Source organism: Pontibacter saemangeumensis (genome assembly GCF_039541895.1).
GTDB classification, from domain to species: Bacteria; Bacteroidota; Bacteroidia; order Cytophagales; family Hymenobacteraceae; genus Pontibacter; species Pontibacter saemangeumensis.
Genome location: NZ_BAABHC010000001.1, coordinates 1 through 57,671 on the forward strand (window position 1 = coordinate 1; position 57,671 = coordinate 57,671).

At 54.0% G+C, this 57,671-nt stretch carries 53 protein-coding genes (1 of these 53 running past the window's edge); 17 read left to right on the forward strand and 36 right to left on the reverse strand.

The genetic code is table 11. The features are described from left to right. A partial coding sequence (locus ABD920_RS00005; RefSeq protein ID WP_345156068.1) for an NAD-dependent epimerase/dehydratase family protein occupies window positions 1-565 on the reverse strand: 565 nt, incomplete at its 3' end. Window positions 566-904: 339 nt separating this feature from the next. Between ABD920_RS00005 and ABD920_RS00010 the strand changes: the two genes are divergently transcribed. Beyond that, window positions 905-2,422 (forward strand): NAD(P)H-hydrate dehydratase, encoded by a 1,518-nt coding sequence (locus ABD920_RS00010; protein WP_345156069.1) that lies wholly within the window; start codon window positions 905-907, stop codon window positions 2,420-2,422. On the opposite strand, the gene ABD920_RS00015 is transcribed toward ABD920_RS00010, so the two are convergent. The 11 genes from ABD920_RS00015 to ABD920_RS00065 form a co-directional block, all read right to left on the reverse strand. Beyond that, window positions 2,412-3,320, reverse strand: a complete 909-nt coding sequence (locus ABD920_RS00015; protein ID WP_345156070.1) for a UbiA prenyltransferase family protein — start codon at window positions 3,318-3,320, stop codon at window positions 2,412-2,414. The genes ABD920_RS00010 and ABD920_RS00015 overlap by 11 nt on opposite strands. A 117-nt stretch (window positions 3,321-3,437) precedes the next feature. Further along, window positions 3,438-4,013, reverse strand: coding sequence for an inorganic diphosphatase (locus tag ABD920_RS00020; protein WP_345156071.1), 576 nt, complete (start codon window positions 4,011-4,013; stop codon window positions 3,438-3,440). 62 nt (window positions 4,014-4,075) lie between these two features. Continuing rightward, window positions 4,076-5,791, reverse strand: a complete 1,716-nt coding sequence (pafA, locus tag ABD920_RS00025) for an alkaline phosphatase PafA (RefSeq protein ID WP_345156072.1) — start codon at window positions 5,789-5,791, stop codon at window positions 4,076-4,078. 168 nt (window positions 5,792-5,959) lie between these two features. Then, window positions 5,960-6,850 carry an ATP synthase F1 subunit gamma gene (gene atpG / locus ABD920_RS00030; protein WP_345156073.1) on the reverse strand — a complete coding sequence of 297 codons (891 nt, stop codon included), beginning with the start codon at window positions 6,848-6,850 and terminating at the stop codon, window positions 5,960-5,962. A 70-nt stretch (window positions 6,851-6,920) separates the two neighbouring features. Further along, window positions 6,921-8,501, reverse strand: a complete 1,581-nt coding sequence (gene atpA / locus ABD920_RS00035; RefSeq protein ID WP_345156074.1) for a F0F1 ATP synthase subunit alpha — start codon at window positions 8,499-8,501, stop codon at window positions 6,921-6,923. A 2-nt stretch (window positions 8,502-8,503) separates the two neighbouring features. Then, entirely contained in the window at window positions 8,504-9,061 is a 558-nt protein-coding gene (atpH, locus tag ABD920_RS00040) for an ATP synthase F1 subunit delta (protein WP_345156075.1), read from the reverse strand. Between the two features lie 60 nt (window positions 9,062-9,121). After that, window positions 9,122-9,616, reverse strand: a complete 495-nt coding sequence (locus tag ABD920_RS00045; RefSeq protein ID WP_345156076.1) for a F0F1 ATP synthase subunit B — start codon at window positions 9,614-9,616, stop codon at window positions 9,122-9,124. Window positions 9,617-9,759: 143 nt separating this feature from the next. Beyond that, window positions 9,760-10,020 carry an ATP synthase F0 subunit C gene (gene atpE / locus ABD920_RS00050; RefSeq protein WP_114782027.1) on the reverse strand — a complete coding sequence of 87 codons (261 nt, stop codon included), beginning with the start codon at window positions 10,018-10,020 and terminating at the stop codon, window positions 9,760-9,762. Between the two features lie 38 nt (window positions 10,021-10,058). After that, window positions 10,059-11,099, reverse strand: a complete 1,041-nt coding sequence (gene atpB / locus ABD920_RS00055; RefSeq protein ID WP_345156077.1) for a F0F1 ATP synthase subunit A — start codon at window positions 11,097-11,099, stop codon at window positions 10,059-10,061. 44 nt (window positions 11,100-11,143) lie between these two features. Continuing rightward, window positions 11,144-11,527: a hypothetical protein gene (locus ABD920_RS00060; RefSeq protein WP_345156078.1), complete on the reverse strand. Its 384-nt coding sequence runs from the start codon at window positions 11,525-11,527 to the stop codon at window positions 11,144-11,146. Between the two features lie 5 nt (window positions 11,528-11,532). Then, entirely contained in the window at window positions 11,533-11,769 is a 237-nt protein-coding gene (locus ABD920_RS00065; protein ID WP_345156079.1) for an AtpZ/AtpI family protein, read from the reverse strand. Window positions 11,770-12,094: 325 nt separating this feature from the next. Here ABD920_RS00065 and porW point away from each other — a divergent pair, with 325 nt between their 5' ends. The 3 genes from porW to uvrC are packed head-to-tail and all read left to right on the forward strand — an operon-like array spanning window position 12,095 to window position 19,125. Further along, window positions 12,095-14,953: a type IX secretion system periplasmic lipoprotein PorW/SprE gene (gene porW, locus ABD920_RS00070; RefSeq protein WP_345156080.1), complete on the forward strand. Its 2,859-nt coding sequence runs from the start codon at window positions 12,095-12,097 to the stop codon at window positions 14,951-14,953. A 5-nt stretch (window positions 14,954-14,958) separates the two neighbouring features. Beyond that, window positions 14,959-17,280 (forward strand): penicillin-binding protein 1A, encoded by a 2,322-nt coding sequence (locus tag ABD920_RS00075; RefSeq protein WP_345156081.1) that lies wholly within the window; start codon window positions 14,959-14,961, stop codon window positions 17,278-17,280. A 12-nt stretch (window positions 17,281-17,292) separates the two neighbouring features. Further along, entirely contained in the window at window positions 17,293-19,125 is a 1,833-nt protein-coding gene (gene uvrC, locus ABD920_RS00080) for an excinuclease ABC subunit UvrC (RefSeq protein ID WP_345156082.1), read from the forward strand. A 100-nt stretch (window positions 19,126-19,225) separates the two neighbouring features. Here the strand turns inward: uvrC and porN are convergent, their stop codons facing one another. The 11 genes from porN to ABD920_RS00135 form a co-directional block, all read right to left on the reverse strand. Further along, window positions 19,226-20,086, reverse strand: a complete 861-nt coding sequence (porN, locus tag ABD920_RS00085) for a type IX secretion system ring subunit PorN/GldN (RefSeq protein ID WP_345156083.1) — start codon at window positions 20,084-20,086, stop codon at window positions 19,226-19,228. Window positions 20,087-20,107: 21 nt separating this feature from the next. Beyond that, complete coding sequence (gene porM, locus ABD920_RS00090) at window positions 20,108-21,700, reverse strand: type IX secretion system motor protein PorM/GldM (RefSeq protein ID WP_345156084.1); 1,593 nt, start codon at window positions 21,698-21,700, stop codon at window positions 20,108-20,110. A 58-nt stretch (window positions 21,701-21,758) separates the two neighbouring features. Then, on the reverse strand, window positions 21,759-22,553 hold the full coding sequence (porL, locus tag ABD920_RS00095) for a type IX secretion system motor protein PorL/GldL (RefSeq protein WP_345156085.1): 795 nt from the start codon (window positions 22,551-22,553) through the stop codon (window positions 21,759-21,761). 74 nt (window positions 22,554-22,627) lie between these two features. Then, window positions 22,628-23,647, reverse strand: a complete 1,020-nt coding sequence (gene porK, locus ABD920_RS00100) for a T9SS ring complex lipoprotein PorK/GldK (RefSeq protein WP_345156086.1) — start codon at window positions 23,645-23,647, stop codon at window positions 22,628-22,630. Window positions 23,648-23,876: 229 nt separating this feature from the next. Continuing rightward, window positions 23,877-24,842: a PorP/SprF family type IX secretion system membrane protein gene (locus ABD920_RS00105; protein WP_345156087.1), complete on the reverse strand. Its 966-nt coding sequence runs from the start codon at window positions 24,840-24,842 to the stop codon at window positions 23,877-23,879. A gap of 166 nt (window positions 24,843-25,008) precedes the next feature. Continuing rightward, window positions 25,009-25,812 (reverse strand): uroporphyrinogen-III synthase, encoded by an 804-nt coding sequence (locus tag ABD920_RS00110; protein ID WP_345156088.1) that lies wholly within the window; start codon window positions 25,810-25,812, stop codon window positions 25,009-25,011. A 66-nt stretch (window positions 25,813-25,878) separates the two neighbouring features. Further along, entirely contained in the window at window positions 25,879-27,045 is a 1,167-nt protein-coding gene (locus tag ABD920_RS00115) for a DUF4271 domain-containing protein (protein ID WP_345156089.1), read from the reverse strand. After that, a complete protein-coding gene (locus ABD920_RS00120; protein WP_345156090.1) occupies window positions 27,026-28,087 on the reverse strand; it encodes an MraY family glycosyltransferase in 1,062 nt (353 codons plus the stop codon). Before ABD920_RS00120 ends, ABD920_RS00115 begins: the two co-directional genes overlap by 20 nt. 170 nt (window positions 28,088-28,257) lie before the next feature. After that, window positions 28,258-28,662 carry a hypothetical protein gene (locus tag ABD920_RS00125; protein ID WP_345156091.1) on the reverse strand — a complete coding sequence of 135 codons (405 nt, stop codon included), beginning with the start codon at window positions 28,660-28,662 and terminating at the stop codon, window positions 28,258-28,260. Next, entirely contained in the window at window positions 28,646-29,380 is a 735-nt protein-coding gene (gene lipB, locus ABD920_RS00130; protein WP_345156092.1) for a lipoyl(octanoyl) transferase LipB, read from the reverse strand. Before lipB ends, ABD920_RS00125 begins: the two co-directional genes overlap by 17 nt. A 1-nt stretch (window position 29,381) precedes the next feature. Next, window positions 29,382-30,377 (reverse strand): bifunctional phosphoglucose/phosphomannose isomerase, encoded by a 996-nt coding sequence (locus ABD920_RS00135; protein WP_345156093.1) that lies wholly within the window; start codon window positions 30,375-30,377, stop codon window positions 29,382-29,384. Window positions 30,378-30,444: 67 nt separating this feature from the next. Here ABD920_RS00135 and ABD920_RS00140 point away from each other — a divergent pair, with 67 nt between their 5' ends. After that, window positions 30,445-30,807 carry a YraN family protein gene (locus ABD920_RS00140; protein ID WP_345156094.1) on the forward strand — a complete coding sequence of 121 codons (363 nt, stop codon included), beginning with the start codon at window positions 30,445-30,447 and terminating at the stop codon, window positions 30,805-30,807. Here the strand turns inward: ABD920_RS00140 and ABD920_RS00145 are convergent. Both ABD920_RS00145 and htpG read right to left on the reverse strand, forming a co-directional pair. Further along, window positions 30,804-31,724 carry a toxin-antitoxin system YwqK family antitoxin gene (locus ABD920_RS00145; protein ID WP_345156095.1) on the reverse strand — a complete coding sequence of 307 codons (921 nt, stop codon included), beginning with the start codon at window positions 31,722-31,724 and terminating at the stop codon, window positions 30,804-30,806. The two genes, ABD920_RS00140 and ABD920_RS00145, sit on opposite strands and share 4 nt — an antisense overlap. A gap of 314 nt (window positions 31,725-32,038) precedes the next feature. Then, window positions 32,039-33,862, reverse strand: a complete 1,824-nt coding sequence (htpG, locus tag ABD920_RS00150; protein WP_345156096.1) for a molecular chaperone HtpG — start codon at window positions 33,860-33,862, stop codon at window positions 32,039-32,041. Window positions 33,863-34,145: 283 nt separating this feature from the next. On the opposite strand from htpG, the gene ABD920_RS00155 reads away from it, so the two are divergent. From ABD920_RS00155 to ABD920_RS00165, 3 genes are all read left to right on the forward strand, one after another. After that, window positions 34,146-34,460, forward strand: coding sequence for a hypothetical protein (locus ABD920_RS00155; RefSeq protein ID WP_345156097.1), 315 nt, complete (start codon window positions 34,146-34,148; stop codon window positions 34,458-34,460). Window positions 34,461-34,644: 184 nt separating this feature from the next. Then, entirely contained in the window at window positions 34,645-37,032 is a 2,388-nt protein-coding gene (locus ABD920_RS00160) for a TonB-dependent receptor (protein ID WP_345156098.1), read from the forward strand. A 62-nt stretch (window positions 37,033-37,094) separates the two neighbouring features. Beyond that, window positions 37,095-37,652 (forward strand): hypothetical protein, encoded by a 558-nt coding sequence (locus ABD920_RS00165; protein WP_345156099.1) that lies wholly within the window; start codon window positions 37,095-37,097, stop codon window positions 37,650-37,652. A gap of 79 nt (window positions 37,653-37,731) precedes the next feature. Here ABD920_RS00165 and ABD920_RS00170 read toward each other — a convergent pair whose 3' ends face one another. The 5 genes from ABD920_RS00170 to ABD920_RS00190 all read right to left on the reverse strand — a co-directional run bounded on the left by ABD920_RS00170 (window position 37,732) and on the right by ABD920_RS00190 (window position 41,907). After that, window positions 37,732-38,364, reverse strand: a complete 633-nt coding sequence (locus ABD920_RS00170; protein WP_345156100.1) for a YdeI/OmpD-associated family protein — start codon at window positions 38,362-38,364, stop codon at window positions 37,732-37,734. Between the two features lie 149 nt (window positions 38,365-38,513). Further along, window positions 38,514-38,903 (reverse strand): hypothetical protein, encoded by a 390-nt coding sequence (locus ABD920_RS00175; RefSeq protein WP_345156101.1) that lies wholly within the window; start codon window positions 38,901-38,903, stop codon window positions 38,514-38,516. A gap of 371 nt (window positions 38,904-39,274) precedes the next feature. Beyond that, a complete protein-coding gene (locus ABD920_RS00180) occupies window positions 39,275-40,222 on the reverse strand; it encodes an OmpA family protein (RefSeq protein WP_345156102.1) in 948 nt (315 codons plus the stop codon). A 62-nt stretch (window positions 40,223-40,284) separates the two neighbouring features. After that, window positions 40,285-40,920 carry a class I SAM-dependent methyltransferase gene (locus ABD920_RS00185; RefSeq protein ID WP_345156103.1) on the reverse strand — a complete coding sequence of 212 codons (636 nt, stop codon included), beginning with the start codon at window positions 40,918-40,920 and terminating at the stop codon, window positions 40,285-40,287. Between the two features lie 159 nt (window positions 40,921-41,079). Further along, a complete protein-coding gene (locus ABD920_RS00190) occupies window positions 41,080-41,907 on the reverse strand; it encodes a hypothetical protein (protein WP_345156104.1) in 828 nt (275 codons plus the stop codon). Window positions 41,908-42,117: 210 nt separating this feature from the next. Between ABD920_RS00190 and ABD920_RS00195 the strand changes: the two genes are divergently transcribed. The 3 genes from ABD920_RS00195 (at window position 42,118) to ABD920_RS00205 (ending at window position 44,244) form a co-directional block, all read left to right on the forward strand. Continuing rightward, window positions 42,118-43,362: an MFS transporter gene (locus ABD920_RS00195; RefSeq protein ID WP_345156105.1), complete on the forward strand. Its 1,245-nt coding sequence runs from the start codon at window positions 42,118-42,120 to the stop codon at window positions 43,360-43,362. 166 nt (window positions 43,363-43,528) lie between these two features. Beyond that, on the forward strand, window positions 43,529-43,720 hold the full coding sequence (locus ABD920_RS00200) for a hypothetical protein (protein WP_345156106.1): 192 nt from the start codon (window positions 43,529-43,531) through the stop codon (window positions 43,718-43,720). 191 nt (window positions 43,721-43,911) lie between these two features. Next, window positions 43,912-44,244, forward strand: a complete 333-nt coding sequence (locus ABD920_RS00205) for a DUF4286 family protein (RefSeq protein WP_345156107.1) — start codon at window positions 43,912-43,914, stop codon at window positions 44,242-44,244. A 90-nt stretch (window positions 44,245-44,334) separates the two neighbouring features. Here ABD920_RS00205 and ABD920_RS00210 read toward each other — a convergent pair whose 3' ends face one another. Further along, a complete protein-coding gene (locus ABD920_RS00210) occupies window positions 44,335-44,808 on the reverse strand; it encodes a GNAT family N-acetyltransferase (RefSeq protein ID WP_345156108.1) in 474 nt (157 codons plus the stop codon). A 94-nt stretch (window positions 44,809-44,902) separates the two neighbouring features. Then, window positions 44,903-45,655, reverse strand: coding sequence for an acyl-[acyl-carrier-protein] thioesterase (locus tag ABD920_RS00215; protein WP_345156109.1), 753 nt, complete (start codon window positions 45,653-45,655; stop codon window positions 44,903-44,905). Between the two features lie 159 nt (window positions 45,656-45,814). Here ABD920_RS00215 and ABD920_RS00220 point away from each other — a divergent pair, with 159 nt between their 5' ends. Then, a complete protein-coding gene (locus ABD920_RS00220) occupies window positions 45,815-46,345 on the forward strand; it encodes an REP-associated tyrosine transposase (RefSeq protein WP_345156110.1) in 531 nt (176 codons plus the stop codon). Window positions 46,346-46,560: 215 nt separating this feature from the next. Here ABD920_RS00220 and ABD920_RS00225 read toward each other — a convergent pair whose 3' ends face one another. Beyond that, window positions 46,561-48,753 (reverse strand): prolyl oligopeptidase family serine peptidase, encoded by a 2,193-nt coding sequence (locus ABD920_RS00225; protein ID WP_345156111.1) that lies wholly within the window; start codon window positions 48,751-48,753, stop codon window positions 46,561-46,563. 288 nt (window positions 48,754-49,041) lie between these two features. Here ABD920_RS00225 and ABD920_RS00230 point away from each other — a divergent pair, with 288 nt between their 5' ends. Continuing rightward, window positions 49,042-49,698, forward strand: coding sequence for a 2OG-Fe(II) oxygenase (locus tag ABD920_RS00230; protein WP_345156112.1), 657 nt, complete (start codon window positions 49,042-49,044; stop codon window positions 49,696-49,698). Window positions 49,699-49,802: 104 nt separating this feature from the next. On the opposite strand, the gene ABD920_RS00235 is transcribed toward ABD920_RS00230, so the two are convergent. Continuing rightward, window positions 49,803-50,804 (reverse strand): sugar nucleotidyltransferase, encoded by a 1,002-nt coding sequence (locus ABD920_RS00235; protein ID WP_345156113.1) that lies wholly within the window; start codon window positions 50,802-50,804, stop codon window positions 49,803-49,805. A gap of 317 nt (window positions 50,805-51,121) precedes the next feature. Here ABD920_RS00235 and ABD920_RS00240 point away from each other — a divergent pair, with 317 nt between their 5' ends. From ABD920_RS00240 to ABD920_RS00250, 3 genes are all read left to right on the forward strand, one after another. Further along, complete coding sequence (locus ABD920_RS00240; protein ID WP_345156114.1) at window positions 51,122-51,700, forward strand: LemA family protein; 579 nt, start codon at window positions 51,122-51,124, stop codon at window positions 51,698-51,700. An 82-nt stretch (window positions 51,701-51,782) separates the two neighbouring features. After that, a complete protein-coding gene (locus tag ABD920_RS00245; protein WP_345156115.1) occupies window positions 51,783-52,220 on the forward strand; it encodes a TPM domain-containing protein in 438 nt (145 codons plus the stop codon). Between the two features lie 9 nt (window positions 52,221-52,229). After that, the gene (locus tag ABD920_RS00250; protein WP_345156116.1) at window positions 52,230-53,009 is read left to right on the forward strand and encodes a TPM domain-containing protein; all 780 of its coding nucleotides are present in this window, start codon (window positions 52,230-52,232) and stop codon (window positions 53,007-53,009) included. Between the two features lie 74 nt (window positions 53,010-53,083). Here ABD920_RS00250 and ABD920_RS00255 read toward each other — a convergent pair whose 3' ends face one another. Beyond that, window positions 53,084-53,680, reverse strand: coding sequence for a hypothetical protein (locus tag ABD920_RS00255; protein ID WP_345156117.1), 597 nt, complete (start codon window positions 53,678-53,680; stop codon window positions 53,084-53,086). A 287-nt stretch (window positions 53,681-53,967) separates the two neighbouring features. Between ABD920_RS00255 and ABD920_RS00260 the strand changes: the two genes are divergently transcribed. Beyond that, the gene (locus tag ABD920_RS00260; RefSeq protein ID WP_345156118.1) at window positions 53,968-56,613 is read left to right on the forward strand and encodes an ATP-binding protein; all 2,646 of its coding nucleotides are present in this window, start codon (window positions 53,968-53,970) and stop codon (window positions 56,611-56,613) included. Here the strand turns inward: ABD920_RS00260 and ABD920_RS00265 are convergent, their stop codons facing one another. Beyond that, window positions 56,614-57,671 carry the 3' portion of a sigma-54-dependent transcriptional regulator gene (locus ABD920_RS00265; RefSeq protein ID WP_345156119.1) on the reverse strand. It continues 331 nt past the right edge of the window, so 1,058 of the gene's 1,389 nt are visible here — the last part of the coding sequence; the start codon falls outside the window, past its right edge — the gene reads right to left on this strand; its stop codon occupies window positions 56,614-56,616.

Here is a 57,671-nt window from a genome sequence, read left to right on the forward strand (position 1 = left end):
AGCGGCGCAGCAGGGCCGGCAGCACGTGCGAGTTCTGCGGGTGGTAGTTGTCGTTGTAGCCGTAGAGGTTGGTGGGCATCACACTCACGAAGTCACAGCCGTACTGGTCGCGGTAGGCCTCGCAGAGCTTGATGCCGGCGATCTTGGCCACGGCGTAGGGCTCGTTGGTGGGCTCCAGCTCCCCGGTCAGCAGGTACTCCTCCTTCAGGGGCTGCGGGGCCAGCTTTGGGTAGATGCAGGAGGAGCCCAGGAACATGAGCTTCCGCACCCCCGCCTCGTAGGCGGCGTGGATGAGGTTGGCCTCGATCATCAGGTTCTCGTAGAGGAAGTCGGCCCGGTAGGTGTTGTTGGCGATGATGCCCCCCACCTTGGCGGCGGCCAGGAAAACGTACTCCGGCCGCTCCTCTGAGAAGAAGGCCCGCACCGCCGCCTGCTCCCGCAGGTCCAACCCGGAGGAGGAGCGCGTCACGATGTTGGTGTAGCCCGCCGCCTCCAGCTTCCGCACGATGGCCGAGCCCACCATCCCCCGGTGCCCCGCCACGTATATCTTTGAATCTTTTTGCATGTATATAATATAGAATGTCGATCGACTGAAAAGATCAACAAGGGCTTGTACTACTTTTTGGCCTCAGAGTTACAAGGATATTGTTATTCTTCATTAACTCAAATTATATATAACCAAAGTAATATATATAAACATATATACTGTTTGTTTTCCTGAAAGCACCATCTCTGCAGTAACTCCGCCGGCAACCCTGTCAGGTGCCTCCCGCTGGCTACGCTTTTGGTTACAGCCGACAGCATCTGACAAGGTAACCTCTCCTGCCCCTTCGCTTTCTCTTGCCTTAAAGACTAACTTCCGGATTCTAACTTTAGTATAGGGAGGGAACGTATTGATTTATATATGAAGATACTTACCGCTGCACAAACCCGCGAAGCCGATGCATATACCATTCAGGAAGAGGGCATCCCTTCCGTTGACCTAATGGAGCGTGCGGCAAAGGCGTTCACAGGTTGGTTTGAAAATAAGTTTCAGCCTTCGGAAGAGGTGTTCATCTTTTGCGGGCCCGGCAACAACGGCGGCGACGGGCTGGCGGTGGCACGGCTCCTGCACCAGCGCCACTACAGGGTGCAGGTATATATAGTCGGGGACACCGCCAAAGCCTCTGCCGACTTTAAAACGAACCTGGAGCGGTTGCCGGAAGATGTAAAGCCACAGGAGGTAAAAGAAGAGCAGGATATCCCGGAGCTTCCGCTTTGCGCCTGTGTGATTGACGCGCTGTTCGGCACCGGCCTGACACGCCCTGTTACGGGACTGTACGAGGAGGTGGTGGAGCAATTGAATAACAGCGGCGCCTGCATCATAGCCGTGGATATGCCTTCCGGCCTCTACACCGACAGCCAGACGCCGGAAGGCAGCACCATCATCAAAGCAGACTATACGGTCACGTTCCAACTTCCGAAGCTGGCGCTTTTCCTGCCGCAGCACGAAGAGCACGTGGGGGAATGGCATCTGGTGCCTATCGGGCTCAGCGAGCGCTATATAGCCGGAGTGAAAACGGATATATGCTATACCACCCGGCAGGATGTGCAGCACCTGCTGAAGCACCGGAAAAAATTCTCGCACAAAGGGCTCTATGGGCATGCGCTGCTGCTGGGCGGCGGCTATGGCAAGATGGGGGCGGCCGTGCTGGCGGCAAAGTCGTGCCTGCGGAGCGGCGTGGGGCTGCTCACTATCCATGCGCCTGCGGCGGGGTATACGGTGCTGCAAACAGCGGTGCCGGAGGCGATGACGCTGACCGACCCAAACCGCCGGCACCTTTCGGAGCTGCCCGAGGAGACAGAAAAGTTCAACGTGATCGGGGTCGGACCGGGCATCGGCACCGCGCCTCCCACCAAAACAGCTATCGGGCAATTGCTGGCTACCGCTACGCAGCCTCTGGTAATAGACGCCGACGCGATCAACATCATTGCTGGCAGCGAGCGGCTGAAAGAGCAGATACCGGAGAACAGGGTCATCTTTACGCCCCACCCCAAGGAGTTTGAGCGGTTGGCAGGCAAAACCGCCAACGACTACGAGCGCCTGCAGCGCCTTCGGGAGTTCTGCCACACGCACCAGTGCTATATCACGCTCAAGGGCAGCCACACCGCCATCGGCACCCCAAATGGCAACATCTTCTTTAACACCACCGGCAACCCCGGTATGGCGACCGGCGGCACAGGCGATGTGCTGACAGGCATCATTACGGCGTTGGTGGCGCAGCAGTATAACCTGGAGGAGGCTTGCCTGCTGGGTGTATATGTACACGGGCTGGCCGGGGATATGGCCCTGCGCACTGTAGGCGCTATCAGCATGACGGCAACAGACCTCATCGACCACCTGCCGAAAGCTTTCTTGTGCCTGCAGCAGCCTATGCCATAGCCAGGTACACCAAGCCCGCGTGCAGCAGCATGGCGCCATCAGCCAGCAGCGCATAATACACCCGCGGTTTGTTCTCAGAGGAGAGGCACACGACCACGGCTGCGGCGGCAGCGCTGCTTAAGAGCGCTAACAGCACCACGCCCTGCTCGGTGTTCAGCAGAATCAGCATATAGATAAGCAGCAGCCCCAGCGAGAGCAGCTTGGTGTTGCGCACCCCGATCCAGCCGGGGATGGTGAGGGTGTTGGTGCTGCGGTCGTAAGCATAGTCCCGGATATCGAAGAGCAGGGCGAGGGCCAGTATATATAAGAATCGGCGCAGAAAAAGCCATAGGGCCGCTGGCTCCCATGCCAGCATGCCGGCCTGCATCAGCGGGAAAAGGGCCGTCACGGCTGCCCACACATAGGCAATCAGGAATACTTTCAGCAGTGGCACACTCCGCAGCGGCTTTACCTTTCTGGCTTTATAAGCAATGGGCACGGTATACCCGATGGAGATCAGGGCCAGGTGCAGCAGCAGCCAGTTGTTCATGCGCAGCCCGAAACTTATATATACCACAGCGGCGGCGGCAATGCTCACAACACCCAGCGCCGCCAGCAGTTTCTTGTTCCGCTGGCTAAAGACGGTACTGTGCCTGTAGGTTGGCTGCCCCGGGTGGCGCAACACACTCTGCACGCTGCTCAGGTTGTAGGTGAACATCGTAGCCAGGAACGCAAACACAGCCATGGGCAGCGACACCGGTAACCCGGCGAGCAGGTAGGTCTCCACAGTGAGGCTAAAGGCGCAGCAAGAGATGAACACGCTGCTGTAGAGCAGCCAGCCGATCACGCGCTCTGCCAGCGCGTACGGTCCTGCCCCTGCCATGCGGTCGCTCATGCCGATGCTCCTGTTTTGCTCCATCCTATATGCAATTACGGAACAAATCGCCCTTCATTCAAATCCCCGCGCCGCCGCCCGAAAACAAAAAAGCCCGGCACAGGAAAATCCACGCCAGGCTTTACAGGTAAAGTAATGCTGTTACAGCACCTTCGCCTTCTTTCTCGGCTCTCCGAAGGTCGTGTTATACAGGTCGATGCTGTCCTGGATGATCTTGTAAGCGTGCTCGCGGCCCAGAAACTGCTCCACGATCACCTCCTTGTGCTCCAGCTTCTTGTAGTCTTCGAAGAAGCGGCGCATTTCCAGCAGGGTGTGCGGCGGCAGCTCTGATATATCGTTGATGTGGCGCACCGACATGTCGTTGTTGGCCACCGCAATGATCTTGTCGTCTTCCTCGTTGTTGTCGATCATCTGCATCACCCCGATCACCTTCGCATCGATCAGGCACATGGGCTGCACGTCAATCGAGCAAATCACTAGGATGTCCAGCGGGTCTTTGTCGTCGCAGTACGTCTGCGGGATAAAGCCATAGTTGGCCGGGTAGTTCACCGATGAGAAAAGCACGCGGTCTAGTTTCAGCATGCCGCTTTCCTTGTCGAGCTCATACTTTGCCTTAGAGCCTTTGGGTATTTCAATGATCGCTGATAATACTGCTGGCGCCTCTTCGCCGTAGCTCACGCTATGCCATGGGTTGTTGATGTCCGTATTGTTTTCCATTTTCGTCTTTTTATGTTGATTTCCGCGCCTACTCTTAATACTTTTATCAGGCGCTCCTTTTATTACTTCATATACTCCTGCAGCGGCCGGCCCACGCTTCCATTCGGCTCCTGTATATATAGCCAGGCGGCGATGGTGGGGGCAATATCCGCGATTTCGGTCGGCACGGCGCTCTCCCCGGGGTTCACGTTCCAGCCATACCACACCAGCGGCACGTGGGTGTCGTAGTTGGAGTACGAGCCGTGGGTGGTGCCTTTCGGCGCTGCGCTGCCATACCCTTCGAACCAGCCCGGCTCCAGCAGAATAATAACGTCGCCGGAGCGCTGGGCATTGTACCCGTTCTCCACGAGGGACATCAAGCCCTGGCCCCAATTGGCCCCCTGCAGCGCACTGGCCGCCACGGCACGCATCACGCCCTCATGGCGCATTACGTATACTGCCACGCGCTGCTGCACGTCCAGCAGATTCAGCTTCTTGCTGTCGATAAGCTCCCTGTTCAGGTACACCTGCTGGTTGGTGTAGTGCTCCACCCAGTCGCCGCTGCCATATAGCTTGTCCAGGTAAGCTTCGGTAGAGTCACGCAGTATTTTGGATGACGCCACTCCCGACGGCACTTTTTTCTCTTTCAGGAAGGCCGGCACGTGGGCTGCCCCATGGTCGGCCGTCAGGAAAAACAGCACCTCGCCTTTGCCTACTTCCTGCTCTATCTCGCTGATCAGCTCCCCGATCTCGGCGTCTAGCCGCAGAAACGCGTCCTCTGCCTCTACGGAGTTCGGTCCGAATTTGTGACCGATATAATCGATGGTGGAGAAGCTGACAGCCAGAAAATCCGTGAAGTTGCCTTTCCCCAGGTTCTCGCCCCGCAATGCCGCCAGCGCAAAGTCCTTGGTGATGGTATTGCCGCCGGGCACAGAGCGCAGCAGCTCATAGTCTTTTGCGCGGATGGCCGGGAGGTTGTGCGGGAAAACCGGCTTCTGCTCCCCTGGCAGCGTCTCCTCCCACGCCACGTCATCCGCAGAGCTCTCCGTGTACGCCTCCAGCGGCAGCAGCGTGTTCCAGGGCTGGCTCAGGTACTGGTCGGGGTATTTCTGGTTGTTAAACTCCTGCACCCACTGCGGCAGGTCGGTGCGGTAGTAGGTGCTGGTGATCCAGTTGCCGGTCGGCGAGTCGAACCAGTAGGCGCCGTTGCCCAGGTGCCCCGCCGGCAGGATGGAACCGCGGTCTTTCAGGCTAACGCCGATCACCTTGGAGCCCATGTTGGTGGCAAGGCGCAGCTCATCGGTGATGGTAGTGGTGATCAGGTTGGCAGGCGACATTTTACCGGCATCGGAGGTGCTGCCCACCGTGTTCACCGTTTCGTCCTCCACACAGTACACCATCCTGTTCTGCTCCCGGCTATACCAGTTGTTCCCGATAATGCCGTTCAGGGCTGGCACGCTGCCGGTATATACTGACGCATGGCCCGGTCCGGTGTAAGTCGGCACGTAGCTGTACTGGTTATTCTTAAAGTTAAACCCTTGCTTGACCAGTTTCCGGAAGCCCTCGTCGCCGTACTTGTCCCAGTAACGGTAGAGGTAGTCGTAGCGCATCTGGTCTACCACAATGCCTACCACCAGCTTTGGCCTTTCCAGCAGCATGCTCGTGCCTTTGGCGCTGTCAACAGCCTTTGTTTCTGTGGCAGTAGTAGTCGGCGTGCCGGCACATGCGCTGAGCACGAGCAGACACACGATGGCCACTTTGGTTACCGGACTGTACTTTAAAGCGTGTTTTATCATCATCAGTGATATATTTCCTGATACAAATATAACAGGTAATGCTTCCTGACCTTCCTTTTGCGGCACATCTGCGGTGATTTCACAATTTGGTCACACCCGGCACAGGTACCCCCGAAAAAAAAGCAGCGCCCATGCTGGTGATGGGCGCTGCTGAAAAAAGGCTTCTTTTTCTTATGCTGATGCCAGCGCCTCTGCCCCACCCACGATCTCAAGGATCTCTTTGGTAATGGCTGCCTGGCGTGTCCTGTTGTAGGTCAGCTTCAGTTCCTTGATAAGCTCGCCGGCGTTCTCCGTCGCTTTGTCCATGGCCGTCATACGGGCACCGTGCTCTGAGGCGTTAGACTCCAGTACGGCTTTGTACACCTGTATCTTCAGCGACTTCGGGATCAGTTCCTCGATGATCTGCTCTTTCGAAGGCTCAAAGGTATAATCCACCAGCATGGCGGCGGCATCCGCTGCCACTACCGGCTTGTCTTCAATAGGCAGGAACTGCTCCTGGCGCACAATCTGGGTGGCCACGTTTTTGAACTCGTTATATATAAGGTCCACCTGGTCAAACTCCCTTGCCACAAAGCCATCCATGGCACGCTCCGCAGCGGGACGCACCGTATCGAAGGAAAGGTTGGTGAACACGGTGCTGTAGTCGCTGATCACCGGCATGCCCCGCTTGTTGAAGGCGTCCAGGGCCTTTTTGCCGATCGTCAGAACAGTGACGTTACCGGCGGCGGCCTGGCTGCTGTACTTGCTGCTGATCAGGGCAACCACCGCTTTCACGATGTTGGCGTTGAAAGCCCCCGCCAGACCGCGGTCAGAAGTCACGGCGATGATCAGCACGTTGTTCACCTCGCGCTTCTCAGCATATATATTCGTGATCGAGCCTTCGGTCTGCGACGACAGGTTTGTCAGAATACCGCTAAGGCGCTGCGCATATGGGCGCATGCGCAGGATATTGTCCTGGGCACGCCTAAGCTTCGCAGCCGACACCATTTTCATGGCTTTTGTAATCTGCTGTGTCGAAGATACCGATACAATGCGGTTCCTTACTTCTTTTAAACTCGCCATATGGTGGTTATTGTAGCACAAAGGCGGCGGTTAAAGGCCTGTGCCCTTAACCGCTCCCTTTCATATATAACTATTTCTTGTAATTGGCTGAAATCTCTCTTGCAACCTGCTTCAGGGTGCCGGTGATCTGGTCATCCAGCTTTCCGGCACGCAGGGCGTTCAGCACATCCGCGTGCTGCGCGCGCAGGGTGCGCAGGAAGTCCTTCTCAAATGCCCTTACCTCTGTTACCGGCACTTCATCCAGCAAGCCGTTGGTGGCGCAGTAGATCATGGCTACCTGCTCCTCTACGGCCACCGGCGAGAACTGCGCCTGCTTCAGGATCTCGAGGTTACGGCGACCACGCTCGATCGTCAGCTTCGTAGAGGCATCCAGGTCCGAGCCGAATTTTGCAAACGCCTCCAGCTCGCGGAACTGCGCCTGGTCCAGCTTCAGGGTACCGGCCACTTTCTTCATCGACTTGATCTGGGCCGAACCACCCACGCGCGATACCGAGATACCCACGTTAATGGCCGGGCGGATACCTGCGTTGAACAGGTTGGTCTCCAGGAAGATCTGGCCGTCTGTGATCGAGATCACGTTTGTCGGGATATATGCCGAAACGTCACCCGCCTGTGTTTCGATGATCGGGAGGGCCGTTAAAGAGCCGCCACCTTTCACTAGGTGCCGGATAGACTCCGGCAGGTCGTTCATGTTCTGGGCGATCTGGTCAGAGTTGTTGATCTTGGCGGCACGCTCCAGTAAGCGGGAGTGCAGGTAGAACACGTCTCCGGGATATGCCTCGCGTCCCGGTGGCCTTCTGAGCAGCAGCGACACCTCGCGGTATGCCACGGCCTGCTTCGAAAGGTCATCGTATACCACCAGGGCAGGGCGGCCGGTATCGCGGAAGAACTCCCCGATCGCGGCACCCGTGAATGGGGCAAAGAACTGCATCGGAGCCGGGTCAGCAGCAGAGGCCGCCACCACCACCGTGTATTCCATCGCGCCACCCTCTGTCAGGGCCTTTACTACCTGGGCTACAGTAGATGCTTTCTGGCCAATAGCCACATAGATACAGAACACAGGCTCGCCTCTGTCGAAGAACTCGCGCTGGTTCAGGATGGTGTCGATCGCCACCGCCGTTTTACCTGTCTGGCGGTCACCGATGATCAGCTCCCGCTGGCCACGGCCAATCGGGATCATCGAGTCGATCGCTTTGATGCCTGTCTGCATCGGCTCGTTTACCGGCTGGCGGTAGATCACGCCCGGGGCTTTGCGCTCCAGCGGCATCTCGTACAGTTGCCCGGCAACCGGCCCTTTTCCGTCAATCGGGAGGCCGAGGGTGTTCACCACACGTCCTATAATGCCATCGCCCACCATCACGGAGGCAATGCGGTTGGTTCTTCTTACGGTAGCGCCTTCTTTTATCTCGCTGTAGTCGCCAAGCAATACGGCTCCCACGTTGTCTTCTTCCAGGTTCAGCACAAGCGCCTGAAGTCCGTTCTCGAATTCTAAGAGCTCCCCGGACTGTGCTTTGGAAAGTCCGTAGATGCGGGCGACGCCGTCACCCACCTGCAGCACCGTTCCTACTTCTTCCAGTTCTGCCTCAGAGCGGAAGTTGGATAACTGTTCTCTTAATATGGCTGATACTTCATCAGGTCTTACTTCTGCCATGATTATAGTTTATTAATATAGGAGTTGTCTTTAAAATCAATTCTCAGCTTGCGAAGGCTGTTCTTCACGGAGCTGTCTATTTGTTTGTCGCCCACGCGCAGCACAAAGCCCCCGATCAGCGACGGGTCCACCGATTCTTTCAGCTGGATAATTTTACCGGTTTCGAGGGTAAGCTGTCTGATGAGCGCGTCTCGCTGCGCCGGCGCAAACGGGACGGCACTCACCACCGTTGCGATCTGGATGCCCTTCACCTCGTTGTACTGCCTCTCAAACTCAGATGTCATCGACAGCAGCACCGCTTCGCGGCTTTTCTGGGCCACCAGGTTAAAGAACATCAGCGTCAATTTATGCACCTTGCCGGTGAAGATGCTGTTGATCACTTTCAGTTTCTTGTCTGATTTGATAACCGGGTTTGTGAGCATCAGCTGAAAATCCCGGTTCTGCGAAACGACTTTGGAGAACAGCAGCATGTCCTGCTGCACCTGCTCTAAAACCCCTTTCTCGTCCGCCAGTTCGATCAGCGACTTCGCGTACCTGGAAGCAACTCTTATATCTGACATAGTTTCTTTTATATTGAAGTGCGCCTCCCGTTCAGGAAAGGCATTATCAGGTATAATCTTTTAGTAAAGCGTTACTTCGCGCACGTAATCCTGTGCCAGCGCCTGCTGTGCCTTCGGGTCGCTCAGTTCCCTTCGGAGGATGCGCTCTGCGATTTCGATGGAAAGGGCGGCTGCCTGGTTCTTCACTTCTGCGATGGCGGCGCGTTTCTCGTTTTCGATGGCCTCGCGCGCCATGGCAATCATGCGGGCACCTTCTTCATTTGCCTTTTCCTTCGCCCGCTCCACCAGGTTATTCCCGGCCTCGCTCGCATCCTTCAGAATCTTGTCGCGCTCCAGGCGCGCCTGGGCCAGCAGTTTCTCGTTCTCAGCCTTCAGGCCCTGCATTTCCAGCTTCGCCTTCTCCGCAGCGCTCAGGGCGTTCTCGATGGATGCCTCACGCTCGTGCAGCGCCTTCATGATCGGCTTCCAGGCAAACTTCGTCAGCAGGAACAGTACGATCAGGAACGTGATCGTCTGCCAGATAATCAGACCTATACCAGGGGTTACTAATTCCATTGTTCTATAATTTGAAAATCAGGTTCTTTATTGGGGTGGCCCGCTTGCCCTCAGGCGCTACGTCTGCCTTTTTTAACTATACTATAATTTAGACCTCATCGTCCGGACCATTCGTCCGGACGTGAGATCTGCAAAAACTATTACTAGCCTTTGAAAGAGATCAGCAAGCAAACTACCACACCGAAAAGCGCAACGCCTTCGATAAGAGCAGCAGCGATGATCATGGCAGTTTGGATTTTGCCGCCAGCCTCAGGCTGACGAGCGATAGATTCCATGGCAGAGCCACCGATTCTACCAATACCCAAACCAGCGCCAAGGGCCACTAGACCAGCACCGATACCGGCACCCATGATCGCGAAACCTGCGCCTTCTGATAGAGCTTGAAGCAGAATTGCTAATAACATAATTATAGTTATATATAGTTAAAAAAAAGAAATTCAGATTAATGATGCGCATCGCCATGCCCCATGTCATCCACATGGTCGTGCTCCTCTACTGCACCGCCAAAATACATGGCGGAGAGCAGCGTGAAGATATAAGCCTGCAGCAGCGCCACAAACAACTCGAGGAAGTTCATGAACGTGGCGAAGGCAACGCTCAAGGGGGCAACCGCAATGCTCTCAAAGATAAAGATGAGGCTGAACAGGGAAAGGATGATGATGTGGCCCGCCGTGATGTTCGCAAAGAGTCGGACCATCAGGGAGAAAGGCTTGGTGATGATACCGATCAGTTCCACCGGAATCATGATCGGCGCCAGCCAGACCGGAACGCCCGGCGTCGCGAATATATGCGACCAGTAGCTTTTGTTTCCGCTGAACACGGTGATCAGCAGGGTCATAAGGGCCAGCACCAGCGTGACAGCGATGTTGCCTGTCAGGTTTGCACCGCCGGGCATGAGCCCCAACAAGTTGTTAAACCAGATAAAGAAGAAGATCGTGAGCAGGAAAGGCATATAGCGCTCATACTTCGGGCCGATGTTCGCCTTGGCAATGTCGTCGCGGATAAAGATAATGATCGGCTCGAAGAACGACTGGATGCCGCTTGGCGCCTTGCCGGGGTTGTTCTTGTAACGGCCCGCGATCACAAAGAAGATCAGCAGCAGCAGCGCCACGCTAAGCAGCATGGAGGCGACGTTCTTGGTGATCGAGAGGTCATACAGCCCGCTGTACCCTTCAACCGGCTCACCGGCGGCGTCGGCCTTGTATATATGGCCGTGCTCCACTACATATCCGTTGTAGGGCACTTCCACGCCATGCTCATCAAACAGGTTGCTCGACGAAAAGGTATGCAGCTGTCCGTTGTCCCACAGAATCACAGGCAGGTACAGGTTTACACCGTGTGCAAATTCCCACTTATGCGCATCCGCAATGTGATGCGTGATCATGTCGCCTGGCCTAAAAGCCCCGCCTTCTTCAGCAGGAGCCTCCGCAGCAAACGCCGAAAATGTAAAAAGGCACAACAGTAAAACGAATAACTTCTTCATCAAGAGAGATTTAGCAACAGAGATCATAAAGCGGGGCCTTATACTTAGTTCTGCTTTTTCAAATTGGGCCGCAAGTTAGCCAATAAGCTGTAAATTTCAAACCCGGTAAAGAGAAAATATAACACGAAGAAGTTGAGCACGAATTGCAGCTCGTTTTCGGAGAAGAGGTACACATATATAAATACGACGGCAATACTCAGCATCATCCGGAATCCCATCGACCCGAAATAATAAAGCTGGAAATTATCCTGGTCGTAGCTGATGCCGAGCCGGGTGATATAGAAGGTGCCGGCCGTCACCACAACGAAGAACGCCAGGATGTACCACGCATAGGCATGCACCAGCGCATCACCTGTAAAATAAGACAGGGCTCCCATGCAAAGCCCCACTAATCCTGAGAATACCAACAAGTTTCGAACGAAATTCACGTAAGCTATTTTTTATTGAGTGACAAGATAACCAGCACCATGGACGCCACAACCGCCAGCACCAGCAGCACGATGGTGAACCACGGGTTCTGCGTCCGGAAATATGCATCCAGCTTCATGCCCGCGAAGGCAGCCAGCACCATCGCACCGATCATCTGAAAGGCAAGGCCGGAGTACTTCAGGTACGGCTTCACGTTGTCCTCCCGCGAGGGCTTTGGTTTCTGATCCGGCGTTTGGTCCATGTTTACAGGCTTTTACAAAGGTACGCATTTTGCGCTGATCTCTGCTGCACGTGCGCAAAACGACATTTACGGAAAGTGCGACACCGGCTGAAACCATTTAGAATTTTGTATAGTTCAATAGCAGGCTGCAAAATAGCCCTTTGCTCAACTATTGGCATATTATTGTATTTTTGTGGGAGGAGCCTTCCCTATATGGCCTTTACCGCCTTTAGCATCGCTTCGCACCCATACTGAAAGCATGCGCCATAACGTTTATACCTTATATATAGTGCTACGTTACCCTGCACACCTTACTATCTTGAACAGAAAACCTCTGCACCTACTTATGATTCTGGCAGGTCTGCTGCTGGCGGGATGCTCGGTAGAGCGAAATAACCCGCTCAGCAAGACGTACCACAACACCTCGGCGCGCTACAATGGCTTTTTCCTAGCCCGGGAGAAAATGCGCCTGACGGAGGCGGCGCTGCAGGAGCAGATGCAGTACGATTACAACCAGGTGCTGCCCATCTACCCGACCATCGACTCCACCACCGCCAAGGCCTTTGAAGCCGACCTGGAGGATATCAAGAAAAAAGCGTCGCACCCCATCCAGTACCACAAAAACAGCAAGTGGATCGACAACAGCTACACGCAGATCGGCAAGGCGAATTTTTACCAACTGAACTTCGCGGAGGCGGTGCGCACCTTTAAATATGTGAACGCCACCAGCAAAGACGCAGACGACCGCCACGAGGCGCTGGTCTGGTTGATGCGCTCCTTCATGCAGCTCGATGAGATGGACAACGCGCAGCAGGTGTCGGAGTTCCTGCGCAAAGAGCGCCTGAACAAGGACAATGCCCGGGAACTGTACCTGGCGCGGGCGCACTATTACCGCCAGCAGGCCGACACGGCCCAGGTAATGGAGAACCTCGCCCTCTCGCTCCCCAACTTTGAGGACAAGGACGGTGAGTCGCGGGCGCGGTATACGCTGGCGCAGCTTTACCAGCTCACAGACCAGAAGAAGGAAGCCTACGAGCAGTACAGCCGGGTCCTGCGCCGCAACCCGCCCTACGATCTCGGTTTCTTCAGCCGCCTGAACCTGGGGCAGGTGTCGGAGCTGTCGGATGAGCAGGACAAGGAGCGCATTGCCGGCTATTACGAGAAGCTGCTGAAAGACGAGAAGAACCTGGAGTACCGCGACCGGATCTATTACGAGATGGCGCAGTTCGAGCTCCGCCAGAAAAACTACGACAAGGCACTGCAACTGCTGCAAAAGTCGCTCAAGACGCCCGGCTCGCTGTCTAACCAGAAAGGCTACAGCTATGTGTCGGCGGGGGAGATATACTTTGACCACCTTAGCAAGTACGATTTGGCAGCCGCCTACTACGACAGCGCCGTGCAGGTGTACCCGCAACGGGCGCCGGAGTTTGAGGCGGTGGTGGAGCGGCGCGATATACTGGCGGATTTCGCAAAACAGTACGGCACCATCCAGACGCAGGACAGCCTGCAGCGCCTCGGCCGCATGAGCGAGGCGGAGCGCCTGGAGTTTGTGCAGGCCCTGGTGCAGCGCGAGGAAGAAGCCCGCCAGAAGGAGCTGGCCCTGCAACAGGAGCGGCAGCAGAAGCTTGCCAAGAACGAACCCTCCCGCAACAACAGGCGCAGCCAGAACGGCGATGCCTTCGGAACGACGAACGACACCGGCGGCGTGTGGTACTTCGACAACCCCACCGCCATGGCCTCGGCCCGCTCCGAGTTCGTGCGCCGCTGGGGCGACCGGCCGCTGCAGGACTTCTGGCGAAACCGCAGCCGCGGCGAGGCCGCCAACCAGCCGGCCGCCGATATAGCCCAGGCCCCTGTCCAGGACACGACGCAGGCACAGCTCTCGCCGGAGGAGATGGCTTCCGCGCAGGTTCAGACGTACCTCCAAAACATCCCGCTGACAACGGCAGACATGCAGCGCTCCGAGAAGCAGGTAGAGGAAGCGCTTTTCCGGCTGGCCAAGATTTACGCCCAGTACCTGAACGACACGACGCGCGCCGAGCAGTCTTACCTAGAGCTGCTGCAGCGCTTCCCGAAGTCAGAGCACACGGCAGAGGTGTATTACAGCCTGTATCTGCTATATGGCAAGGCCGGCAATGCGCCGCAACAGCAGGCGTATTACAATAAAGTAAAGCAGGAGTTCCCCAACACGACCTATGCCCAACTGCTCGACGACGCTGATTTCCTGACGAAGAACGCGGCCGATAACCTGAAGGCGCAGGCACTTTACGACTCTGCTTTCAGTTTCTATGATGCGCAGGAATACGAGAAGGCCACCACGCTCCTGAACCAGGTCATCAGCCAGTACCCGCTCAACGACATTAAAGACAAAACCGCGTTTTTAGGGGTGTTGGTAACAGCGCGCACCCAGAAGCCGGAGGCCCTGCGGCGGCAGTTGGAGCAGTTCAGGAAAAACTACCCTGGCAGCACCCTGCAGCCGCAGGCAGAGCAGTTGCTGGCCACTTACAACGACCTGGAACAGAAGAACCAGCTGCGCAAAGAGGCGCCCGCTGAACCTGCCTCCAAAAAGCCAAAAGCCACGGCCTCGCTGACCCCCGAGCAAAAAGTTAGCACAGAAATTGCTACAGCTACCGCGTCGGAAGCGAAGGCCACGCCACAGTTGCCGCGCGTGCCCGAACAGCCAAAACCGCAGCAGCCTGCTGCGAAACCCAAGGCCGAAATTTCGCAGACCACCAACACGCCGGATACGGCGTTGCCTGAACTGCCTGTAGCCACGGCTACACCTGGCGACTCGGCTGGCACAGTGGCTCCGGCACCTGCGACGCCTGCGGCAGACCCGATGGCCTATGAGGCAGGGTCTGACTCGGCCTACTATTTCGTGCTGGTGTACCCTGCTGGGGCGCCCGCTTTCAAGGATATCAGGGCCAAGTATGAGAAATACAACAGCACTTATTTTAAGAACGAGCAGCTGACCATCGACTCCGCCGGGGTGGCAGGCAATAAAAGAATGCTGCTGGTACAGGCGTTCCGCGACCCCAAAATGGCGATGTCTTACAACGTCAAACAAAAAGGGCCGCAGGCCCCGGTTGGTAGAATTAGAGGCGTAGATTTCACTACCTTTGTGATCTCATCTGCCAACTACCGGAAGTTCTTGCAGAAAAATGATCTGGAGGCATACCTGGCCTTCTTCAAAAACAATTATTAAAGTACATGGCTACGCGTCAAAAGGCATCTGCACCCACTAAGAGCAGTAAAGTTTACTCCAAAGTAGTTTCCGCGCTCTGGCTGTTCTTTGTTGGCGGCCTGGCGGTATTTATTCTCTATCTGTATGCCGTCAGCATCAACTTCCTGAACCTCTTTGGGGAGCTGCCGAACACGCGCGCCCTCGAGAACCCAAAGAGCGAGCTTGCCTCCGTCATTGTTTCTGCCGATAATGTGCAGCTGGGCAGTTATTTCCGTGAGAACCGCACACCTGTCGAGTACGAAGACCTGCCTGATAACCTGGTGAACGCCCTGATTGCGACGGAGGATATCCGATTTGAGGAGCATTCCGGCATAGACCCGGAGGCGATGGCGCGCGTGGCGACCTCCCTTGCCATCGGCAGGTCGAAGGGGGGCGGTAGTACTTTGACACAGCAGGTAGCCAAAAACCTGTTCCGGACACGGGGTGATGAGCTGAACGGTGGCCTGCTGAACGATGTGCCGGGCCTGCGCACCCTCATCCACAAGACAAAGGAATGGCTGATGGCGGTGAAGCTGGAGCAGTCTTATACCAAACGCGAGATCCTGGTGATGTACCTCAATATTTTCGAGTTCGGCAGCAACGCCTTCGGGATCGAGTCGGCGTCGAAAACGTTCTTCAACAAGAAGCCCAAAGACCTGGAGGTGCAGGAGTCGGCGGTGCTGGTGGGCCTGTTCAAAAACCCGACTTACTACAGCCCCCGGTTTAACCCCGAAAACTCGAAGCACCGCCGCAACGTCGTGCTGTCGCAGATGGTGAAGTACGGCTTTCTGGAGCAGGCAAAATACGACGCGCTCAAGACAGAGGATATCAAGCTGGATTACCGGGTAGAGAACCAGAACGTGGGCATGGCGCCTTATTTCCGGACCGAGGCCAGTAAGTTCCTGCGCCAGTGGTGCCGCGAGAACGGCTACGACCTGTATGGCGACGGGCTGAAGATCTATACCACCATCGACTCGCGGATGCAGAAGTATGCCGAGCAGGCGGTGGCCGAGCATATGAAGGAACGACAGAGCGCCTTCTTTGCGCACTGGAAGGGCCGTAACCCATGGGTGGATGAGTCGAACCAGGAAATCAAGAACTTCCCGCAGCAGGCGATCAAGCGCACCGCGCGGTACCGCGAACTGAACCAGCTGTTTGAAGGCAACCAGGATTCCATCAACTACTACCTCAACAAGAAAATACCCATGACCATTTTTACCTGGGATGGGGAGAAAGAGGTGATGATGAGCCCGATGGACTCGCTGAAGCACTACAAGCACTTCCTGCAGACCGGTTTCATGGCCATGGAGCCACAAACAGGATATATAAAGGCCTGGGTGGGCGGCATCAACTACAAGCACTTTAAATACGATCACGTGAAGCAGGGCGCGCGGCAGCCGGGCTCTACCTTCAAGCCCTTCCTCTATACCACCGCCATCGAAAACGGCTACTACCCATGCTACGAGGTGATCGACACGAAGGTGTGCGTACCTCTTGCGGACGGCACGATGTGGTGCCCGAACAATGCTGACAATAAGTATAGCGGCGAAAAATACACCCTGCGCAAGGCGCTGGCCGAGTCGGTGAACTCTATTTCCGCTTTCCTGGTAAACAAACTGGGGCCGGAGATGCTGGTGCAAACGGCAAAGCGCATGGGTATCACCACCCCACTGGACCCTACCCCGTCGCTGGCCCTGGGTAGTAGCGACGTGAGCTTATATGACATGGTGGGCGCTTATGGCACTTTTGTGAACAGCGGCACCTGGACAGAGCCGACCTACATCACGCGCATCGAGGACAAGCACGGCAACCTGATATATGAGCACCTGCCTAAAACTGTGGATGCCCTCAGTGAGGAGACAGCCTATATGATGGTGCACATGCTGAAAGCCGCCGCAGAGCCGGGCGGAACGGCCTATTATGGCCTGCGTTACCGTAATGGCCTGAAGAACGAGATCGGGGCGAAAACAGGCACTACCCAGAACTACTCCGACGCCTGGTTTATGGGCATCACGCCAAACCTGGTCTGCGGCACCTGGGTAGGCGGCGAAGACCGCTCCATTCACTTCAGGACGATGAAAGAGGGTCAGGGCGGCAAACTGGCTATGCCAATCTATGGCGCCTTCATGCAGAAGGTGTACAGCGACAAATCCCTGGATGTGTCGAAAGAACCTTTCCCTAAACCTTCCACACCGCTTTCAGTAGAATTAGACTGTGAGAAGTACAATCAGGTCATCCAGCCTGACTCTGCTTACCAGGATGAGTTTCTGAACCTGCCAACGGAGATCGACCTGGACGCTGAGATTTAATCCGGATCTTATATGCCAGCAAACGAGAAGCTGAAAGAGGAAATAGCGCACCTGCCGCACAAGCCCGGCATTTACAAATTTTTTGACGACAACGGCATTATCATCTATGTAGGCAAGGCGGTGGATATCCGGAAGCGGGTTTCCTCCTATTTCAACCGATCTACCCAGCACAACAAGAAAACGCTGAAGCTCGTGTCCCAGATCAGGAGCATCGAGTTCACCATTGTGGACACCGAGGCCGATGCGTTCCTGCTGGAGAACAACCTCATCAAACAGTACCAGCCGAAGTACAACATCCTGCTGAAGGACGGGAAGACTTATCCCTATATATGCATCGTGAACGAGCGCTTCCCGCGCGTGATCAGCACCCGCAACAAGATCAACGACGGCTCCCGCTACTTCGGCCCCTACCCCAGCGGCACGACCATGCACGTGGTGCTGGACCTGATCCGTACCTTATATCCGCTGCGCACCTGCACGTACAACCTGTCGCCGGAGAATGTGGCGGCGGGCAAGTTCAAGGTTTGCCTGGAGTACCACATCGGCAATTGCAAGGGACCTTGCGAGGGCCTGGTGGACGAGACAGAATATAATGCCGCCATTCTGCAGATCCGCAACATCCTGTCCGGGAACCTGACGGTTGCCAAAAACTACTTTAAGGAGAAAATGGCCGCCGCCGCCGCGGAGTATCAGTTTGAGCTGGCGCATCAGTTCAAGCAGAAACTGGACATGCTGGATGATTTCCAGGTGAAATCCACGGTGGTCTCCAACACCCTCACCAACATCGACGTCTTCACTATCACCAGCAACGAAGACTGCGCCTTCATCAACTACCTGAAGGTTATGAACGGCTCTATTATCCTGACACAGTCACTGGAGATACAGAAGAAGCTCGATGAGGCGGATGCCGATATCCTCGCCTCGGTGGTGGTGCAGCTGCGCCAGGAATTCGAAAGCACTTCCCGCGAGGTGATCACCAACATCGAGCTGGCACTGCCGCTCGACAACGTCACCGTTACTTACCCGCAGATCGGGGATAAGAAGAAGCTGCTGGCACTATCGCTGAAGAACGCCCTCTACCTCCGCAAAGAGCGGGAAGGGCGCCAGGAACAAAACAAGGAACTGAGCGAGAAGCGAGAACTGCGCGTGCTGGAGACGATGAAAAAAGACCTGCGCCTGACGGAACTGCCGAGGCAGATAGAATGCTTCGACAACTCCAACTTCCAGGGCGATAACCCGGTAGCCTCCATGGTTTGCTTTAAGAACGGCAAACCGAGCAAGAAAGACTATCGCCACTTCCATATTAAAACCGTGGTGGGCCCGAACGATTTTGAGTCGATGTACGAGATTGTGACCCGCCGCTATAAACGCCTGCTGAACGAGAACCAGCCACTGCCGCAACTCATCATCATCGACGGGGGCAAGGGCCAGCTGAGCATGGCGGTGAAGGCTTTGAAGGACCTGGATATATATGGCAAGATAGCCGTGGTGGGCATTGCCAAGCGCCTCGAGGAGATTTTCTATCCGGGAGATTCCCTGCCTTTATATATAGATAAGAAGTCAGAATCGCTAAAGCTGATCCAGCGGCTACGCAACGAGGCGCACCGCTTTGCCATCACCTTCCACCGGAGCAAGCGCGATGCCGGCACGCTCCGCACCGAACTGACGGATGTGAAGGGCCTGGGCCCAAAAACCGCAGAAGCCCTGCTGCTGAAGTACAAATCAGTGAAGAAGCTGAAGGAGCTGACGCAGAAAGAACTGGCAGGTGAGGTAGGCAAAGCGAAAGCAGCCATTCTCTACAATTACTTTCATAACGCCAGCGCCCAGGACGCAACCGCTCCGTAAGGGTTCTGCTTTTTAAACTGGTATATAGCTTACGAAATTATATATAAACAGAAAGGGAGACTCATGTGAGTCTCCCTTTCTGTTTATATATGCTCCAGGCTTAGTAGCTCCAGAGGCTGTATTCGTACTCTATCAGCGCTTCAGCTGCTTCCTGTGCCGCTAAAAGGGCTTTTTCGCCACCGCCATATATATCGGCCAGGCCTCTGTCACCTGGGTTCGATATCTTGGTGATGTAAGAGCTGAACAGCCACAGGTCAAACGCATCCGCCAGGTTCTTATGCTGCGCGTCGTTCTGTGCGTTGTACCAGATTGCCATTTCCGGGTTGTTGCGGAACACGCGTACAAGGTCATCCATTCTGAAAGAACCAACGTTCTGCTCGAAGCCAAGCGGGTTTAGCGTAGAAGGCACCTTGATGCTGATGGTCTGGATATCGTGGTACATGCGGGAGCGCTTCTTATCGAACACGGCGTTCTCCTTCAGTTCTAACAGGTAGAGCTGCTTTGGGAAAAACTCGGTGCTTACAGGTCCGGCGGCTGCCGTTTCGGTGTCGCCAATGGCATCTCCCCACGCATCCTCCTCTTCCTCCTGCGGCTGCCCGAAACCTGCGGCGAGTTCTTCCTCGCTCAACTGGCTGCCGGTTTCCTTAGGAGTCATGTTCTGAATAAATTCCTCCCGGGTGAGCGGCGTATTGATGGAGTCGGTTTTATAAGCTGTCAGTTCACCGCTCTTCACCGCATTGATGATGATTTTGGTGATCTCCCTGTTTTCGGAGAACATTGGCTTGTTCTGCTTTTCCCGCAGGTCAATTTTACGCCATACTGTTTTCTTGAACAGGATATCAGACTCCGGAATCGGTCTTGCGGACGGATTGCTGGCGGTTGTGTTGGAAACCTGCTGCGCCATGGCACCTACAGACAACATCAACCCAGCGGCTACACCTATTGCTTTGATTAATTTCATACTCCTTGTAAGCTTCTGTTGTTAGTTTAATGGAATGTTGAAGGGAGCTACTGTTACGTTTGCATCAACAGCATTGCCTTTGTAGTTCAGGCGCTTCACATCCTTCACTTCCAGCACCACCCTGTCCCCTTTGTTTGCCTTGGCAGCAAAGCTGGTCAGGTTAGCATCCGGTCCGTTGAAGTCTTCCTGTGCAACAGGCTGGTTGTTACGCACCAGGTAAGCGGTCCATTTTGTAACCCTGAAGCGAGCTTCGTTCGGCAGCAGCTGCTTAAAGCCTTCGTCTGCCACCGCATCCAACTTCACAGCTCTGAAAGAAGCCGCCGGAACACCGCGCTTCATATCCACCGGACGTCCATTTACTAACGCTACCACTTCAGGCTTTGGTATCGGGCGCACGCGGAATGTTTCCTTTCCGATCGCGTTTCCGCCGCTGCTCACGTTAATGGTTACCTCTGTGGCCGTCGGGATGATGGTTACCTCGCCTTTCTTCGCGCCTTTGATAGCCGAACCGCCGCTGGCGCTGAAGCTTGGATCATATATAGCGCCTAAGGCCGGTACCTGGATGTTTAGTTCGTTGGCACACTGGAAGTACAGGGCCTGCACTGCGGCAGACTGCACCTGGATCACAGGCTTGGCCACCACATAGTCCTCTGTCACGGTGAAAGTAGTGTCACGACCGTTCTGATTGATCGTCACCTGCCCTTTCCAGGTCTGCTTCGAGTTGCCGTCCGCATCGTAGTTAGAGGCGGAAGCCACGAACTCAACCTGTCCCATTCCATTCGTTACCTTTACCGGCTTGCCCTGGAAACTCATTTTTGGAACAATGTTGTCAGAAGAAGCCGCGATAAACATATCTGCCTTGTACTTTGTACCGGCCGCCACTGTCTTAGACTCAGCACGTGCCATGGCGAATATCTTCTCAAACTTAATGATATCGGCACCAACTTCAGCTGCAAGCTTCTGCAACGCATCTGCTTCATACTTCAAAATCTCGCTCTCTTTCTGGGAAAGCACGGCCAAAGCGGCCACCATTGGAGTTTCTTCAAAGTTAAGCTCAGCGAAGTCCTTGTTCTTCTGATTTTTGTCAGTACTTGCTACCGGGTCTTCTGATCCATCGAGGGCCAGTTTATCCGGCATGCCCGGGTTGTACTTCTTCAGGAACTTGGCATACTCGTTCAGCTTGTCTTTCAACTCGTAAGCGGCGCCGTTGTTCTTATTCGAAGCACCGATCATGGTGTTCGCCACAATGTCATTCCCTTCCGGCTGCGCATACCCTTCTTCTGTTTTGCCGCCGGTTTTTTCGATCAGCGTCTTTCGCAAGCCTTGTATATAGGTTACTAGTTCAGCCGTTTGGTCACGTACCTCCTGTGCATTTTTCAGCACGCGCTGGTCATTGGCAGATGGGGTCTTATTATCTGCAATGGCAGCCTGTATATTCGATATGACCCCGGCGTTGTCTGTTACAGTTCTGCGATTCACTTCCTGCAAACTTTCGTCGAGGAACTGGAACTTTAACAGGATCGCCGAGCTCACGTTTAAGGCAAGCATCGCGGTCAGTACGAGGTACATCATACCGATCATCTTTTGCCTTGGTGTCTCTTTTCCTCCAGCCATTTTATACTATATAAAAATGTTGTTTTCTTGTTGATTTAGTGGGCCTGCCGTTTCGGAATTAGCTTCTCATGGCTGTCAGCATGTTACCGTACACTGTGTTCAGGTTGTGCAGGTTATGCGTTAAGCGCGAAACTTCTTCTTTGAACTGGGCTGTGTCTTTGCTTGCGTCCGTCAGGTTTTCCATGGCCATGCTCAGGTTACCGTAGAACTTGTTCATTGCCTTCAGGTGACTGTTCGCATCCTGCAGCTCCATTTCATAAACAGCGTTCAGCGCGCCCAGGTTCCTTGTCATGTTCTGTACCTGACCGTGGTATTCCTGTGCATCCACTGTAGAACCAGCCATTTGCGCAAGCGCCTCAGCTGTAGTTGCATACGCCTTGTTTATCTCGCCTAACTGGTTGGCGGCAGCTCTCACACGTGTATTGTACTCGTCTGTAGCGGCGGTAGCCTGGCTCAGGTCAGCTAACTGAGCGGTAGTATCGCTCAGTCTGCTCAGGCCAAGGCCGAGTGTGCTGATAGACTCCGGTGTAATGTCTGCGTTGCGCATCATTTCATCCAGTTTGCCCGTTACGGAAGCACCGTTTGCATGCGCAGGCACCAGACCGTCGCCGGCATAATCATCTGCCAGCTGCGGGTACACCCTCGCCCAATCCGGCTCGTGCCCCTGTGGCTGGAAAGCGCTCAGGAAGAAGATGGCCGCCTCTGTAAGCAGACCAACGATAAGCATTTCGTTCGCACCATTCCAGTGCTGAATCTTGAACAATGCACCTACAATTACGACAGCAGCACCAATACCATAGATTTTGGGCATCAACACGTCGAATAGGAAATTACGACTTTTAGCTTTGCTCATTTTGTTTTCTGATTAATTGTGAACGTTAAAAAAGGTTGAAAAGGGTTGGGTTATTTTATATATAAATGTTAATTCTATCTAAACTCGTTCCCTGATGATCTTCCGAGGTAAATCATCGCGTTTCGGAAACCGATATAAGAGCGGGCAGAATCCTGATACTCGAAGTTGCGCGTTCCCGTCTCCAGGAAGTAGGCAATGTCTTTCCAGGAACCGCCTCTCACCACTTTGCGCGGCTCAGCCTCCACATCATACACTGGGTTCAGGTCCCAGGTAATCGGAACAGTAGCCTCGGCATATGCGTCTGCACACCACTCTGCCACGTTGCCTGACATGTCATACAGGCCAAAGTCGTTCGGGAAAAACTGTGCAACCGGGGCAGTATAAGTAAAGCCGTCGCTGTAGTAGTCTCCGCGGCCCGGCTTGAAGTTAGCCAGCAGGCAGCCTTTTGCATTGCGCAGGTAAGGGCCGCCCCACGGGTAAACAGCCATATCGCGGCCGCCTCTCGCGGCATATTCCCACTCTGCCTCTGTGGGCAGACGGAACTGCGGCATAGGCGCCATGCCCTGGTCTGTGTTGGCCTGGTTCTTATGCTTGGTGCGCCACTCGCTGAAGTATTTGGCGGCAAACCAGTCCACCCCAACCACCGGGTAATCATCAAAAGCCGGATGTGAGAAATAGTACTCCATCAAGGGGTCACCCATGTGGTAGGTATAGTCTCTTACCCAAACCGTAGTGTCCGGATATAACTGTGTCATTACAAATTCTTCTCCGAGCACGTCCAGCGAATCCTGCAGCATCACATCGATAAACTGCCGGTACTCGTTGTTTGTGATCTCAGTTTCATCCATATAGAAGCCGCCGATCGTCACCTGCTTGTTCAGGTTAACCATTGAAGCCGCTATGTCCTGGTCCGCCTGTCCCATATGGAAAGTACCTCCGGGGCATATAACCATACCGTAAGGCACAGCCTGCGGATTGTACTCCGGACGGTCTTCAGCACCCACCAGGTCACCCTGTGGCCCACGCCCCATCCCACAGCTTGCAAGCAGTACCACCGCCAGTGCGAATGAAGACAGCTTTAGTAGTTTGTTCATGATGAAATTAAAAGAAGTAAAAGTTTCGATTATCTGTTATAATACACCTAACAGGCGTAGCAAATATATAGGAAATAGAATCAATAAAAAAACAATTATTACCTACACGTATTTATTATTTTTGAACGCCTTAAAGAGTTGATTATTATTATCTAAATAATAATTATTTCCGGTATTGCCTGCTGTACCACTCTGTAAACAGTGCAATAATAAGGAGTTAACTGTACAATTATTTAGTAAAATAATAACGGGGCGTTCTTACCGGCGGTTTAAACCGGATGACAGGTTCTGGCAGGCGGTAATTCAGCATGACTTCATGCGAGGTAGCGGCCTTTGCAGCTTCGTTGAACGTTGTGACATCCAAGGCGTAGCCGACCCGAAGCGCATTGTCCTGGAACAGAGAAACTCCCACAAGCGCACTAACAGCTTCCTGGTGCCGATAATTCAATCCCGCCCAATATTTTTCCATGAAAGTGGCACGTCCGCCCACGTCGAAGGAAAAGGACTCGGTGTCGTGCTTCAGCAACAAAGTAGGCGTAATGGTCAGGCCCGTGGACACGGGCAGGTTGTAGCCCGCCGTCACGTATATATGGTTCTCTCCCAGCAACGTGCCTTTTCCCGTGTTGGTGGAGTCGGCAAACTCGTATTCTGCGTGCAGCAGGTTGGTGATGCCGCCACCGGCATAAAACGCCGCCGACTCATACCACAGTCCCGCGCCAAGGTCAAACTTTGTATCGGAGCTGTTGAAGGGCACGCTGGGGTCATTGTCGTCTATTGCTCTGTAGTTCCCTTTTTTGTAATTGTTCACGTTCCCCTGCACCCCAATCCCTAAGCGCCCTGTCTCGCCGATAGCAATATGGTAAGAGTACGAGACCGCCGCCGAGAGCATGGTGGTGTTGCCGATCTGGTCGCGCATCAGATTCAGCCCTACCCCGCCGTGTAGCAGGCGGACGGGTGTGTTGGCTGTGAGCAGGAGCGTCTGGGGGGCGCCGCCGTCATCGAAAGAAGCATCATACCCGAGCCACTGGTACCTGTAAATGGAGGTAAACTCCGGCCTGTTGGTGATACCGGCATAGGCAGGGCTGATGTGCATGCCGTTGAACCCGTAATGGGTAAACTGCGGCTGCTGCTGCGCCACCACTACAACAGGTGTGCATAAGAGCAATAGCAACAGAACAGGAAGAAGCTTTTTCATAGGCCGTGGCGACGGGGCAAAGTGAGAGCGCGGCGAATAAAACAGATCACCGCTGTTCAAATATAGTTATTAAACACTAAAACGCAAATGCCCGCCTGCCATCATGCAGCGCTTGCATTTGCGTTTTACTAACTATGGATTCTTGAAATAAAAGTTACGTATTCTCCTATTTTTTTAGATGCTGCATCTGGTTCTGGATATATACCTCGATTGCGCCTGTCATGGACGGGGCGTTGGGCATGGGTGCCTCTATGTCGAGCTCTAAGCCTGCGTCCCGGACGGCCTTGGCTGTTGTAGGGCCAAAAGCGGCAATGCGGGTATTGTTCTGCTTGAAATCCGGGAAATTGATGAAGAGCGAGCTGATGCCAGACGGGCTGAAAAAAGCGATACAGTCATAAGTCACGTCATCCAGGTCCGACAGGTCGGCCGCCACGGTTTTATAAATGATCGCCTCTGTGTGCTTGATCTTGTTGGCTGACAGGAAATCCGGGATGTCTTCTTTGCGGATATTGGAGCAGGGGAACAGGTAGGTTTCGTTCTTGTGCTTCTTGATCACCTCAAAAAGGTCTTTGGCGGTTTTCTCGCCGACAAAGAGCTTGCGCTTGCGCAGGGTGATATACTTTTGCAGGTAATATGCCGTCTGGTCTGAGATACAGAAGTACTTCATGTCAGCGGGCATTTCAATCTTGCTCTCCTGGCATATTCTGAAGAAGTGGTCCACGGCGTTGCGGCTGGTGAAAATCACAGCCGTGTGCGCCAGAATATCCACTTTGTCTTTCCTGAACTCTTTAAAAGGAACCGGCTCAACCTCAATAAACGCCCTGAAGTCTACTTTGATGTCGTACTTTTCAGCGATAGATAAATAGGGCGAGTTATCGGTTGTAGGCTGTGGTTGCGTCACCAGAATAGTTTTGATCGGAACTTTGTACCTTTCAGGGTTCGCACTGCCCTTTGCGTTGCTTTCAGCCATAGTAACTTGATACGGTTATTAAATATATCCCTGCTGCAATGCCCGCCCTTGCCCCAATTAGTGAAACTAAAAGTTGAAAACGATCAACTTGAGCATAATGGCAAGCGGAATCACTTCTGTGGCGCAAAGGTATGAAAATAAATGCAAATTTAGTACTGGCGCTTTTTTATTTACAACCGAGAACACCCGCAGAAGCGTGACAATCAACACCATCGAAACGGCCAGGTTCGATATCAGCAGAATGGTCCCCGGGATGACGGTGTTCAGAGCCAGGTAAAGCAGCATAACGAGCGGCAGGAAGATCCCCAGAAACAGTATCGATCTAATAAACTCCCGGTACTGCAGCCGCACGACCTGCTCCAGCCCGAAGATAAATCCCATAATCTTCAGGAAAAGGTATTTGAGCAGGATCACCACGAAAATGAGGAGGGTGTAGAAAAGCACCTTGGTGGTAATGTCGGCCTCCGACACGGGGAAGAGCTGGTTAACCAGTTGGAACTGCTGCACATGGGTGTGGATGGCCGCGATCAGCAGCGCCAGCGTGAGCGAGAAAGCCAGCAGAAAGAGCAGGCTGGACAGCGACCTGATGGGCTTTACCAAAACGCCCTCTTCCAGTGCATTGGTCCGCACAAAAGAATCCAGCCGGAACAGACCACTGAAGTCGTTCGGGAAGTTGGTCCGCAGTGCGCCATACAGCAAACCGATCAACAGCATGAAAACAATAAACGCGTTCTGGTTCACGTAATCGCGCATTCGCACCGACAGAGGCCGCTGGCTGGCTTCCTGCAGGAGCCCGGGGTCGTGCGGCTGATTCCGGAACGTGTTGATGTTGGGCTGCTGCTCCGGGTGCCACACCGTCAGCAGGTATTTCCCCTCCACCGGGGCCATGCCCTTGCTGTACCTGGCGATGTCTAAGGTATAGTTTGCCGAGAAATCCGCCTTGAAGATGAGTTGGTTGTTCAGGAAGAGGCAAAGGTCCTGGGGTGCGGCAAACCCGATCGTGAAAGGCTGCCCCTGCTCCACCGAAAGCCATTGGTGCAGCGCGTTGTACCCCGTGTGCCTGCCAGCCACATAAGGCACCAGCTGCGCCCCGTTCTCCCCGCGCACCAGCCAGTCGGCCGTAACGGCGTTCTTCTGCTCAAGCGGCAACACCTGGGCACACACTGGGGCCGCGGCCAGCCATATAAGGATATACAGGAGGAGGAAAAAGAGGCTATGCTTTTGCTTTCGCACTCGAGACGCTTTGTGCACTACGTGATTTATATACTCCTAATACGACACTCAACACCACCGAAAAGCACAGCAAGGCCATCAGGATCTCCAGGTTGCCCGACTCCCCGAAGCTGATGACAAACGTAATCACAAGGATGTTAATCAACCCCAGTATAAGCACGGTACTGATCTGGTTAAAGCCCATGGCCAGCAACCGGTGGTGTATATGGTTCCTGTCAGGAATGAAGGGCGACTTGCCTTTCATGATGCGGATGATTGAAACCCGGATGGTATCGAAGAGCGGCACAAACAGGATTCCCAGGGCTACGGCCGGGGCAGCAGGCTCCGCCCGCATCTCGATGAACTGAATCGCGAGCACCGACACGATAAACCCGCAAAGCAGCGACCCTGTATCGCCCATAAAGATGGTGGCCTTGTGGAAATTATAGCGCAGGAAACCCAGTATGCCGCCAATGAGGCAAAAAGCGACCGCCGCGTAGTTGCCATACGAGGCACCGCCAAACTGATAGAAATAAATGCCGAAGGTGCAGGCAATGATCAGCACAATGGTCCCGGCCAGGCCATCGAGCCCATCAATCAGGTTGATCGCGTTGGTGATGCCTATGATCACCAGAAAAGTAAAGCCATAGCTCATCCCTATCTGCAGCTCCCCAATACCGAAAATGCCCTGAAAGCTCGTGATGCGGATATCAGCCATGAACATGACAATACCCGTCGCCAGGAGCTGCACCGCGAATTTTTTAAGGGCCGAGATAGAGATCAGGTCATCCTTCAGACCGATAAAGAACAGGATGATACAGCCGGCCAGCAGCTGCTGCACCCCATTGGCCAGGTCAGTGAAAATGGTGAGCGCCGACATAAACCCCGCAAACATGGCCAGGCCACCGAGGCGCGGGGTCAGTTCTTCGTGCACGGTGCGCACGTTGGGTTTGTCAAGAATGTTCTTGAGGTGAGCTACCCGGATGATAGACGGAACAGCGAATATAGCAATGAGGAAAGCCCAACTGAAGGCGAGTATGAGGGGTAAGATTCTCTGATCCATAAGCTCAAGAACTGAAGCAAAGAAGGGGCTTTACTTCTTTCACATGTTAAACAACAGCACACGCCGCCTTGCCAACGGCTAATTATCAGGCAAATATACAAGCAAATTTCTTTTAAAAACACAATAAATTATGCTTTTGCATTCTGCCTGAACCCAGCCGGCGGCATTCACTACGAGTGCAGAATCCCCTGCATCTGCAGCATGCTTATTTCAATCAGGTTTTCAGCCTTTATGGAGTCTGGCACGAATACGAACCGCTTGTCATATATCTGCGTGCCGATGTAGTAGCTCACCCAATACTCGTTGTTGATATGGAAGATAGCTGGGTCGATCGGCTCGACCTGCACAAAGCTCTTCGCCTCTACGCGCTCGAACATATGCCGCAGCACCGACGTCTTCACCTCGTTGCCCTCCTGGTAGCCGTAGCCCTTGGAGGCGACGAGTACTGTTTCAATCGGAAATGGATTGTTGTTGAGCAGGTATACATTCCATACCGGTTCCCCCGTCTCGTTTTCCGAGGTTGCTACCGCCACTGCGATGCCCTCTACGGTGCCAAAGTCAATGTCTTTCTTCATGTGTTGCTGTCGTGATGGTGGCCCCGAACTGGTTTGCCAGGTGCTTCTGTAGTTTTTCCTCGACTTCCGCCATCGGTACCTCATGCCCCAGCTCTTTTGCCAGCGATGTTACCTGCTTATCGGGTATACCGCAGGGAACGATGTTGTTGAAGTAGTCCAGGTCGGCGTTGATGTTGAAGGCAAAGCCGTGCATGGTGACCCAGCGGCTGCACTTCACGCCCATGGCGCATATCTTGCGCGGGTTGCGCTGCTCCTCGTGGTCCAGCCAAACGCCTGTGAGCCCCGGTATACGGCCGGCGGAAACGCCGTATTCCGCCAATGTCAGAATCACGGCCTCCTCGAGGTAGCGCAGGTACTTGTGTATATCGGTAAAGAAGTTATCCAGGTCCAAGATCGGGTAGCCGACAAGCTGCCCGGGGCCGTGGTAGGTGATGTCGCCGCCCCGGTTAATTTTATAGTACGTCGCGCCTTTCTCTCGCAGCCCTTCCTCGTTCAGGAGCAGGTGTTCTTCGTGGCCGCTCTTGCCCAGCGTGTACACGTGGGGGTGCGAGCAGAACAACAGGTAGTTGGGCGTGGGCTGCTGCGCCCCCGCTGCGGCATTCCTGTTCTGCGCCTTCAGTTCGAGCACGCTGTTAAATACTTTCTCCTGGTACTCCCACGCCTCTTTGTAATCAATCAGGCCGAGGTGCTCGAATGTTATATCTGTGTTTTTCTGCACGCTATTGCTTTGAGAGTTCGCCTTTCAGGTAATCAATGTTGTCGATGGTGTTGGGGTCCACGTTGTTGAGCTCCGCGAGGTACACCGACACCCAGTCGAAAAGGTGGATGAGGTAAAGCGCCTGCTCCAGGTAGGTGGCCCCCTGCGCCTCTATCTCCACCACGTCCTGCACCTTGTCCTCGAATATTTTCTTCGACAGGTCCATGCGCAGGCGCACGCGCGGGTGATCGTAGGCTGTCCTGATCAGCAAAACCGACAGCTGCTCATATATACTTTCCGGGTGCTGCCAGCCTACGATCTCGTTGTGGTTCATCTCCGGAAATACATTTACATGGCACAGCTGCTTGGCGTTTTCATTCAGCTGCTGCTGAAAGCGGACAGCCACCGGCTCCAGTGCGTTGCTAACGTAGAGAACGGGAAGCTTATTATGGAAATTGTTGGCCAGGGCGCTTGCCTGCACTTTGATGATGCCCGCCTGTTCCTCCAGCAGGCTAATGCTTTGGCGCAGCTCGGTTTTAAAGGTGTCGTCCAGCAGGCCTGCGTAGTGCAGCAGGTACAGCATCTCTACCAGGGAATAGCCCAGGCACGCCCGCGGCTGCTTCGACTTGCCGGGTATGATGAGGTGCGGCATACCCTCCTCCTGCGCAATCCGCAGCAGTTCCCCGCCAGAGGTGACGAAGCCAATGCTGGCGTCGCTGTTCATGGCGGCTCTAACGCCGGAGATGGTCTCCTCGGTGTTGCCGGAGAAGGAGGAGGCGATGAAAAGCGTGCCCAGCCCGACAAAAGCCGGCAGAGTATAGCCTTTGCTCACGATCACCGGCACCTCCAGCTTATCGGCCACGTACGCCTGCACGATATCGCCCCCGATACCGGAGCCACCCATGCCCGCAATCACCACATTATTATATAGAGGGCTGGAGAAAGCAACCGTGGCTTTCTCTCCGATGTCCATGGCGTCACGCAGCTGTTGTGCGAACCCCTCAACAAGTTGCTTCATAATCCGTCTTTAATTTGGAATGAACGATCATTTTAATCTCAGACTGATGCAAATTACGGGATAATTCATGGCTTCTCAAACAAACGCCCATATCCGCACCGGCCAGGACGGCGAAAACCGCGCCGCTGCCTATCTGCAGCATAACGGCTATACCATCGTGCGGAAAAACTACAGGCACAGGCGCGCAGAAGTAGACATAATTGCACAGAAAGAGAACCTGCTGGTTTTTGTAGAAGTCAAAACCAGAGGTACTGATAGGTACGGATATCCGGAGGAGGCAGTTGATTTCAGGAAGGAGGCGCTGCTGCTAAGCGCCGCCGAGGCCTATATAGAAGAGACGGAGTGGCAACACGAGGTCAGGTTTGATATCATTTCCATTACCCTCTCCTCGCCGCCAACGGTGCATCACATTGAAGACGCATTTCATTAGCGCTGCGCCTGCGAGCGCTTGTCCAGCTTGTCTTTCTCGTAGATGAGGGTGTTGTGCCGGTCGTACTCCTTGAGGAGATAGGGTTCAAAGGGGGCATCATAGGCTGTTTCAGGGTACTGGTATTCGTAATGGCGGCGGCCCCGGAAGTCGTAGTAGTTGATCCAGACGCCCACTTTCCGGCCTTTGGCGTACTGCCCCGACCACTGCACCTGCCCGTTCTCATAGAAGCGGTAATAGGTGCCCTGCACCTCGCCGTACTCGTACGGAATCACTTCCTTTATCTTCTTGGTGTCGCCGTAGTAGCTTACCACTGCGTCGCGCACGAAGCCATTCTCATAATGGTGCTTGTCCACCAGGGTGCTTTCCTCGTCGGCTTTGTATTTTTCCCAGCGCAGGTGCTTGGTACCCACATAGAAGTAACCTTCCTCCACCACCTGCCCGTCGATCTTCTTCTCATAAGGGCCGTGCAGTACTTTGTAGCGGTCCTTGTCTACCTCGTCGTTGCTGGTGCGGTAGAGTTTCCGCTTTTTCACGTCATACAGGTATTTTAAAGGGGCATAGGGATTGGGAGCCTGATACTCCTCCAGGTAACTGAAGGTCTCCAGCGTTTCCCGGGAGCCCCTCCCCGATTTGATGAAGCCGCGCTTCACCTTCTGGCCCAGGAAATAGCGTTTGCTGTATTTCTTCTTCTTGCGCTTCTTTTCCCCCTCTACTTCCTCTTTCCCCAGCGCGGTCCTTTCTTCCACCTCCGGGTTGATCGTGTCTCCGTCAGCCAGCACCTCGGCCTTGCCCCCTCCTTTCAGTTGTGCCTGGGTCAGGTGATAGTCGCTGTTCCATTTCGGCTGGCCGCAACCGCCCAGCAACAGCATGCCTGCGCCTGCCACCAAAGAAAAGACCAAAAGAAGAGAATGACGCATTTCTAATTTCGAATAAATTGATGGTTATATGGTTTGATTGTTAAATGGTTGGTTCAGCTATATAAGCAATAAAAAGCTACCCAACAATCTGACCATCCAGCCATTTAACAATTCCTTAAAAATCAACGCCCAACAACCGCCGATTACAAAGTTTAACGTAAAGATGCGCATATTTCATATAGGCACCAATAGGCAAAACTGCCCCTATAACTTTGCCTACGGCAGGTTAGTTTCATCTGTTGGCGGCGCAAAAGCAAAAAAGGCAGCACCCTGCGGGCACTGCCTTACAACTGTAGGTATAATCTAATAGTGTATTATTCTTTTGTCATCAGCTCGAAGCTGCGCTTCACGAAGGTAGTGAGGGCGGCGCCGGAGAGCATGTTCTGCGACAGCAGCGCCAGGTCAAACGCCTGACGGGCCACGGCTGTTTTCGTCTCGCCCTCCGTGTTCAGCACGCGCTGGTTCAGCGGGTGGTTGGCATTTACGGTCACGTTGTAGGTGTCCGGCATATCGCCCATAAACATCATGCCGCCACCGCCGGTCTTGCTCATATCCTTCATGCGGCGCATAAACTCCGGCATCGTGATCACCACCGGGGCATCGTCCGGAGACAGCGGGGCCACCTCCACGATCATGTGCTGGTTGTTGATGGCCTGCTCATATATGCCCTTCAGGTCTTCCTTCTCCTTGTCGCTCAGCACGCTTTCCTTCGTCTCGTCGCGCTCAATCAGCTTATCGATCGTCTCAGAGTCCACGCGCTTCAGCGTCACTTTCTCCAGTTTCTGCTCCAGCAACCCGATAAAGTGGCTGTCTATCATGGAATCCAGCTTCAGCACATCGTAGCTACGGCTCTGGGCGGCTTCCACAAAGGCGTGCTGCTTGTCGGCATCGGTGGTATATAAAAGCACCAGCTGGTCGTTCTTGTTCTGCTGGTTGGCCTGCACCAGCGCCTTGTATTCTTCTATCGTGTAGTACTTACCCTCGGTGTTCTGCAGCAGCACGAAGTCTTTCGCTTTCTCATAGAACTTATCGTCGGAGAGCATGCCGTACTTCACAAACACGTTTACATCGTTCCAGATGGTCTCAAAGCCAGCGCGGTCTTTTTTGAAGTTCTCGTTCAGCTTGTCGGCTACTTTCTTGGTGATATAGGTGTTGATCTTCTTCACGCTGGAGTCAGCCTGCAGGAACGAGCGGCTTACGTTCAGCGGAATGTCCGGCGAGTCGATGATGCCGTGCAGCAGCATCAGGAACTCCGGCACCACGTCCTTCACCTCGTCAGTGATAAACACCTGGCGCGAGTACAGCTGGATTTTGTTGCGCTGCAGCTCAAAGTCGTTCTTGATCTTCGGGAAGTACAGGATACCCGTCAGGTTAAACGGATAGTCCACGTTGAGGTGAATCCAGAACAGCGGCGCCTCCGAGAACGGGTACAGCTCCTTGTAGAAGTTCTTGTAATCCTCGTCTGTCAGCTCCGACGGCTGCTTGGTCCAGATCGGGTTCGGGTTGTTGATTACCTCGCCCTCGAACTCCACCGGCACCGGCAGGAACTTGCAGTACTTGTTGAGGATGGTGCGGATGCGCTCTTTCTCCAGGAACTCATCCGAGTCGGCGGCCACGTTCAGGATCACGTTGGTGCCGCGGTCTTCCTTGTGCGCCGGGATAATGGCAAACTCAGTGCTGCCGTCGCAGGTCCAGTGGGCAGCCTCAGCGCCCTCCTGGTATGATTTGGTCACGATCTCCACGCGGTCGGCCACCATAAAGGCAGAGTAGAAGCCCAGGCCGAACTGGCCGATGATCTGGTCTTTCTCGCCTGAGTCCTTGAAGCGCTCCACAAATTCCGCAGCGCCTGAAAAGGCGATCTGGTTGATGTACTTCTTGATCTCCTCGGCCGTCATGCCGATGCCGTTGTCGGAGATGGTGATGGTGCGGGCCTCTTTGTCAACCGCCACTTTTACCTTCAGCTCGCCCAGCTCGCCCTTATACTCCCCGATAGACGCGATACGCTTCATTTTCTGCGTTGCGTCCACGGCGTTGCTTACCAACTCACGCAGGAAAATCTCGTGGTCAGAGTATAAAAACTTCTTGATGATGGGGAAAATATTCTCGGTGTGAATCGAAATATTACCTCTTTCTTCCATGTTTATGCTTTATGTTTTTGAAAAATCTTTTTACCTCAGACGGGTTCATCCGCTTTAGCTGCTGTCAAATCCTGTTCCACACAGGCAGCAGCGCCCGCTACTGTGACAGGTTGTCAGAAAATCGACGGAAAGTCGGCAACATTATATACCAGGGACAGTTTATATAGGGCATGTGCGCAGCCAAAGCGGCAAAGAAAGCAGGAATTGCTTTTGTAAATGCAACATTGTGGAATTTATCTTACCTTTGCCCTGAATTATATATAGTATATAGAAGGTGCCCCAGTTGCTGAGACATATCGCCCTGTTGCTGCTGCTGCTTTTCTGCAGGGCCATGGTGCCGGATGCCCTTTTGCTGGAGCTGCACCCGCACACCCACACCGTCCATTCCGACAGCACCGACCTCAAGAAGGCGCAGGTGGGCATGAAGCACAAGCATTGTGTGGTAGAGGATGTGTTCGATACGCCTTTCCTGGGCACGCTTACCTCGCTTTACTTTGTACCTGTTGTGCATACCACTGCCTATGCCGCGTCCTATATAAACAGCGAGCAGGGCTTCCTCCTTTCCCAACAGTACCTGCGCGGCCCACCGAAGGCTTAGTTTTTGCTTGCTTACTTCTTTCACCCGCTGGCCTATATATGCTTACAGCCATGGGTGCCCTATATCTCTTTACACAAAAGCCCGTGCCTGCTCATCTGCGCCTCTGGTGTGGTTAGTAGCGGTATATAACGGGCCTGGCAAACGCCTCTATGGCTGCTGCCGTGTTTCAGCTAAAATCCAAGCCGTGCTTCTATCTAAATACCTGCAGTTTACCGCTGCCCTGATCACCGCATATATAATGTTGCTGTTGCCGCCGGCACTGGCCCAGTTCCAGCCGCGTCCTGGCTTTGACGCTATCTCAGAGCAGGATTGCGGCCTCACACTCTCCGGCAAGGTGCTGGACCATGACTCCCGAGCCACGCTCATTGGCGCTACAGTGTCTATCCCGCAGTTGCATCAGGCCTCCATCGCCGATGAGTATGGCAATTACCATTTCCACCACCTGTGCCAGGGCACCTACACCCTGCAGGTGACTTATGTGGGCTACGAGCCGGAAAAATTCACCCTCCGGCTCACTACCTCCTCTGAAAAAGACCTGGCGCTGCACGCATCCCCCCAAACCCTCAGCACCGTGGAAGTAAGCGGCAGCCGTTTGCAGGAGCAGGCGCAGTCGTCGCAGACGCTGGCGGGGCGCGAACTGGAAGAGACAAGGGGCCTTTCGCTGGCCGAGTCGCTGAAGCGCATTCCCGGCGTCTCCTCTATCCAGACCGGCCCCACCATCTCCAAGCCTGTTATACACGGCATGCACAGCAACCGCGTGCTGCTCCTCAACAACGGGGTGCGGCAGGAGGGGCAGCAGTGGGGCTCGGAGCACGCCCCGGAGATAGACCCGTTTGTGGCCACCGAGATGAAGGTCATCAAGGGGGCGGCCGGCGTGCGGTACGGGGCCGATGCCATTGGCGGCGTGGTGATCGTGGAGCCAAAGGCATTGCCCGCCGCACCGGGCGTGGGCGGGGAGGTGAACCTGCTGGGCAGCACCAACAACCGCCAGTTCGCTGCCTCTGCTACAGCAGACGGAAACTCGGCTAAAATTCCGCCGCTGAGCTGGCGCCTGCAGGGCACCGTTAAAAAAGCGGGGAACGTTCGGACGCCGGACTATTACCTCCAGAACACCGCTTTCCGGGAGCAGAACTTTTCGGGGGCGCTGGGTTACAAAAAGGAGAAATTCGGTGGGGAGGTTTTCTACAGCCAGTTCAACACAAAGCTGGGCATCCTGCGGGCTTCCCATATCGGCAATCTCTCGGATCTGAAATACGCCATTGAGCGTGGAAAGCCTGCCGGGGCCGACACGGTGCGCTTTACCTACGGCATCGGGCGGCCGTACCAGCAGGTGCAGCACGACCTGCTGAAGGTGAAGGCTTACCTGCAGACCGGCGAGGCGGGCCGACTGGAGTTTATATATGGCTGGCAGCGCAACAGGCGCGAGGAGTACGATCTGCACAACGTGGCCTCCGGCAACCCGGCCCTGTACCTCAACCTGAACACGCACACCACCGAAACGGTGTGGGCGCACAAGCCGCTCGGCAACTTCAGCGGCTCCGTGGGCGTGAGCACCATCTATCAGCAGAACACCTATAAGTACAGCGCCTTTCTGCCGTATTATACAGCGGTAACCGCCGGCGCCTTTGCTATTGAGAAGTGGCGGAAAGACCGGCTGCAACTTGAAGCCGGCCTGCGTTACGATTATAAGCACCTGAAGGTAATGCAGTTCGACACGAGCGGCACGCTGCAAAAACCGACTTTCGATTTCAACAATGTGTCGGGAACGTTGGGGGCTTTGTACGATGTAGGCTATCACCTGACCCTGGGGCTGAGCGCCACCTCGGCCTGGCGGGCACCGAGCGTGAACGAACTCTTTAGCAACGGCGTGCACCACAGCGCCGCCACCTACGAGCTAGGCGACCTGAATCTAAGCTCGGAGCAGGCATATAACTTCGAGGCCTCGCTCAATTACTTCGGCAACGCCCAGCTCAACGGCCAGCTAAGCCTGTACTACAACGTCATCAACAACTATATATACCTGTCGCCGCTGCCCGAGCCAATCCTGACTGTCCGCGGCGCTTTCCCGGCTTTCGGGTACAGGCAGACTGACGCCACGTTCAAAGGCATTGACCTGAGTTTGGCGTACAACCTGCTCCCCAACCTGACAATCGACTCAAAGACAGCGATCGTGCGCGCCAGGAACACCGCCGCCGAGGACCATCTCATCAACATCCCGGCCGACAGGTTCGACAACAGCCTGCGCTACGAGTTCGGGCAGGCTGAAGAGGGAAGCCGTTTCTCCGGTGCCTATATATCACTGGGCGGCACCTACGTGGCCAGGCAGACGCGCCTGCCCACTAAAACCGACGAGGACTTTGCCCCCGCCCCGGATGCTTATTTTTTGCTGCAGGCCGGGGCCGGGGCCACAGTGCATCTAGGCAGGCAGCCGGTGGAGTTCGGCATCACGGGGAACAACCTGCTCAACAGCGCGTACCGGGATTACCTGAACCGCTTCCGCTACTTTTCTGAAGAAGCGGGCCGGCTGCTGCTTTTCCGCATCAAGGTGCCGCTGGACTTCAGCAAATCTTAAAAATTAACTATTTTGAATGTAAAGCGTACTCATGTACCACTCTTAAATTTTACCGTTATTTTATGAAAAACCCATTGAAATCTTACTACTCCGCGCTCATGATAGGAGCTTTGTTGGTTGCCGGCACTTCCTGCAAAGACGATGAACCAAAGCCTGAACCGGTGGTAGAACAGGAAACGATCACAACGGTGACACTGAACCTGGTGCCGGAAGGCAAAGGGCAGAACGCGACCGTTACCTTCGGAGACCAGGATAAAAACGGCACCCCCGAAATCGGGACTCTGACTTTAGCGCCGAACACGGTATATAACTTTACAGTCGACCTTTTTGACGACAGCAAGACGCCTCCTGTGGACATCTCCGCCGAGGTGCTGGCAGAAGGGGATGAGCACGAGTTGTTCTTTCAACCATCTAACGACCTAAACGCAACCATTCAGAAAACGGATATGGATAAGAACAACCGCCCGATCGGCCTGGAAGGCACGCTGGAAACAGGGGAGGCAAGCTCCGGCACACTGAAAGTAACCCTGAAGCACCAGGAAGGCCTCAAAGGCACCACCAGCGACATCTCCAAAGGTGAAACCGACGTGGAAGTTGACTTCCCGACCGTGATTCAGTAGAACCAACCTGGGTCATATATAAAAGGAGGCGCCGTATATATAGGGCGCCTCCTTTTTTGTGCCAGCACCTGCATTGCGCTTATGCTTCCTGCTTCCGGCTCAGTTGCTCCACTACTTTCCGGATGCGGCTGGCCCTCGTCTCCGGCCGCTTGGCCGCCAGCACCGCCGCCACATGCTCTTTCCGGTGCGTAAACGCCAGTTGGTTGAACTGCTCCGACAGCCCCGCCTCCTCCAGCGCCTGCTGCAGGTCGCCGGGCACGGTCACGGTCTTGGTTTTCCTGTCGATGCCGGGCAGATCTACCCCAAACATGGACGGGGCTTTTCGCTCGGAGCGGTGGCGGAACCGGAGCGCCGACCAAGTATCGTTTAGTGCCACCTGCCGCACGGCCTCATATGCCAGCGCCGCCACAGCGCGCCAGCCCTCGTCGCGGGTCAGGTCAGTTTCTATTCCGGATGATTTCTTGGGGTAGGCAATCCACAGCATCCCACCTGGCTTTAGCAGGGCAATGGCCCGTGGTGCCTCCTGCTCCAGTTGCTGTTGGCGCTGCACAAAAAGCAGCACCGCATCGCAGGCTCCCCTGGCAGGCGCTTCCCCGGCACGCGTCACCGTAACGCCTTCTTCCGATAACGCTTTTGCGATCTCCTCCGGGGCATGCAGGAGCAAAATTCCGTTCGCAGCTTTCAGCTGCAGTTTCTTCATTAATTCAGGCATGGGGTGTGGTATTCTGGTATATGACAGGGATGGTGTGTTTTCATGTGGAACGGGTTATAATTGCGACAACTTTGTATAGCTTGTGCTGGGTTTAATAGCCTCCTACCACCGTTTGTGTATAAGCATGCATGAGTTCACTTGCTATAGCTTTAACCCGACTTACCACTCAAGGCAGGCGTGGTAAAGAAAACATATCCGAACAGGACTGCAAAAACTGAATAGGCAAGCGCTGCAACCCATATATAGTCCAGACTCGCACCGCTGAAAGTAAGCTTTGTCAGAGCAAGCGCACCCATCATAAAGTGCGCGAGATTGCCGGCTGCTACCGGCCTGCTGTAGATCCCGCCGATCAGGCTTGCTTTGGCCATCCAGTTGATCATAGCGAACCCGAAATACAGTGCCCCCAATACCTGCAGAACAATATCGGACGACTCGCCCATCCCTAAAATGACAGCTATTTCCTGGGGGAAAAAAGACAAGGTAACTCCTGTCACTCCCAGGACCACAGCGCTCACGCTCATTAAAAGCTTTGTGTTCATTTGTGGATTATTTAAATTCTCACTTACCAGAAAGGATCATTGTGCTATCGGTACCCAGCGTATGGCGTCTGCAGGCACGAAAGCCTGATTGAAAGCAATTAGTTGAAGATGTGAAAAAAATTCAATTAAGCAAGTGCGCAGGCATCTTCCGGGCTGTTTATTCCCTTCAAGACAAGTATTCTCTTTGTGCATCCGGAAACTCGATTCTGTTTGGCTACAGCAATTGCTGAAATAGGATCATTAGGAAGAGCGAACCAACAACAGCAGTAACAGTGGTATAAGAAGGCTTAGCTCTTAAAGCTATATATAAGCGAGCGCGCCTGGTACACGAGGCACGGCCAAAGCATCGCTCCTTTGCCGGGCCACGTGGTTTACAGTTTGGTAATCCTGAACTCAACCCTTCTGTTCTTCTGGCGCCCCTCCAGGGTTTCATTCGAAGCAACAGGCACTTCTTTGCCATAGCCTTTCATGGTTAACCTTCTTGCCTCCGTTCCTTTCTCAACCAGGTACTTGCCGATAGCCTCAGCCCTTTCCCGGGACAGCTTCAGATTGTAGCCCTCGTCGCCCACGCTGTCGGTGTGCCCCGCTATCTCTATCTCAACTGCCGGGTTGCTTTGCAGGTACTTTCTTAACTGGTCAAGCTCTGCGTAAGATGATGGGGTTATTTCTGAACTTGCGGTTTTGAACAAAACATTTCTCAACACGATAACCTTTCCCTGCTCCACCTCTGTTAGCTGTTCCTCCAAGGAGGACGCTTCACATGCATAGAATTTTATGCGGTCCAGGCCAAAGTCATTCCCGTCTGGATCAAGGTTTTGGCTGACAATGGTAATCGTGGCCTTCTTGTTTTTTCCCGAATCCCAGTTAACGAAGAACTGCTCCCACACCCCTTGCGCAGCAGGGGTGTGAAAGGGTTTGCCTATGAGCTTACCGTTGATAGAAAACTGTAACACAGCAGGATTTACCATATATAGGTTGGATACCCAGGCGGAGAATAAATACACCGTGCTTTCTTTTACCTCGATTTCCTGCTGCCAAACGATTTTGTTGGCACCCGTAGCCCCGTCCACCGCCAGAAACTTCCCGTCGCCTGTGCCGCCAAAACCCGCATAGAACGACTTTGGGTTGCTCACAATTGAGAATCGCCCGGCTTCGCCTACAGCGTGTTGCACGTAGTCCGTTCTGAAGTTTACCTTAGCCTCTTCGAAATCTCCGTTCTTTATCAGATTCTTATCACTTGTAACCATTCCCTGGGGGCACTGTGCCGGAAGAACGATATAGGAAAGGCAGAAGCCCAATGTTACCAGAAGCTTTATCATAAACGTGTTTTTCTATTTCACCCACCTTTAGCATATACTGCATTATTAGCCGGTGGCATTTTTTATTTTTCTCCTTTCTTACCTATGATCATCCAGAATTTTTGCGAGGGTCTATTTCCCCTGTTCTTTGCAGGCTCATCTACCTCTTTAGCTTCAACCAATCCATAGTGACCGAATTCTTTCTCTATGGAGTCTGAATCATAAAAGAACAGCTTCGCGCCATGCTTGGTCAGAAACCTGTCTTCGCTTAATTTTTCCCCTTCCCCATAAGTAACATCATGTTTTGAGATTGCCACAAAAACCATATATCCATCAGGTCTGAGTTGGTTATAACAATCATGGATGAGTTTGATTCGCTCTGCTGCACTTAACAAGTGAATCAATGCATAGCAAAAAATGCCATCGTACAGTTCGTGGTCGAACGGCATGGCACTGACAGAACCATGATATACTTTCACATGGTCTCCATAGTGCTTTTTGGCTAAATCAATCGCGGTTTCTGAAATCTCTATTCCTGTTACATCGAATCCACTGTCAGTAAAAATGTTCGCATTTCTGCCGTAACCGAACCCCGGAATCAGAATCTTTTTAAACCCATTTTTTCGGAATAACTGCACGGTTGCAATTGCGGAATCAGCAGGTTCGAATCCCCACATTGCCTGTTTATCCTGAAAGCTTGACTCCCAAAACTCTGTCATGTTATTTTCTGCTAAATTTGGGTACTAACGGTTTGAATATGGTGCGTTTGGCATTTCAAAGCTTCAATCTTTCAATTTACTACTATGTGCAATTATTGCTATCGTCTGCATTTCTATCACTATTTGCTAAATGCACTATATTTTTTGTTATGGGTTGTTTTATTCTGTTGCCTTTTTATTTTTTTTAAAAAACTTCAAGTTAAGAACTATCATTAGTGTTAAGTAAATCGGAAGGATTATCAATAAGTAAACTGCCCAAATAATATTATCGTAAACCCAATATATGAAGCCCTTTGCTTTTATTGTGTCAAGTAGAGTTGGAATAATAATGCCATTTTCAAATGTGTACTTAATGTCCTTACCTGAAAGCTGATGTTTGTTAATGTAGTCAAAGGACCAAATCTTTAGAAAAGAAGCATTGTCAGGTCTTAATTCCCCAATATTAATATTGCTTTGGAAATCACCTTTCCTTACTAAATCATCATTCAGGTATAGTTCATAATAACCTCTTGCTGGTAATTCAAATCTAAGTTCCTTAACAATATTATTACTGTTGTTTTTTAGTTTTGAATATAAAAAGTAATTAGTATTCCTTAGAGGGTATGTTTCTCTTAGCAATAATGAATCAATCCTATCTATTAAGAGTCTTTGGTCAAATTCTTTTGGAATCGAGTTTTCGATAGATTCTTTAATATCTGATGTGCTATATTTCGAAAAGTCAATTATTTTTTCAAGAGAATCTCTGATGTTACGTGACAAATAATATGAATCAAAACTTCTTGGAATAATTGCTTCTGACTCTTCAGAATAGTATTGTTTTCTTTTATCTACAGGAATTTGATAATCAACAATAAAAATTTCGGTCTCAAATTTTAGTTCTTCAGTAAGCAAATAGTCAATGAACTGATATAGAATATATATGCCTCCTATTATACCAAAAATTATTGCTAATTTATTCGCAAACTCCCAGGTAAAAAACTTGTTCATATTTTAGTCTTGAATTAACCCATAACTTGTAGATATAGGGAGTTACTACGTTTAGCCGCCCGGCGGTAGGCATATAACTGTAACTGAACTAACGAATATACTATATTACAATTTAAAAATATTTTTCTCTTCGATTTAACGGCGGCCGCCTCATCTCCTTTGCAATTTTGGCTACAAAAGCTATCTTACAAGCTACTAGAGCAACGATATATGGCTGCCGAACCGACACCTTCCAAAGGAAACATCCTCTTCAATACCTCCGTCATTGTGGCGGCGCTGGGCTACTTTGTGGATATATATGATTTGGTGCTCTTCAGCATTGTGCGCATCCCCAGCCTTCGGGATTTAGGCGTCACGAGCCAGGCGGCACTTTTGGAGGATGGGGTGATGCTGCTGAACATGCAGATGCTCGGGATGCTGATCGGCGGGGTGGCCTGGGGCATTCTGGGCGATAAGCAGGGCAGGCTGTCGGTGCTGTTCGGGTCCATCTTCCTCTACTCCGTCGCCAATATCATGAACGGCTTTGTCAACACCATCCCCATGTACGCGTTCCTGCGGTTTGTGGCGGGCCTGGGCCTTGCCGGGGAGTTGGGTGCGGGCATCACGCTGGTGAGCGAGGTGCTGCCGAAGGAAAAGCGCGGCTACGGCACCATGATCGTGGCGACCATCGGCATATCGGGGGCTATTCTGGCGGGCTTTGTAGGCGAGTTGTTTGGCTGGCGCACGGCCTACTTTATCGGCGGCGGCCTTGGTTTCCTGCTGCTCTTCCTGCGCATCGGCGTGTACGAGTCCGGGATGTTCCAGCATGTGAAAAGCGCCGTTGATGTTACACGTGGAAACTTCCTGAGCCTGTTCTCCAACCGCGAACGCTTCTGGAAATACCTCAAGTGCATCCTGATCGGCGTGCCGATCTGGTACGTGGTGGGCATTCTGATCACATTCTCCCCGGAATTTGGCGTGGAGATGGGCGTGGCGGAGACTGTTTCGGCGGCCAAGGCCGTTTCGTTCTGCTATCTTGGCCTGGTGGTCGGCGACTTTTTGAGCGGCTACCTGAGCCAGCGCTTAAAGAGCCGGCGGAACATCGTGCTCGCTTTCCTGCTGCTGACGGGCGTGTTCGTGACCCTGTACCTGCTCAGCAGCGGCCTGTCGTTAGACAATTTTTACCTGCTGTGCGTGGCGCTGGGGCTGGCCAGCGGCTACTGGGCCGTGTTCGTGACCATTGCGGCCGAGCAGTTCGGCACCAACATCAGGGCCACGGTGACCACCACAGTGCCTAACTTCGTGCGCGGGGCCGTGGTACCGCTTACGCTGGCTTTCGAGGCGCTGAAAGACGGCTGGGGCCTGGTGCCGACGGCGATGGTGCTGGGGGCTGTCTGCATCGCCATCGCGGTGGCCGCTATCCTGACGCTGGAGGAGACCTACTCCAAAGACCTGAACTTTCTGGAGCAAGTGTAGCTACGGCATATATAACATGCCGCGTCTGGGGCATTAGCTGAAAACTTTTCTGTAGATCGATTCTGAATAAGAAAAACCCTTTCAATTAATCCAATTTTCGGGCAACTCAAAGGCCTGCAGCATAGTATAATTATATATAGTTAAAACCGAATTTAACCTGCACGCCATGTACCGACCTTCTGCCAACGATAAAGCTGATTTAGTGCTCCTGGCGATCCTGTTCTTTTTCCTGGTGCTGTTTTCGTCCTCGGTAGCAGGCGACAGGCAAAAGACGGAGGAACGCCACGATCAACCGCAGGAACTGGCTACTACCGGGATGTTAACTTTGGCCCAGCCAGCAGAAATGCGCTTTATATAGCTTTAAAGGCTCTTACCGCTATTGTTTCCGGACTCCCGGGGATCAGCCTTACAGGCATCAGGCGGAAACCTGATGCAATCGCTTCTCGTCTCCGGCACTACCCATCCGTTATATAGCACATCCAGAAGCGACCGGAAATAAACCCGCTGGCAACCCCCTCCCCTTCCGCCCTAAAATCCGTAGTTTTGTATATGATCTTGTACAACGAAACAGTAAACATAGACAACAATGTGGCCGGGGAATGGCTGCAGTGGATGAAAGAGGTGCATATACCGGCCGTGATGGGCACAGGTTTTTTCCTGAACAACCAGATTGCCCGCCTCATAAACGAAGTAGAAAACGGCGGCACCACCTACGCGGTGCAGTACTATTGCCGCAGCTTGGTGGACCTCGAGGAGTACCAGCGCGAGCACGCCCCGGAACTGGAACAAAGGCACCTGAAACGCTACGAAGGCAAGTTTGTCATCTTCAGTTCGATGCTGGAGGTAGTGGCCTCGGACGTAGAGCGCCCAAGCAAGCCATAACCGGCTCTTACGATTCTAAAATAGACAGCGCCGCTCTGTATCCGGTACGGAGCGGCGCTGTCTATTTATAGCCTATATAGGCTAGTGCCCTTAGCCGAGGTATTGCTGAATCTGCTCTTCGTTCATGTTGCAGTTGATCCACTCACCGTCGAGGTTGGCGCCGATCTTTTTGTAGAAAGCAATGGCGGGCTCGTTCCACTCCAGCACCTGCCACTTAAAGCGCTTCGCCCGGGTTTCTTTCGCTTCCTGCGCCACCGCCTTAAACAGCTTCCGGCCAATCCCGGTGCGGCGCAGCCGCTCCGTCACCACCAGGTCCTCCAGGAAAAGCATCTTCCCTTTCCAGGTAGAGTAGGCGGTATAATACAGGGCGATGCCCACAATGCCTGCCTCCGTCTCTGCCACGAAGAATTTGTAGATCGGGTTTTCGCCGAAGCCGTCGCGCTCCATATCCTCCAGGGTATTGGTCACCTCCTGCAGCGCCCGCTCAAACTCGGCCAGTTCCCTGATCAGCGCATATACCTGCGGCAGGTCGTCTCTATGCCCTTTTCTTATTTCTACTTCCATTGTGATTGCTGATTGTTTATTGCTGAATGTTATCTGCTTCCTGTAACTGGCTTGAGGATTTGATTGCTGAAACTGCCCCCAGCTCACTATTATTTTAACTTTCTAACCCTCTCCACTTCGTGATGGCCTGCACCAGTTCTTTGCCGGTTTCCTGGCTGCTGAGTTTGTGCAGATAGGTAGATGGGGCTTCGGCGGGTGCTACGGCAGCGATCACGGTGTCTCCCAGCAGGCTTTCGGCCCGGAAGATGATCTCTACCTCGCGCAACTGCTGCTGCTCCAGCACCTCCAGCGGCACGGAGTCGAGGGCCCACTGCAGGTAACGGGTGTTCGTCACGTGGCGGTTCAGGTCGATGTCGTGCCAGCGCACGGGTATCTGTAGCTCATAAAGGGCCTCCTGCAACTGTGGCAGCTTGCCTTTCGCGAAGGGCAGCGGCTCCTCCGTCGGCACCACCTCTATGCTGGTGATCAACTCCGGCAGCGACACCAACTGGCGCTTCACCATGTCCATCACCAGCCACACGCTCGTTGCCTGCCCCAGCAGCTCCCGCGCAGCGTTATATATCCGGAAGTCGCGGTGCATGAAGATGCGCTCGCGGCCGGAGGCCCACGTTTCGACGGACACCTTTTCGCTGTGCCGGGGGTAGCGGAACATCTCCACACGCATCCGCTGCAGCACCCAGGTCATATCCTGCTTCAGCAGGTCGTACATGGATATGCCCAGCGTCACGGTATTTTCCCAGGCGGCCTCGTGCATGTAGCTGACCAGGGCGGGCAAAGTGGCCTGCCCCCGGTAGTCTATCTCGCTCGAGCGCACGGTGAACTGGCTTGCGCTTCCGGTTGCTATCATCGTCTCAGGTTTGTGCTCCGCTAAGGTACGCAAGAACAGACGCTGGTGCCAACTTGGGCCGTAAAACAATACCTTCGCTCGCCTCTGGCGAGTGTACGCTATACTGCGGCCTCTAGCCGCACCAGAAATTTCATCGTACTTCTTTTATATCCTGAACTTATGAGCGAATATAGAAGGACATCGCCGGATGAAGTATACTTTGCCACACTAACGGTTGTCGGTTGGGTTGATGTTTTTAGCCGTAAAGAATACAAAGACATTTTGGTCGAGAACCTGAAGTTTTGCCAGGAAAAGCAAGGATTGCAGCTTTTCGCTTACGTCATCATGACAAACCACCTGCACTTAATTGCCCGAAGGCAGAAGGCAGACCTTACAGAACTGCTTGGGAGGTTTAAAAGCTATACTGCTAAGAAAATCATCGAAGCGATAGAGAAAAACCCACAGGAGAGCAGAAAAGAATGGCTGCTTTACCTGTTTGAGCACTTTGCTAAAACGAACACGCAATACAGCAACTATCATTTCTGGAACTACAAGAATCACCCAACTTTGCTGCACACCAACGCTGTTCTTGATCAGAAGGTGGAATACATCCATCAAAATCCTGTGCGTGCCGGGCTGGTAACGGAGCCAGAGTATTATTTATACAGTAGCGCCTGTGCAGATAGTCCGATTAGGGTAGATAAGATGTAGTATCGCGTTTGTTTAGCAGCCAGAGGCTAAGGGATAACACACACTCGTCAGAGGCGAGCGAGAGCAGTGAAAGCATTATGTTGCCTTCGCTCGCGTCCCGCGAGTGTAAGCTATACCGTGGCCTCTGGCGGCTGATGTGACATTCTACAAAAAAAGCCGCGCCACCTGAAGCAGGCGGCACGGCTTTGTCAAAAGGCTGTGATTTATATATAGCTCTACTGCGCCGGGTAAGGATTTACGCCCATGTTCTGATATATAAACGCGTAGGTATCAGCGTACTCCTGGATCACCAGCGAAGTCGGTTTGCCGGCACCGTGCCCTGCGCGCACATCCACCCGAATCAGATAGGGGTTCACGGGCGCGCCTTTGGCCTGCAGCTCGGAGATAAACTTGAACGAGTGCGCGGGCACCACGCGGTCGTCGTGGTCGGCGGTTTTCACCAGCGTGGCCGGGTACGCCACGCCTTCCCTGATGTTGTGCAGCGGCGAGAAGGCATATAGGTTCTCGAACTGCGCGGCATCGTCCGAAGAGCCGTACTCCGGCACCCACGCCCAGCCGATGGTGAACTTGTGGAAGCGCAGCATGTCCATCACGCCCACTGCCGGAATCGCCACTTTCGCCAGCTCCGGGCGCTGCGTCATAAAGGCGCCCACCAGCAAACCGCCGTTGGAACCGCCTGCCACCGCCAGTTTCTCAGAAGAGGTATAGCCCTCATCAACCAGGTACTCGGCTGCCGCGATAAAGTCGTCGAACACGTTCTGCTTGTTCGGCGTCATGCCGGCGTTGTGCCACTCCTCGCCGTACTCGCCGCCGCCGCGCAGGTTGGGCATGGCATATACGCCGCCGTTCTCCAGCCAAAGCATATTGGCAATACTGAAACTAGGCGTCAGGGAGATGTTGAAACCGCCGTAGGCATATAAATAGGTCGGGTTCTGTCCGTTCAGCTCCAACCCTTTCTTATGCACGATGAACATGGGCACTTTGGTCCCGTCTTTGGAGGTGTAAAACACCTGCTTTGTTTCGTAGGCGTCTGTGTCCACGTTCACCTCGGTTTTGCGGAAGAGCGTGACCTTGTTGCTCAGCACGTCGTAGCGGTAGATGGTCGGCGGGTAGGTGAAGGAGGTAAAGGTGAAGAACACCTCCGTGTCCTCTTTCTCGCCTTTGAAGCCACTCACGGTGCCCAGGCCCGGCAGTTCCACGTTGTTGATCTGCTTGCCGGTGTTATCGAACACCACCACCTGGCTGGTGGCGTCTTTCATATAGGTCACGATGATGCGACCGCCCACCGTGGACACGCCCGTGATCACGTTCTCGTTCTCGGGCACCACCGTTTTCCAGTTCGCTTCCTGCGGCTTTTTCGGGTCGATGAGCACGAGGCGGTAGCGGGGTGCGTTCTTGTTGGTCATCACCAGCAGCCGGTCGCCCATGTTGTCCACCACGTTGTACTCACTCTCGAAGTTCTCCACAATCGGCTTGATGGTGCCTTTCGGGGCCTTCAGGTCTTTGTAGTAAAGCGCGTTGGCGCCGCTTGCCCCCTCCGACACGTTCAGGATCAGGAAGCGCTCGTCGTCGGTGGTCTGGCCGTAGAAGTTGCGCAGCGGGTGCTGCTTGTCTTCATATATGAGCTGGTCCTGGCTCTGCGGCGTGCCCACCTTGTGGTAATACACCTTGTGGAACTCGTTCTTGTTAGCCAGCTTGTTGCCTTCGGTCGGGGCGTCGTAGCGGCTGTAGAAGAAGCCGTCTTTGTACCAGCTCGGGCCGGAGAACTTCACCCACTCCAGCTGGTCGCTCAGCTTTTTGCCGGTTGCCGCCTCCATCACGTGGAACGTGTTCCAGTCGGAGCCGCCGCTGGAGGTGCCGTAGGCCACAAACCGGCCATCCTGCGAAAACTCAAAGGCCGTGAGCGCCACCGTTCCATCCTCCGACAGCTTGTTCGGGTCGAAGAATACCCTTGGCTCCGCCTCCAGGCTCTCCTGCACGTAAATCACGCTTTGGTTCTGCAGGCCGTCGTTCTTGGAGAAGTAGTACTTGTCGTTCTCCTTAAAGGGGGCACCGTATTTCGGGTAGTCCCATATCTCGGTGAGGCGCGCCTTGATCTCGTCGCGGAAGTCAATGCTGCTGAGGTAGTTGAAGGTGACTTCGTTCTGCGCCTCAATCCACTCCTCCACCTCCTCGTTGTGTGTCTCCAGCCAGCGGTACGGGTCGGCAACCTGGGTGCCGAAATAGTCATCGGTATGGTCTATCTTCTTAGTGTCAGGGTAATCTAACGCTGTCTCAGCCGGAGAGGCGACAGCAGCAGCGGTGTTTTCCGTTGTCATGCCAGTAGCAGTTGTATCGTTTTGGGTTGATTTGCAAGCCGACACAGCCGTGAGGCCGCCAGCCAGCAACAGTACAGTTGTTTTTTTCATAAGGACTACGCCCGTAATTTTGTTTAAGATATAATGAAAGCGAATCAGCTAATATACGCATTTTGGCTTTTACTTCACCCACAGCGCCTCGTGCAGCCGCTGTTAGCCCGTTATATCCCATGCCCGTTTAGCGGTATAAAATCTTTTGCTCACAAGGGCACAGCCGATGCCTGAAGTGACTAATTTTACAGGCTTTGCAAGGCTGGCTTTGCCCGCAGGAAGGAGCAGGGAGTATAAGGGCCTATATAAAACGGCTATCACAGCATATATACAGAAAGCAACACAGGTATGACAGAGGAACAGGAAGACGAGAAACTACTGCAGAAGTTCGAGCAGATAGCCGACAGGCTCTCGGAGAAGGGTTATGCCATCGTGGATAATTTCCTGGAGGCGCAGGAGGTGCGGGATCTGCTGGCGGTGCTGTCGCACCACCGGGAGCAGGGCACGTTTAAGAAGGCGGGCATCGGCTCCTCCGAGCAGTTTCAGGTCGACAAAGCCGTGCGCGGGGATTATATCCGCTGGATTGAGCCGCAAAACGCGCTGCCGCCCACGCAGGTGTTCCTGGACCGCATGAACGAGGTGATGCGCTACATTAACCGCACCTGCTTTCTGGGCCTGAAAGACTACGAGTTCCACTTCACCGAATACCCCGTTGGCACGGTATACAAGCGCCACATCGACCAGTTTCTGACAAACGACCACCGCAAACTGTCTTTCATCTGCTACCTGAACGAAAACTGGCTGCCGGCGCACGGCGGAAACCTGCGCCTGTACCTGCCGCATGAAAACGGCACCGAGGAAGAAGTTGACATCCTGCCCATTGCCGGCCGCCTCGCCTGTTTCCGCGCCGATCTGATTCCGCATGAGGTGCTGGTGGCCACCCGCCCCCGCTACAGCCTCACCGGCTGGATGCTGGACCAACTGAAGGAGCTGACGTTTCTGTAGATAGACGTAAGATTTTAGACACAGGACATAAGACAATGCTTCCAGACTGGTTATCTACTACATGCTGGAGTCTTGTGTCCTAAATCTAACGTCTTAAGTCTGTTCTACTGTCCGAAATTGATCTCCGTGCTGTCGCCGATGTTCAGGCTGTGGCTGAAGCCTTTGAAGGAGGCGTCGCTGCCGATGATGGAATCGCGCATGACAGCGTAGCGCAGTTCTGAGAAGGAGCCGATGATGGAATTGCTCAGGATGCAGTTCTCCACGGTGGCGTTATCCCCAATGGCTACATTTGGCCCGATGATAGAGTTATAGATGGCGCAGTCGCTGCCGATGCTCACCGGTGGGATGATGATGCAGCCCGGGTAGTTGTTCTTCGGGCTCTGCGCCTCGAACTTCTGGCGGTTCAGCAGCGTAGCGTTCGCCTCCAGCAGCGTTTCTTTGCGGCCGCAGTCAAACCAGTGGTCCACGCTCCAGGTCACCATCTTCTCGCCCTTCTTCACCATGTGCATCAGCGCGTCCGTCAGCTGGTACTCCCCCTGCGTGCGGATGTCTTCCGATATAATGTATTCCAGCGACTCGATCAGCTTGTGCGGCTGCATGATTTTGTAGAGCCCCACCAGCGCAAAATTGGACTTCGGGATTTTCGGCTTCTCCACCAGCTTGGTGATAAACTCGTCGTTGCCGACCTCCGTTACCCCGAACAGCGACGGCTTGGCTACCTTCTTCACCCCCAGCACCGAGTAAGGCGCCGCAATGATGGCCTGCAGGTCCACATCCACAATCGCATCGCCTAGCATAATCAGCACGCTCTCTTCCTGCTCGTAGGTGTGGCGGGCCACCCACAGGGCATGGCCAAGGCCCTCGCGCGGCTCCTGCACCACAAACTCAGACTTTATCTGCGGGTACTTGGTGCGCACGTAGCTCTCCACTTTCTCGCGGAGATAGCCGATCACAAAAACAAAGTCGTGAACACCCGCCTCCAGCAGTTTATCGATGATGTGCCCCAGAATGGTATTGTCTGCCACTGGCACCAGCGATTTGGGCTGTGTGTGCGTGTGTGGCCTGAGCCTTGAGCCGACGCCTGCTACCGGGATGATTGCTTTCATACACTATACATTTCCTGCAATATATCAAAAGAAGCCCTTAACTTCAACAACCGCCCCGCCGCCGCAGGCAATAGCAACAGAGGCCTGCGGCCACAGAGCAGGCAGGCAGGGGGAGCGAGTTTTATATATGCCTTACGACTATCTTCGGCGGCTGGCCACGCGCAGCCCTGCCTGCAGCTGCTCAAACAGTACAGAGGCCGCAAATGTTAATTTAAGCCTCTTTTCCTGTCCTGCTTAACGTTGTTTCCTTAAATTCGTACTCATATCGCCTGCATGGGCCATCTATAACGTATAAAAAAATCACTTAACACCCACTTATGAAAAGACTGTTTTTTTACCTGATCGGATTTGTAATCCTGCTTTCCCAATCGTCGTGCGGCTATAACACGATGGTGCAAAAAGACGAAGCAGTGGAAACAGCCTGGGCAAACGTTCAGAATGCCTACCAGCGCCGCGCTGACCTCGTGCCGAACCTGGTGAACACGGTGAAGGGGGCCGCCAACTTTGAGCAGGAGACCCTGACACAGGTAATAGAAGCCCGTGCCAAAGCAACCAGCGTCAACATCAGCGCCGACAACCTGACGCCCGAGAACATTCAGCAGTATCAGGCGGCGCAGGGGCAGCTGTCCGGCGCCTTGTCGCGGTTACTGGCCACCGTGGAGGCGTATCCGGAGCTGAAGGCCAACCAGAACTTCCTGGAGCTGCAGGCGCAACTGGAGGGCACGGAGAACCGCATCTCGGTAGAGCGGCGCAATTTCAACGAGGCGGTCCAGGACTACAACACCACGGTCCGCTCCTTCCCCAACAACCTGATGGCCGGCGTGTTTGGCTTCGAGCGCAAAGGACATTTCGAGGCGGAAGCCGGCGCCCAGACTGCCCCAACTGTACAGTTCTAATTCCTGATTGCTAATTGCTAATTGTTGTTTGTTTCAATGAACAAAAACAACAATGAACAATCAGCCACCAACAATCAAATTTATGCCAAAAGACACCATAACGCCAGATGACGAGCAGAAGATCATGGCCGCCATCGCCGACGCCGAGCAGCGGACTTCGGGGGAGATTCGGGTGCATGTAGAGAGCAACTGTGCGGGAGATGTGCTGGACCGGGCGACAGAAGTTTTCGCGGATCTGCACATGCACCAGACCGAGTTGCGCAACGGCGTGCTGTTCTACGTAGCCATCGAAGACCACCAGTTCGCGGTGCTGGGCGATGCGGGCATAAATGCCATCGTGCCCGACCATTTCTGGGAAGACATCACCGCTGAGGTTATCAGGCACTTTAAGCAGAAAAAGTATGCGGACGGCCTGGCAAAAGGCATCCGGATGGCTGGTGAGCAACTGAAAGCGCACTTCCCTTACAGCCCGAAAGGCGACACCAACGAGCTGAGCGACGACATCTCGTTCGGCGACTAACCTCTCTTTATGAAGCACCTTATCCTATTTCTGTCCCTCTTTTCCCTGGGCCTCCACGCTTTTGCACAAGACAGCGACTTTCCGCCACGGCCTGACCCGCCGCGCCTCGTAAATGACATGGCCGACATGCTGAGTGCCGAAGAGGAGCAGGCGCTGGAGCAGAAGCTCGTCAACTACAACGACACCACCTCCACCCAGATTGCCGTTGTCACCCTCACTTCTATCGGTGCCTATGATGCAAACCAATATGCCGCTGAGCTGGGTGAGCGCTGGGGAGTGGGCACCGGCGAAAATGACAATGGCCTGATTATACTGGTGGCCAAAAACGAGCGCAAGGTGGCGATCCAGACCGGGTACGGGATGGAAGCCTACGTGCCGGATGCGCTTGCCAAGCGCATCACGGAAAACACGCTGAAGCCGAATTTCCAGCAGGGCGAATACTACAAGGGGCTTAACGAGGCTACCAACCTGATCATCGGCCTTGCCAGCGGCGCCTATCAGTCAGACCCGACAGCCCAGCGCGGCGAAGGGGAAGGCGGCCCCTCGTGGCTGTTCATCGTCCTGATCGTGTTCCTGGTTATTTTCCTCATCTCCAGAAGAGGCGGCGGCGGTGGCCGGGGCGGCAGAAAAGGCTACTCCCGCACCTTCGGCGGCCCTGTGTTTATCCCCGGCGGGTTCGGCACCTTCCGCACCGGTGGCGGCATGTTCGGGGGCGGGGGCGGAGGCGGCGGCTTTGGCGGCTTCGGGGGTGGCTCTTTTGGCGGCGGCGGCGCCAGCAGCAGCTGGTAATAGCCCGTATAACGCAACAGGGGCAGCACGATTCTTTTCATGCTGCCCCTGTTGCGTTATATTCCTGCCGGTTTCTATATACCGCCGATGGCTATAAGCGACACGACACCGAGCACAGCGGCACCCACGCCAAAGCCCGCAGCTGCTTTGCTTGCTTTGCGGCGGCGCGCCTGCTTTACGTAGGATGCCCGGTACACAGGGTCTTTCATCATATAGCGGTTCGGGTTGTCATCCGATCCCGTGCCGGGAGGCACCGCCGCTATAACAGACCCGGCTACCATACCGGCCGCCGGATGGATGATAGTGGAGCCCAGGGTAGTCCAGAACACGCCTTTTGCCTTGTGGTATTTTTTAGCATCGAGCTTCGCCTGCAGCGCCAGCAGCCGGTGGTTTTCGGTGCTGCTGGCTTCATCTTTATACAGAAGCTCTGGGGCTCCAGTCAGGTTAGCGGAATCCATCAGCCTTACCTGCGCCACCTCCTGCCGTGGCATGGCGTAGGCAATACCGCTGGCGTCGGTAAAGTGGCGGAACAGCACAGTATCGGCACTTACCTGCACAACCCTGCCCACAATTTCGTCCCCGTTTTTCTTAAGGATAAAATCCTGCGCCCATGCCGGCATACATAGCAGGCACAACCCCAGCACCAGTAACTTCCTCAGTATTATTGCCATTTCGTTTATATATAAATAAGATGCCTGAAGCAACCCCTCTCAAAGCAATGTCGGCCTTATATATCCCTGCTATAGCCCTCTATAGAGTATACCGGAAGGATTTAGATATAGGAATTCAACAATACGTTATCTAAATCCCTTTGTTTATTTTTATTTATTCTTGCCATGCTGCAAACAAAAGAAATTCTGAAGTTGTTCCTGCAACAGGTTCGTAATCATTTAGGTATTTTTGGCGTTATAGGAACTTTGTAGCTTTTAAGCCTCTTAAGTAGCAGTAGACACGACACATGAAGATATTCGGAGACAGCACTAAATCGAAGGTAATCGTTGGCTTTGTGCTTGCACTTGGTATTGTTCTCGCTGCTATTCACCTTACCTACACCAGCTTTACCAAACTGCTCGGCTCTGTGGAGGTGCTCTCGCGGCCGAACGGGAAACTCGCCGAGATGCAGTATACGCTGGCCACGATCTCTACTGCCGAAAGCTCGATCAGGGCATATACCCTGACAACGAAGGAAGAGCACTTTAAGAATTACCTCAGCCACCTCGACACCGTCCGGAGCCAGATCGACTCGCTGCGGCACCTGATGCGGAACAACACACAGGAACTGGCCCAACTGGACTCGATCTCCTCGCTGCTGCAGGCAAAGCAAAAGAGCCTGGAGCAATACGTTGCCTTAAAGAAAGAGCAGCAATCGCTTGATTACTCCGACAAGGCCATGCGCCAGATTGCCTCTACCGTAGAGGAGCAACCCCTGGCCACTACGATTAAACAGCACACCACCACCACGATCTCCGACAGGCTTACACTAAACGAAGAAGAGCCGGCAGAGGACAGCATGCAGCAACAGCCCGAGTACCAGGCTTACAAAGAGCCCAAGCGGGGTTTCCTGAGCAAGATTTTCGCCCGGAAAGAGAAGGACGATTTCAAGCCGGCGCCTCCCCCCAAAGTAATCGTGCCGCAGCTTAACGTTACCCAGGAGATTAAGATAGACACAAACTCCACGGCTACGCCGGTAGCGCCGCTGGCAAAGGTGCGCCGGATCCTCCACAACGTACAGCGTGAGTCTGACCGTAAGAAAGACCTGCTGCAGGCCAAAGAGCTAACCCTGCTGCAGCAGGACAAGCACATCATGGACCAGGTGCGCAGCATGATGTACAGCCTGGAGCGGAACGAGCAGGAGCTCATGCAGCAGAAATCGAAGCAGGCAAGGGCCGTTGCGAAGGAGACTTCGATGGTGCTACTCCTGATCGGTGTGCTTGGCCTGGGTGCAGGCGTGGCATTTATCCTGGTTATCCTGCGCGACATTACCCGCAGCAACAACTACAAGGCCAAGCTGATATATGCCCAGAAGGAGGCGGTGCAGCTTGCCCGCGCCAAAGAGGCCTTTGTGGCCAACATGAGCCACGAGATGCGCACGCCGCTAAACGTGATTCTGGGTTTTTCGCAGCAGCTGCGCCACACCCCCCTGCTACCCCAACAGGAGGAGCACCTGGAGGCCGTAAACGGGGCAGGCGAGCACCTGCTGCACATTGTGAACGATGTGCTGGACCTCTCGAAGATAGAGGCGGGCAAGCTGCATATCAGCCACACGATCTTTAGCCTGAAGAAGCTGCTGCAACAACTAGAGCATGCTTTTGCGCTGAAAGCCTCCACCAAGCGTATCCATTTCCTGACCCAGACCGACGAAACCATTCCAGACGTGCTGCAGGGAGATGCCCTGCGCCTGAAGCAGGTGCTGTTCAACCTGGTAGACAACGCCATCAAGTTTACGCATGAAGGCCAGGTGCTGGTGAGCGTGCGCCTCAAGACGATCCGCCGGACCCGCGTGGTGGTCAGCATTGCGGTGTCCGACACAGGCATCGGTATTCCGGAAGAGCGCATACAGCATGTGTTTGGGGAGTTTAACCAGGCCGATAGTTCTATCCTCCGCAAGTACGGGGGCACCGGGCTTGGCCTTTCCATCAGCAAGAAATTAGTGGAGATGCAGGGAGGCACGCTGTCGGTGCAGAGCATACACGGACAGGGAACCACCTTCACTGCGGTGTTGCCGCTGCAGGTGGCAAAAGGCGAGTTGCCCGAGCCTGCTGATACGGCGGCGCTCTTACCGGCCACTTTCCAGGGTGTTAAGGTGCTGGTTATTGACGATGACGCCTTTAGCCGCAAGTTGTGCGAGCTTATCCTGACGAGGTGGGGCATGGCGGTGCACCTGGCAAATGACGGTAAAGAGGCCATGGCACAAGTGCGCAGCCACCGCTTTGATGTGGTGCTGACAGACATACAGTTGCCGGGCGTAAGCGGGAAAACAGTAGCCCGTAACATCCGCAGGCACGACAAAGATGTGCCTATACTTGCCCTCACGGCTAACATCCTGAGCAACGAGGAAGACTTTTTCAAGAACTCAGCCATTTCCGGACACCTGCTGAAGCCGTTCACGGAGCAGGAACTGCATCAGAAACTGGCTGAGGCTTTGCCCGGAACACTGGTTATGGCCGAGGCGGCAGAAATGCCCCTGCTCACGGCAGAGGTGCAGCCTGTGCAACTGCCTTCTCCTCCCCCGGCTGCGGGACTCCCATACGATCTCAGCGAAATGCGCATGTTTACGGGCACCGATGAGGAGACCCTGGCTGCTGTGCTGGAGGTGCTTTTGGAAGACCAGCAGCAAAACCTGCAGGAACTGTCCGCCGCGGCCGCGGCCGCGGATTGGAACAAGGCAGCAAACGTGGCCCATAAGATGCTGACCGCCTTCAAACACCTGAAGGCGCACAGCGTAACACCAGACTTGCTGCAACTAGAGCAGGTGCTGCATACCGGTAAAGCAGAGGAGGATGATTTAAATGAAGTTGTAGCCCGCGTGATCCGGAATACACAGCAGGTGCTGGTGGCGCTACAGGAGGAGACGGAAAGCCTAAGGGCGGTGCCTCAGGCGTAGCTAAGCCTCAATGTCGTACAGCTTCAGCTTGTTATACAGAGTTTTCCGGTCGATATTAAGCAGCCGCGCCGCTTTCGATTTGTTGTACTTTACGCGCTCGAGCATCTGCAGAATCATCTCTTTCTCGTTGCGTTCATTTATACTCTTCAGATCCGTATCGTAGGAGCCGTTGCTCCCATAGGTGGCTGGGGCTCCGTTGGCGCTGGCTGGTGCGCCAAAGGCCGGTGTGTACGTCACAATCTCAGCCGGAAACTCCTGTGGGGTCACTACGTTCCCTTTGGCCAGCAGCACGCCGCGCTTCACCACGTTCTTCAGTTCGCGCAGGTTCCCGGGCCAGGTATAATTTAGCAAGATCTCCTCTGCCTCCTCATCGAAGCCTTCAATACTCCGGTCCATCTCCTGGTTCGCCTGCTGCATAAAATGGTTTGCGAACATCAGCACGTCCCCGTCACGCTCCCGCAGCGGCGGCACATTGATTTTAAACTCATTCAGGCGATGGTAAAGGTCCTCGCGGAACTGCCCGTTGGCCACAGCCTGCTGCAAGTCTTCGTTGGTGGCCGCCAGCACCCGCACATCCACATCGGTGTCGGTGGTGCTGCCGATCTTGCGGACTTTGCGCTCCTGCAGGGCGCGAAGCAGCTTCACCTGCACCTCGTAAGGCAGGTTCCCGATCTCATCCAGGAAAATCGTACCGCCCTCGGCCGCCTCAAACTGCCCCTGGGTGTCTTTCATCGCCCCGGTAAAGGCCCCCTTCAGGTAGCCGAACAGCTCGCTTCCCGCCAGTTCCTTGGACAGCGCACCGCAGTCGATGGCTATAAAGGGCATATGCTGCCGCTTGCTGCGCTCATGAATCATGCGGGCGACATACTCTTTGCCCGTACCACTCTCCCCTTCTATGATCACTGAGAGATAAGTGGGGGCCACAAGGGATATGAACTCTTCGATCTGGGCGGCTTCGCGGCTTCTGCCCATTATAAACTTGGGGATGGTGTTAACTGTTTCCGGCGCTGTTTCCGTGCTTGCCTCCGCTTTCTTGTGCAGGGCGTTCTGAATCACCA

Coding starts and splice junctions, on each gene's coding strand:
- ABD920_RS00010 (WP_345156069.1), top strand. CDS start 905: ATGAAGATACTTACCGCTGCACAAACCCGCGAAGCCGATGCATATACC.
- ABD920_RS00015 (WP_345156070.1), bottom strand. CDS start 3,320: ATGGAGCAAAACAGGAGCATCGGCATGAGCGACCGCATGGCAGGGGCA.
- ABD920_RS00020 (WP_345156071.1), bottom strand. CDS start 4,013: ATGGAAAACAATACGGACATCAACAACCCATGGCATAGCGTGAGCTAC.
- pafA (WP_345156072.1), bottom strand. CDS start 5,791: ATGATGATAAAACACGCTTTAAAGTACAGTCCGGTAACCAAAGTGGCC.
- atpG (WP_345156073.1), bottom strand. CDS start 6,850: ATGGCGAGTTTAAAAGAAGTAAGGAACCGCATTGTATCGGTATCTTCG.
- atpA (WP_345156074.1), bottom strand. CDS start 8,501: ATGGCAGAAGTAAGACCTGATGAAGTATCAGCCATATTAAGAGAACAG.
- atpH (WP_345156075.1), bottom strand. CDS start 9,061: ATGTCAGATATAAGAGTTGCTTCCAGGTACGCGAAGTCGCTGATCGAA.
- ABD920_RS00045 (WP_345156076.1), bottom strand. CDS start 9,616: ATGGAATTAGTAACCCCTGGTATAGGTCTGATTATCTGGCAGACGATC.
- atpE (WP_114782027.1), bottom strand. CDS start 10,020: ATGTTATTAGCAATTCTGCTTCAAGCTCTATCAGAAGGCGCAGGTTTC.
- atpB (WP_345156077.1), bottom strand. CDS start 11,099: ATGAAGAAGTTATTCGTTTTACTGTTGTGCCTTTTTACATTTTCGGCG.
- ABD920_RS00065 (WP_345156079.1), bottom strand. CDS start 11,769: ATGGACCAAACGCCGGATCAGAAACCAAAGCCCTCGCGGGAGGACAAC.
- porW (WP_345156080.1), top strand. CDS start 12,095: ATGATTCTGGCAGGTCTGCTGCTGGCGGGATGCTCGGTAGAGCGAAAT.
- ABD920_RS00075 (WP_345156081.1), top strand. CDS start 14,959: ATGGCTACGCGTCAAAAGGCATCTGCACCCACTAAGAGCAGTAAAGTT.
- uvrC (WP_345156082.1), top strand. CDS start 17,293: ATGCCAGCAAACGAGAAGCTGAAAGAGGAAATAGCGCACCTGCCGCAC.
- porN (WP_345156083.1), bottom strand. CDS start 20,086: ATGAAATTAATCAAAGCAATAGGTGTAGCCGCTGGGTTGATGTTGTCT.
- porM (WP_345156084.1), bottom strand. CDS start 21,700: ATGGCTGGAGGAAAAGAGACACCAAGGCAAAAGATGATCGGTATGATG.
- porL (WP_345156085.1), bottom strand. CDS start 22,553: ATGAGCAAAGCTAAAAGTCGTAATTTCCTATTCGACGTGTTGATGCCC.
- porK (WP_345156086.1), bottom strand. CDS start 23,647: ATGAACAAACTACTAAAGCTGTCTTCATTCGCACTGGCGGTGGTACTG.
- ABD920_RS00105 (WP_345156087.1), bottom strand. CDS start 24,842: ATGAAAAAGCTTCTTCCTGTTCTGTTGCTATTGCTCTTATGCACACCT.
- ABD920_RS00110 (WP_345156088.1), bottom strand. CDS start 25,812: ATGGCTGAAAGCAACGCAAAGGGCAGTGCGAACCCTGAAAGGTACAAA.
- ABD920_RS00120 (WP_345156090.1), bottom strand. CDS start 28,087: ATGGATCAGAGAATCTTACCCCTCATACTCGCCTTCAGTTGGGCTTTC.
- ABD920_RS00125 (WP_345156091.1), bottom strand. CDS start 28,662: ATGAAGAAAGACATTGACTTTGGCACCGTAGAGGGCATCGCAGTGGCG.
- ABD920_RS00135 (WP_345156093.1), bottom strand. CDS start 30,377: ATGAAGCAACTTGTTGAGGGGTTCGCACAACAGCTGCGTGACGCCATG.
- ABD920_RS00140 (WP_345156094.1), top strand. CDS start 30,445: ATGGCTTCTCAAACAAACGCCCATATCCGCACCGGCCAGGACGGCGAA.
- ABD920_RS00145 (WP_345156095.1), bottom strand. CDS start 31,724: ATGCGTCATTCTCTTCTTTTGGTCTTTTCTTTGGTGGCAGGCGCAGGC.
- htpG (WP_345156096.1), bottom strand. CDS start 33,862: ATGGAAGAAAGAGGTAATATTTCGATTCACACCGAGAATATTTTCCCC.
- ABD920_RS00165 (WP_345156099.1), top strand. CDS start 37,095: ATGAAAAACCCATTGAAATCTTACTACTCCGCGCTCATGATAGGAGCT.
- ABD920_RS00170 (WP_345156100.1), bottom strand. CDS start 38,364: ATGCCTGAATTAATGAAGAAACTGCAGCTGAAAGCTGCGAACGGAATT.
- ABD920_RS00175 (WP_345156101.1), bottom strand. CDS start 38,903: ATGAACACAAAGCTTTTAATGAGCGTGAGCGCTGTGGTCCTGGGAGTG.
- ABD920_RS00180 (WP_345156102.1), bottom strand. CDS start 40,222: ATGATAAAGCTTCTGGTAACATTGGGCTTCTGCCTTTCCTATATCGTT.
- ABD920_RS00185 (WP_345156103.1), bottom strand. CDS start 40,920: ATGACAGAGTTTTGGGAGTCAAGCTTTCAGGATAAACAGGCAATGTGG.
- ABD920_RS00190 (WP_345156104.1), bottom strand. CDS start 41,907: ATGAACAAGTTTTTTACCTGGGAGTTTGCGAATAAATTAGCAATAATT.
- ABD920_RS00195 (WP_345156105.1), top strand. CDS start 42,118: ATGGCTGCCGAACCGACACCTTCCAAAGGAAACATCCTCTTCAATACC.
- ABD920_RS00200 (WP_345156106.1), top strand. CDS start 43,529: ATGTACCGACCTTCTGCCAACGATAAAGCTGATTTAGTGCTCCTGGCG.
- ABD920_RS00205 (WP_345156107.1), top strand. CDS start 43,912: ATGATCTTGTACAACGAAACAGTAAACATAGACAACAATGTGGCCGGG.
- ABD920_RS00210 (WP_345156108.1), bottom strand. CDS start 44,808: ATGGAAGTAGAAATAAGAAAAGGGCATAGAGACGACCTGCCGCAGGTA.
- ABD920_RS00215 (WP_345156109.1), bottom strand. CDS start 45,655: ATGATAGCAACCGGAAGCGCAAGCCAGTTCACCGTGCGCTCGAGCGAG.
- ABD920_RS00220 (WP_345156110.1), top strand. CDS start 45,815: ATGAGCGAATATAGAAGGACATCGCCGGATGAAGTATACTTTGCCACA.
- ABD920_RS00225 (WP_345156111.1), bottom strand. CDS start 48,753: ATGAAAAAAACAACTGTACTGTTGCTGGCTGGCGGCCTCACGGCTGTG.
- ABD920_RS00230 (WP_345156112.1), top strand. CDS start 49,042: ATGACAGAGGAACAGGAAGACGAGAAACTACTGCAGAAGTTCGAGCAG.
- ABD920_RS00235 (WP_345156113.1), bottom strand. CDS start 50,804: ATGAAAGCAATCATCCCGGTAGCAGGCGTCGGCTCAAGGCTCAGGCCA.
- ABD920_RS00240 (WP_345156114.1), top strand. CDS start 51,122: ATGAAAAGACTGTTTTTTTACCTGATCGGATTTGTAATCCTGCTTTCC.
- ABD920_RS00245 (WP_345156115.1), top strand. CDS start 51,783: ATGCCAAAAGACACCATAACGCCAGATGACGAGCAGAAGATCATGGCC.
- ABD920_RS00250 (WP_345156116.1), top strand. CDS start 52,230: ATGAAGCACCTTATCCTATTTCTGTCCCTCTTTTCCCTGGGCCTCCAC.
- ABD920_RS00255 (WP_345156117.1), bottom strand. CDS start 53,680: ATGGCAATAATACTGAGGAAGTTACTGGTGCTGGGGTTGTGCCTGCTA.
- ABD920_RS00260 (WP_345156118.1), top strand. CDS start 53,968: ATGAAGATATTCGGAGACAGCACTAAATCGAAGGTAATCGTTGGCTTT.